The sequence below is a fragment of the Paenibacillus sp. FSL R5-0766 genome, assembly GCF_037971845.1.
Lineage (GTDB): Bacteria > Bacillota > Bacilli > Paenibacillales > Paenibacillaceae > Paenibacillus.
This window is the reverse complement of record NZ_CP150227.1, coordinates 3,229,252-3,286,922: the sequence shown is the minus strand read 5'-3', so window position 1 is coordinate 3,286,922 and position 57,671 is coordinate 3,229,252. Positions and strand designations below refer to the sequence as shown.

Sequence of the window (57,671 nt, the reverse complement as noted above, 5' to 3'; positions counted from 1 at the left end):
CCGCTGGTGAAAACTCATAAGGTTCTCCTGGCTTGGCGAATAACAATGAACGGAACATGTTGGGATCAAGCACATCCAGATCAAGATGAATTGCCAGATGTTTGAACCCAGTCTCTTTAATCCACTTCTTAATCGAATCCATGCCATAGGTTAATTCTTCAGTTCCAGCCGTTCGGATACCCAATCTTTGAATCACTTCGGTTTCCTGTTCCGTGGGGGTTGTCAACCCGGCCATGAAGACATGTTCAGGTTTCAAAGGGACACTCACATGTTTGGCAAACTCCGGATCCCCTTCCCCAAGAAGGTTCCCAAGCGGTAAAGTATGACCGTTGTCATATCCCTCGTATCTAACCAAATCACCATGAGCATCAATCCATATCAAACCAAGTTCTCCGTCATATCGTTCATTTAAATAAGCAAACGGGGCTTGTTCGACCAAACAGTCACCACCAAACATGACAATGCGATCGGGCTGGTGAGCTTGAATAATATGCTGGGCAGCCTGCAATTGCTGAAGTAATTGTGCTCTGCCTTTTATCCCGTTCTCGCTTACCAGAAATGTTCCATCATATGCTTCGACAGGAACATGAATGAGAGGTTGATCATTGTCAGGTGCAAGCCATGCAAGCAGCTCCGCTCCAAAAGAGTAGTTTGGATTATCTCCACCTTGCCATTGTGGCATAAGCAGACGTATTGTTTTTTGAGTCATCGTAAATCTCCTTTACTTCAAAGTAAGGTTAGTATAAACTGAGCCCAAACAAATAAATAGTACGGTCTTTTATGATAGGTACTACCCGAAAGGATAGTGTAAATGATGAGTATGGCTGAATACCACGGTAAAGTTAAAAACATTCAAGATACCCCTTTTGGATACACGTTGTCTGTCATTGGTGGCAAATGGAAAATGGTGATTATGTATCTTCTGGCTGATAACCAGCCTGTCCGTTTCAATGAACTAAAAAGACAGATTGGCGCCATCACGTATAAAACGCTGAGTTCACAGCTCAAAGAATTGGAAGCAGATGGTATGGTCGAACGAAAAGAATATCCCCAAGTCCCTCCTAAAGTCGAGTACCGTCTGACAGCCAAAGCTGAAACGTTATTGCCCGTTTTGGAAGGACTATGCGAATGGGGTGTCCAACACCAAGAACCTTTATTGATCAATAATAGCGCAACGGATTGAACGCTTTTGTCTATATTTTCAGATGAGATAATTGGAGTAAATGCAGTATGTTAAAATGCAAAAAGTCGCCAATAGGCGACTTTTTTACTTTTATCTTGTGTTCCTCTGTACGTTCAGCAAATAAAAGCAGTAATTCGTAGAATTATACTTTTTCGTGTACCAGATCTTTCTGGTAGGCAAACACTCTGTCCCTCAGTAACAGCGAATCTTCGCTTCGAATATCTTCAGCTGCTGCATGCACGATATGTGTCATCCCACATACCCCCCTTTATCTTATTGGAATTATTGCTTTAAAATGATATATCTAAATTATCATTCCCAACACCAAGCGTCAATTCCCCCATTCATTGAATATTTCTATAAGCATCCGAACGTATCTTTTTGCCGGCTTTATTCGTTTACATAAGAAATATAACGAGCAACGATGTATACGAATTTCAACTCTCGGAGGTCTGGTATTATGGAAATTTCAAAGGGAATAGCGATGCTTCAGCTTGATTTTGAGGGGAATATAATTCACCCTGTTCTGATATGGGATGAAGAAATGGTTGTGTTAATTGATACCGGCTTCCCTGGACAATATGACGATTTGCATATCGCACTCGAAAAGATTGGTGTGCCGATCAGCCGACTTAAAGCAGTGATTTTGACGCATCAGGATGTGGACCATATCGGGTGTCTTCCCGAGATTTTGAAAGCTTGTGGCTCACAAATCAAGATCTATGCGCATGCGCTGGATAAGCCGTATATTGAGGGACAGCTCCCTCTTCTGAAAGACGGTCACCTTGAGCATCCTCCAATGGGCAAAGTAGATACAACGGTGACTGATGGTCAGGAACTGCCGTTTTGTGGTGGTATTCGCGTTATTCATACACCTGGTCATACGCCAGGTCATATCAGTTTATATATGATGGACAGCAAGACGCTCATCGCCGGAGATTCAATGTTCAGTGTAGACGGCATGCTTGGAGGCATTCATGAACCAACTACACTGGATACAGAGACAGCTCGATACTCTTTGAAAAAGTATATCGAACTCGACATTACATCTGTGATTTGTTATCACGGTGGTCTAAGTCATGGGAATGTAAATGAACAGATCTCAAAACTTACTCAAGGGTTATAAATATTAAAATTGCTGATCCGCGAATGGTTACCGTCTAAACCCAGTAACCATTCTTAGTCTTAGCATAGTCTTCCTATTGTTTGGCATACTGCAAAATGGCTGTAGCCGCACGAATTCGCAGCTCTTCTTCTTCACTGTGTAACGCTTCTCTCAGCACCTGGAGAGCTCTCTGAATCGTGGCTTCATCTACCCCTGTTGAGAGAGAGTTGGTTGCTTCGGCTGTTACACTGACTGCAAGACCTCGATCCAGCTGTGCTTGTGATATGGGATACTCAAACTTCGCAAGGATGGCTGAATCATTTTGCAGTGCCTGCACTTTGTCATTCAGCTCAGCAAGAGGAATACGACCCAACCATGTGACTCCGCGACGGTGACAGATCAAGTCGTTTTCTGTGCCAGCGGAATCGTCGTAATAATAATCCCCGATATCCCCAACATACGTCCATTCATCATCGCTAATTAATACATAATCTCCATCCTGCATGAGGTTACCAAACATATGTAGTGTCGCGAGTGTGCTCGCCAATTCTGCTTCATCCAAGGGATAGTGTTGAACCAACTGTTCCTTCCATAGCTCCGGAGGCGTTTGCTCAAGATCCCCTGTACCTGACCAAGCAATACCAATATAATTGTCTTCCAGAAATGATGCTACTCTGTTGACTCCGTGCACGGTGGACTGGATGTGATACAGATTCACAAATACCGCCTTCCTTTCTTTCAATCATTCGTATGAACATAGTTAACCATTGTAACATTAGTGGTGTCTATTTCAAACGTAATGACTTCTTTCCCATATGGCGGGTTATGTGGACCATAGAACGTTCTGACTTCCAGAACCGTTCGAAAATTATAACCACCTTGTGTACGCCTTTTAAGTTCCAATACGTGAATGTCATATAGCCCATAGCTAGGGACCGGTTTATGATTTTCCTGATAATAGTTGGTAATCTCACGGTAAATGTATGGGTTGAGCATCGTAAGTGCTAACGGCTTATAGTTTTCTTGTTGTACATACTCAGGATCTGCATATGTAACATCTGTGGATAGGAAAACACTATTTAACATTAATGTTATAGCTACAAGTATTGAGAGAAAAATTTGTTTTTGAATTACCATACTCATCCACCTTTTTACTTTCTATTATCCCGAGTGAATGCAAAAGCATACAGAATATTATTACGATCTAATATTAATCCATAGCTATATATCTGAATGTAAACGTGATGAAACTTGATATATTGATAATCTTTCTGTCATCGGAGTGGCAAGTGTAAATACTCGTTAGTTCAACTTATAAAGCATATACTTTTTGATATAGCCTCAGGCTATAACTGGGTATAATTTAATGGAATTACATTATAACTCCGGATCTGTGATAAATTTTGTGTAACATAAAAGCAGAGGGGTTTTAAACAATGACAAAAAGTAGTGTATTGGGATATCCGCGTATTGGTGCTGATCGGGAATGGAAGAAAGCGTTGGAAGCGTTCTGGGCAGGCAAGCTGGAGGAAAATGAATTTCACGCACGTTTGCAGGAGATCCGTATCGATCATTTGCGCAAGCAACAAGCGAAAGGCATCGACATCATTCCAGTTAATGACTTTAGCTATTATGATCATATCCTGGATACGGCCGTGATGTTTGGCATTATTCCCAAACGATTTGCTTATGATGGTGGGTCGGTTCCGTTGTCCGTATATTATGGCATTGCCCGGGGAACAAAAGATGCCGCAGCCAGCGAAATGACAAAATGGTTTAATACCAACTATCACTACATAGTACCTGAACTGGACGGGGCTTCCCCAACTCTGACGGAGAACAAACCACTTCTCGCTTATCGTGAAGCAAAAGAAAAACTCGGCATTGAAGGCAAACCGGTAATCGTTGGACCGCTAACCTTCCTGAAACTCTCCAAAGGCTATGATAAATCCGAGACAGACGCTTGGTTGGACCGCTTGCTTCCACTCTATACTCAATTGCTTCAGGAACTTGCGAGCGAAGGCGTTCAGTGGGTGCAGGTCGACGAGCCTATTCTGGTAACCAAATTAAGTGATGGAGATGTACAGCGTCTGAATAAAATATATAAAACATTTGCCACAGCCGTTCCAGGCCTGAATATCATGCTGCAAACGTACTTTGAATCTGTCGAAAACTACAACGAGATTGTTGCACTGCCAGTTCAAGGTGTAGGACTTGATTTTGTACACGGGCTCTCTGGTAACACACAATCTATTCGGACATCCGGTTTCCCGGCAGACAAAGTGCTCGGAGCAGGTATTATCGATGGACGTGGGATCTGGAAAGCTTCCCTTCAAACAAAACTGAATTTGCTGAATGAATTGACTGAGTTCGTGACGCCTGAACGTATCATCGTGCAATCATCTTGCAGCCTGCTGCATGTGCCAGTTACGACTGAACGTGAGGCAAAACTTACATCCGAACTGAAAAATGCTCTTGCATTTGCAGATGAAAAGCTGGATGAGATTGTTCTTTTGACTACAGCCTTATCTTCACCAAGTGCAGAGATTACTGCTAAAATTAACGAAGCAGAGCTTCCTCTTCAGGCGCTTCAGCAATCCGAAGATCGGAACCGGACCGCTGTACAGAAAGCCGTTGCTTCCATCAGTGTTCAACAACCAGAGCGCTCCCGTCCTTTTGCAGAGCGTCATGAAGCTCAACAGGCCAAATGGCAATTGCCACTCTTCCCGACAACAACGATTGGTAGTTTCCCGCAATCTGCCGAAGTCAGAAAAGCACGTCAGTTGTGGCGCAAGGGTGAGTTGAACAACGAACAGTATGCTGCCTTCATCCGGGAGCAGATTGATATCTGGATTAAGATTCAGGAAGAGATCGGAATTGACGTATTGGTGCATGGTGAGTTTGAGCGTACCGACATGGTTGAATTCTTTGGCGAGAAACTGGCCGGCTTTGCCTTTACACAGTTTGGATGGGTACAATCATATGGTTCACGTTGCGTGAAGCCACCTATTATCTTCGGTGATGTTGCATTTACGGGTGAAATGACAGTGGAAGAAACGAAATATGCTCAATCGCAGACAGAGCGTCCTGTCAAAGGCATGCTGACTGGCCCCATTACCATCATGAACTGGTCATTCGTACGCGAAGACATTGCTCGTGAGCAGATTGCCTATCAATTGGCGTATGCGTTGAGACAGGAAGTCGAGGCACTTGAACAGGCAGGCATTGGTATGATCCAGGTTGACGAGCCGGCTGTTCGTGAAGGGCTTCCGCTGAAAGAAAATGAACAAGCCGATTACCTGGCTTGGGCGGTCAAAGCGTTCCGTATCTCCACATGCACGGTGCATGAAACGACTCAAATCCATACGCATATGTGCTATTGCGAATTCCATGACATGATTGATTCCATTGAAGCTATGGATGCAGATGTTATCTCCATTGAGACATCCCGTAGTCACGGTGAACTGATTCACAGTTTTGAAGAAAATACGTATGAGCTCGGTATCGGTCTTGGCGTATATGATATCCATAGTCCACGTGTTCCAAGTGTGGATGAAATGAGCAGCATGATTGAACGTGCCCTGCGTGTTCTTGATCCGAAGCTGTTCTGGATTAACCCGGACTGCGGATTAAAAACTCGTGGACAGGAAGAAACAGTAGCTTCTCTGCGTAATATGGTTGACGCAACCAGAATCGCTCGTAACAATCACGCTTCAGCTGCTGTATTGTAATCGGCTGCGAAGCAGCATAACTTCAAAAGTAAAGCCGGACACCCCTTCGTTAAACGGGTGTCCGGCTTTTTATGCTTTTATTATTGTAGTTACTTTTAACGTACATTCATTTCACTTGTAACATGGCGACCTTTAGCGTTCCTGCCCCTTTTCTCACCACCATCCAACGCTTACGACTAGATACTCTCTTCCAGCCATTGCTGCAATGGTGTATCTTCAGTCAGTTCGCCGAGCAGTATATGACGGAACTCTCCATCCCCATCAATAACCATCGTTGCAGGCAAACCTGTAATACGATACATACCTGATATGTTGCCCGTCACATCAATAATCACCGGAAAATCAAACGCCTGCTTATCCATAAACTCACGGATCGTGCCCTTCGATTCCCCCACATTAACAAACAGGGTTTCCACATCGTTCTTATAGTCCTGAGCAATCTGGTGAACAAGCGGCATCTCCCTTACACAAGGTGTGCACCATGAAGCCCAGAAGTTAATCATGACGGCTTTGCCCTGATAATCGGACAGGCTGACTTGTTCCCCTGCTGAATTAACCGCTGTGAACTCAGGGGCTTTTGCACCTGCTTCAATAGCGTTGCCTCGCTGAGACTCGGGTGTCGATACATTTTCGAAAATGGCCCATGTACCTGCGAGCAATGCGACCACACCAATCAAAATTGTAAGTGTACGTCTGCTTTTAAAACTCTTTTTCTGCAATAAACTCACCTTCACTTTAAACCAAGACTTTGATGAAATGCTGCATGGAGCGAACCGAATTGATCACAAAAGTCGTGAGTAGAGCCCTCTCCAACATTACGTCCATGGTTCATGAATATCACCTGATCCGCAATGTCGTCTGCAATCTCCAGCTGATGGGTCGAGAACACGACCATGTGGCCTTCCTGTTTGATGCCCTTGAGCAGCTGAGTTAATTCCTGCATCCAGAATGGGTCCAATCCATTCGTTGGCTCATCCATGATGAGCAGTGGAGGTTTCGACAGCACAGCCTGGGCGAATAACACACGTTGGCGCATGCCTTTGGAGAAGGTCGTAACCCGGTTTTTCTTTTTTTCCTCCAAACCTACCATGGTCAGTACTTCCTGTACTCTCTCCTTGGGAACTTTCCTCAGAGAAGCCCAGAACAGAAGCATTTCCTCCGCACTCAGTCCTTGATTAAATTGATAATCGTCCGGCATATATCCAATCTGCTGTGAATAACGGTTGCGCTCCTTCAACCATCGCACATTGTTCACCACAACCTCACCGGAGGTAGGCCGAAGAATTCCGGCGATCATACGCAGCACTGTGCTCTTCCCTGCGCCATTCCCTCCACAGAGGGCAAGCACTTGGCCTGAAGTTATGCGAAAGGAGATATCCTGAACAATGGGTTGCTTTTTAATGGATTTACACAATTCCATCACTTCGAGTCCCACTTTATCCATGAGAACGCCCCCTCTCCCAGATCGCATATACCGCCAGGACAGAGAAAGCAATCCAGAATAGGCATATCCCGATGAAGATCCAACTGCCACTTGGTTGCTGCACCCACTCCACCCATCGATAATATTCTGGTCCCAGAATGGAGCCGCCTCCCAGTTTAATAACTACAAACAATCGCACCAGCTCGGCCGGATTAATGAGCGTTAGTATAATCAGTAGCGGCTTCACCCATAGATAAGGCATCAGTCCCAGCACAGAGAGCAATAAGGTCGGCCATCCAATGACTGCGAAGAACCATACGGTCACGGATATGGTTAACGCCTGCCACCGATTGCGCGACAACGAACCGATAAATAGCGCCAACGTCAGGAATAACAACACCAGTCCACAGGAAAATGCCAGAAAGAGAAGATATGTCATGGCATCCAGTGGATTTCCGATTACTCCGCTAATGACCCCCATCAGGCCATATCCAAACGCAACAATGGTAATTAAAACAATCGACAGCCCAAGATACTTGCCCACAATAAAAGACATCGTGCCGATGGGATACGTGGATAGCAGTTGCCAGCTACCGTCTTCCTTTTCGGATGTTAGTGAGAAGGAACCGAGGAATAACGTCATTAATGGCAAAAGGTAGAGAATGAGATTCAACATGGAACCTGTGGTGCCTGAATATCCTTCAACTTGATTCTGCGAATTCAGAAGTAACAAGCTTAAGCTAAAGGTGCAAAAAAGGATCAGAAACGAATACGCCCAAGGATTGCGAAATCCCATTTTCACTTCTCGTCTTGCAATCTGTATCATATCTGACATCATTAATCACCATTTTCTATTGTCATACTTAGTGGCCTGACTCTTCTTTCATCTCACTTTCCTGATGCATCTCATTACCATCTCCTTCTTCACCATGTCCGTGCTCACTATGCCCATGTTCACCCATCATGTCCATATTCTCTGTGTTCTGTTTCCAGTCATGGGAGGCAAGATCCTTAGCGGTCATAATGGTTCCAACACCTTGCTCTGCAATGAAAGCTTCAGCCGAGGGCTTGTCCTTAAAATTAAGAATTCCATAGGCCATAGGTGTACGCAATGAAGCGTCGTATACATACGTGGCTTTGCTGTATTCAATCCATTCCTTGTCATTGTAATCACGTACATAGTCCATGCCGATGTTATCTGTGCCATTTTCTGTTTTCCACTGGTTCATGCAGCCGATGTCATCGAACTTGTAATTTTGGCCGTCTTTCGTAGTGAGCTGTGTTGCATATGCGTCGTCCTTCACCTGCATTTTACAGATCGCACAGATATCCACGTCCTCATTGATCGGCAATGCCGCATATTTTGTTCCGCAAGCGGTTAACAATACCATGCCAAACATAAGTACCATGACCAATGTCCATCTTCTGTTCAAGCCTTTGTTCATTTTCGTAATACCCCCATATAGATGATTATAAAAGTTGCCATACCCAACAGAACTAACCCGAACATCCACACCATCTTGGAACCTGTAGCACTTTCCACTGACATGTTCAGATCAGATTCCGTATCCATGCTCATTCGTGGCGATTTGTCGGTAGTCCATTGTTCTCTGCCTTCTGTAAACAAGTCACTCAGAAAGACCATACCCGGTGATTGGAAAAAGAGCTGATACGCAGAATTTCGACTGACCAGTTGCTCATAAAAAGGATTGATCGCATAGGAAATTTCACTGATTCCATCCTGATTCAGATCAAGCCCCTGAAAGGAGTCCCAGTAATTCTCCATCAGGACATTATTGGGACTATCCAGCGCGGAAGCCTCAATGACATTGGATACCAATCGGTTACGTGTAAACTCATTAGCTTCTGCCAGAACAAGTTGTATGCCAACAAAATTCCGAAGCACCGCATTGTCATGGATCTCATTGCCTGAGGATTCTGCAATATTCATGCCAACACGATTACCCTCCACTACATTGTTGTGAACAGAAGATTGATGTACGTCATACAACAGAATCCCTTGGGAGTGAACATTGGTACTTTGTTTGCGAAAGGAATTCCCCGATATGACCGTATTCTTGACACCCATAATCATGGCACCTGTCATGTTCTCCTCTCCGGTATTGTCCATGACAGAAGAGCCGTCAATGTACATACAGTGGATGCCATACCTTGTATGTAACAGCCTGTTATTTTGCACGGTAGACTTTCGACTGTTCTCCAGATAGATTCCATCCCTCATGCCAGTGATCTCATTGGCTTCAATGTAGCTATCATGGGAGTTGTACAGATCAATGCCATTGCCCTTCTGGCCACTGGAAGCAGAATCAGCCCCCATCCAAGTAATGTTGTTCCGTTGAATCGTTGCATGACTCGAATTCCGGATAATCATCCCATACCCCTGGGTCTGAATATGCATATCCGTAATTTCATTGTTTTTCCCTTCAACCTGAATCGCTGCAGTCTGTTCATTCGTATCATGTTCAATTGTAAAACCGCTCAATTTCACCCCATCCGAGCGAATCATTATCGTAGAGGTGGCTTCCGCATTAACAACGATGACCGTAGGATCACCCTGAATGGTGATGTTTTTGTCAATCGTCACCGGTCCAGAATAACGACCTGATGCAAGTTTAATGACTTCTCCAGGTGTAGAACGGTCAATCATAGGCTGAAGGGGAATGAGCTCACGATGTTCGGAGGAGGCCATGATTGCACCGTGCGGAAGAGATAGTAGGAGCATCATCATTCCGATTAGAAAAATTACACTCGTAACCCGACTCTTCTTACAACTGTCGAATGCACCCAATCCTGCCCGAGGATTACCCATGAATCTTCACGCGCAATTCTGGCTTCTTGTTACAGTTACTTATTGCTGTGGCAATGCATTCAACGAGTCTTGCGTTAATCCCATGTATACGTTGGTTGTACACACCATCCCTCCATTCCACTTAAAATCAACTCTCCATGTTCCTCATCCATTGAAGCAACGTAATAAATGAAGCGTTATCACAATCCTGATCACAGTGTACTTAAAATGATATTTATTCCATATAGCTCAATTAGGCTATAGACGCAACATTTTTGTGTCGATATTGTGATGTACATCAAAAAAAGCCGCCATATAGGCGACTTCCTAAACGAGGGTGTATTGTGATCAATAGTCTTCTTCTTCCCTCTTACCCAGAATTCCGTAAAGAAACAGCTTGCCCAAGTCTTTTCGCACATTTACATTGAGTTTTTCTACAAAAGATGGTTCGCTCAACATGGTCATGATCCCATTCATAAAAATCATGATGGCTTCTGCCGATACGCCTCCTTTTATTTTCCCCTCGGCTTTGCCTTGTTCGATCAGCTTCATAAGCTCAGGAATGACAACGTTTCTGGCATAATCCTCAACATGCTCTTTGAATGCTGGATCTTCGAACATAAAATTCTTAATGCCCTCACTATTCAACGTCTCTTGATTGTTAACGGATACCTCATACATTTTACTCATCTTATCTTCAAAAGGAATATCGGAGTTCATTACAAGACTGAATTCCTTTCCCGACTCCTCTATTTGATGGTAAAAAATCTCCTTGGCCAATTCTTCTTTGCTTCCAAAAAAGTTATATATGGATGCAGGAGAAACACCAGCATGTTGCGCGATCTCCCTTACACCGATTTCTTTAAAATTTCGAGTCATGATCATATCGATTAGCGACTGCAGGATTTGCTTTTTTTTCTGTTCTCTGCGTTTTTCGAAGCCATTCATGAAACCTACCATCCTATCCTCCGTGAATTATGTAACAATATACCTCTATGTTATATTTTTATTGACTTCTATTCAAGTCAGTAATATTATGTAACTTAGGTGATATATGTTACATAATTATCCATGGAGGTTGAGATCAATGATCAAGGTCCACTCTTTAACCAAGATCTATTCGAATGGCAAGGGAATTCGGGATGTAAGTTTTGACGTTGAAGAAGGAGAGGTCTTTGGATTTCTTGGGCCCAATGGAGCCGGAAAAACAACCACTCTACGTCATCTGATGGGTTTTGTGAACCCCTCCAGCGGGAAATCAAGTATCAACGGTTTAGACTGCAGAAGGGAAGCAGCACAAATACAGAAGAATTTGGGTTATGTGCCTGGTGAGATCGCATTTTACGATAACATGACAGGCATGCATTTTTTGGAATTTATTGATGATTTAAGAGGACGTGACGATAAATCCCGGCGTGATCAATTAATCAACCGATTCGAGTTGGATTCAGGTCGGAAGATCCGCAAAATGTCCAAGGGGATGAAACAAAAAGTAGGGTTGATCGCCGCTTTTATGCACGACCCTGCAGTGCTTATCCTTGATGAACCTACAAGCGGGCTGGATCCGCTGATGCAGAGAAGATTTGTGGAACTGATCATTGAGGAAAGAAACCGGGGCAAAACGATACTCATGTCTTCCCATCTCTTTGATGAAGTCGATCACACTTGTGAACGTGTAGGCATCATACGAGAAGGGTCAATCGTAACCGTGGAGAACATAAACTCGCTAAAAAGGACACTGCCGAAGAGCGTTGTAGTCACTCTGGCGCATGCGGAGGATATGAAGGTCCTTCAAAATAACGGACTCCTATATACTGAATTAGGTCACTTACGTGTAGAGATTAAGATTACGGATGGATATGACCAAGTGCTCAGGGTACTCTCCCAGTGTAAGGTTATTGATATGGAGTGCCCTCCCCAAACGCTTGAGCAAATTTTCATGGACTTTTATGGGAAGGAGCACATTTAATATGTCTTGGGCATTATTTAAAGCAAACATGCGGGCCAATCGGTTCATTTGGTTTCTTATTGTAGCCATTTATTCTTTTTACTCCATTATGCTGATAGGTATGTTCGATCCGGATAGCGTCGATGCACTAAAAGAAATGTTGAACATGCTTCCTCCTGAGCTCATCAATGCTATGGGAATGAACGTTGGAACCACTTTGCTCACCTTTCTTTCCGGAACACTTTACAGTCTTCTTCTCTATTTGTTCCCCATGATTGTTTCCATCATTACGAACCACCGAATAATAGCCGCTCATGTTGATAAAGGAAGTATGTCCTATCTGCTTTCAACGTCCAACTCAAGAAAACGCATTGCTGTTACCCAAGCGGTTTACAGTCTGATTTCAATAACAGTGATCTTTTGCTGGATTACGGTACTAACTCTTGCTGTATCATCTATCATGTTTCCGGGGCTTATGGATATTAACAATTTCATTTGGCTTAATCTTTACGCCCTTCTGATGTATTACGCCATCAATGGCATCTGTTTTTTCGCATCTTGTTTGGCAAATGAAAGCAAGTATAGCCTTGGACTCGGAGCCGGTGTTCCTGTAGCGTTTGTACTACTGCAAATGTTGGGCGATTCAGGAGAAACGTTGAGCTGGATTGGCAATATGTCATTGTATTCCTTGTTCGATCCGGTGCGCTTGTTCGCAGGTGACAGCTTTGCGTATGTGGGAATGGCTGTGTTCGCCAGTCTCGCAGCACTTCTGTATGCTGCAGGAATCATTATTTTTGATAAAAAAGATTTGCCTATTTAATCCGGGTATAGTTTGATCTACTCCCGCAAAGGGCCGCAATGATGGATTAACGTAAACGGGACGAAGCAGGATAAACCTCTGCTTCGTCCCGTTTGAACGTGTGCGACTTCCGATGAATCATTTATTTAAATGGATAGGTCCAAAATGTTTCTCTGCCAAAACGTTTTTTGATTTCTTCATTATTCAGCTCACGATTTCCTACAAGCTCTGCTGCCTGGAATTGTGAACGGTGGGCACGAATGGACGCCATTTTCCGATCCAAAAATTCGGATACGTCAACAAATACATCCGGTTTGCCAATGTACTGTTCCTGATTATTCGCGAACGCAACGCAGTGAACCATCGGACGTTCATCCCCAGGAAGTTTAGCGATTGTACGTATAACAGCGGCTCCCGTTGCATCATGATCGGGATGAACACTGTACCCCGGATAGAACGTAATGACCAGCGTGGGGTTCAACTCTTTAAGTAGCGACATGATGGTATCTTCCAGTAACTGTGGGTCTTCGAACTCCAGCATTTTATCGTGGAAACCCAGCATTCTCAGGTCCTGAATACCAATCGCTTCAGAAGCTTCGATGAGTTCCTGTTTACGGATGCCAGGCAACGTCACTCGGTTGGCAAATGGAGGAATCCCCATATTGCGCCCCATCTCGCCAAGTGTTAGACAAGCATAGGTTACATGGGCACCGCCATCTATGTATTTGGCTAACGTTCCCGATACAGAGAAAGCTTCATCATCTGGATGTGGATATACCACCAAGATGCGCTCATGCTCGTTGTGTGTAGTATTCATGGTTATTCAATCCTCCGCTTTCATCAGAACATCTCTCGGCTTAATTGTAACGCCACAACTAGTTTACCTTGGCTGTCGTGACCGGCGAGAATCAGTCTTTCTTGTTCCTGCTCATCAATATGTGTAAGTCCTTCGGCGTAAAGCCATCCCTGCGTTGTTTTCAGACCAACACGGTATGGACCTGTACCTGAAATGGACCCCTGCGTATATCGTATGGCCGCATTGGTAATGAATGCCGATGCTGGATGTTTTGTACTGTCCATATGTTGTGCGTAAGCACCTGACGTAAGTTCTAGATGTACGTATAAGTCCTGATCAGCAAGATTATTGATCCGGAGCTGAATGTCTTGAGGTTTAATCGGTTGCATAGCGGCCTCCTTGTCTAATGTAATTGTACGAATTTCATTTTAACATAACCACAAGAGAATATACATGGAGTGACCCTGTTGACCGCTCATAGAATTGCCCATATGCAAGAATCGCGGTCTGATTATGACCCTTGTTCGGAACCGTTACCTGTCTTCACGGTCTGTACCTGATACATATTTACGGTTGTACTTATTAGATAATCAGGTTTCTCCTGTGCTCTCTTCTCACGATGGCCTTTGATATGAACATCACTTTTCTCCCAGTTTTTCCATGCTTCTTCCGATTCCCAGCGAATGATGACCATCACTTCTTCGTTCTCTGTACTTTTCTTGTTGACCAGGACACTAAAATCAATCAGACCGGGCATGTCCACAACAGGAGTTGGACCACTGAAACGTTCCAAAATCTTATCGCTATGTCCCTTTTTGACAATAATACTTCGAGTTTGAATCAACATATTCATTCCTCCTGGTAGAGTCACATGCCTCGCGTTATGCGAGACGTAGTGAGCTTTTTATTCTTTCATTCTAATCTAATTGAAAATCATTATCAATTAAGGGTGTTCGTTTTAATTTGAAAACAAGAACAGATTTGCGTGGTTTTTTCTCTTTTTATTCATGGATCATATCTATATTATGAAGAGTAGGCAAAAACGCCCGTGATGAAGAACCTTAAATCTTAAATGAATCTTGCTCCAACATGTTTGGAAAGGAGTTTAACTCGACTTGAAGTCTCTAATACAACTACTTCATTTTGGCTATCATCAGGCCATGAGCTGCATATTTCCCGTAGCGATCTTTGGAACACTGGCACTGTCCAGCGTAATTCCTATTCCTTTCCTTCATCGGTATGATGCCATTCTGCTCGTATTGCTTGCAGTGCAGTACCTGATGTATCGAAGCGGCTTGGAAACCCGTGATGAAATCAAGGTCATCTGTGTATTTCACATTATTGGCCTGGTGCTGGAGATTTATAAAGTATGGATGGGATCTTGGTCTTACCCTGAGCCAGCTTACACCAAAATCCTGGATGTCCCTCTTTATAGTGGATTCATGTATGCAAGTGTAGCCAGTTTTATGTGTCAGGTGTGGCGAAGACTGCGAATGGACATGACCGGATGGCCTGGTTTTGCACCTTCGATGCTGCTGGGAGCAGCCATCTATATTAACTTTTTCACTCATCATTTTATGCCCGATTTTCGCTGGTGGCTGACGGCGCTTGTATTCGTTGTGTTCTGGAAAACCTGGATTATATACCGGGTACGAGCAACGACCTATCGAATGCCCTTATCACTTGCTTTTATCATTGTTGGTTTCTTCATTTGGACTGCTGAGAACATCGCTACATTCTTCAATGCCTGGAAATATCCTGATCAGCATGATGCCTGGCAACTGGTTAGCTTTAGCAAAATTAGTTCGTGGTTCCTGCTGGTCATCATCAGTGTCATCATCGTTGCGCAACTCAAATATGTGAAGGCCAATCGAACCGCAGATGATCCAAAGTCCAGGTAACTATTTATTCTCTAACCGTAAAACAGCAGCAATCTTAGACTCGTACCTAAAGTCTTCGAATGCCGCTGTTTTTTACTGTGGTTCTATTTGAGATTATTCAATAAATAATGAGCCAAAATCATCTGCCTCTTCAATGTCTTTGTTGATTAAGAGGTTCTCCTCTTCATCGTATGCTTTGATTGTATAAGGAAGAGTAGCTGAAGAAGACAGGAATACGTACCAGATTTGTTGGTTCTCACCTGCCTCAACCAGCTTCACATCGAAAGTTTCGGGCTTTCCATTTTGCTTAATTTCAACAGTTACACGTTTGATAGTGGAGTCTATGATGTCACCAAATAACATCGGAAACGGGGTCGAGACTTTTTCCAATTTCGGTATGCTCATATAATTCAACGCAAACTTGGATTCAACTGATTCATTAATGGAATATCCTCCACCCCATACCCATTTCCATCCGAAAATGTTCTTGCGAGTATACTCCATCTGAAGATTACTGTTGTTTTCCCGACCCTTTTTGTGCGTGAACAAAATCATGCCCCCGTCCACAGCCTCCTGATGAATGAATTGGGAGGTATAAGATTCACCTCTAAATTCTTGAACGGCCCCTTGAGGACTGTTCGCTATAGGAATATGTATAGGTTCATTCAATCCCCAAACTTTGGATATCCGTTGATCGGCTAGCCCGCCAGCTCGTTCATTCATATACATATATGCCAAGATTGACAGGGGCGATAGTAAAATTACCATTGCAGTGATTAGCAGAATTCTCCTGTTACGCTTGAACATCTCCATGTACACTCCTTATGATAACGATGAAATATTAAATACAATCACTCTGATATTACCATAATTAGCATGTGGATACTTGTTTCAGTACCATTCCCACAAGCAAAAAAGGCCGCCAAAGGCGACCTCCTAATGATTACAATGAAGTTATTCTCCCAGAAAGATTACTTCGGTTTCCAATTCAACTTGGAACGCATCATATACTTTCTTCTGAATAAATTGGATCAGATCCATATAATCCTGGGCAGTAGCGTGATCCACATTTACAATAAAACCTGCATGCTTCATGGAGATTTCAGCACCTCCGATGCGAGTGCCCTGCAAGTTACAATCCTGAATCAGTTTACCGGCAAAATGTCCTTCGGGTCGTTTAAATACACTTCCACAAGAGGGGAACTCAAGCGGCTGCTTGGATTCTCTAAGGAACGTTAATTCCTTCATTTTGCTTGCAATATCTTCCTTGTTTCCTTTTTTGAGCCCGAATTCGGCCTCCAGTATGATATAGTGATCCATCTTGAAGAGACTATTTCGATAACCAAACTTCATCTCTTCTCGCGGGATCTCCAACACTGCGCCGTCTTTGGTGATCACAGTCGCACGTTCAACAACATCGGCGATCTGACCGCCATAAGCACCGGCATTCATGTAAAGTGCGCCCCCCGTGCTGCCGGGAATACCGCAAGCAAACTCCAAACCGGTCAAGCTATGCTCCAAAGCAAGTCTGGATACATCAATGATATCAACGCCGCTTTGCGCAATCATGCTGTCCTCGCTCACTTTAATTTGATCGAAGTGGCTAAGAGAAATCGTTACTCCCCGGATGCCCCCGTCTTTAATAATGACGTTTGAGCCTTTTCCAATGACCGTCAGAGGTAACTGATGTAAGTTGGCAATTTCCACGATTTTAGTGATTTCGTCTATCGTTGTTGGATGGATGAGAATATCTGCGTTGCCACCTATTTTAATAAACGTGTGATTTTTTAGCGGTTCATTGAATTTCACTTTTTCCAAAGGTATCTGATGCTCAAAAATATTCATGATTTTCTCTCCCTGAATTCATAAAGAAATGATTGCACCATCGCGAAAATGAGATGCTCCTTCTTTATTATATGCTAAATAGGAGATTTTGTTTGAAATTATGTTGTTTTCATTATAATTAATCGCATTCTCTTCAGATTTTGAACTTTTCCGTGAGTTCCTGCATGTAAGCAAGCTGTTGCTCTGTTGCCGCAACTACATGATTATGAGAGTTCTAAGTCTGTTTGAGTCAGCTTGGCCGATAGCTCCCATAAACGAGTAGCTTGCTCAGGGTCGATAGCATACTTCTTGACCCCATAGAAACCTCCATCCTCTGGAGCCATTTCACTGATGTCACAATCCTCACAGTAGACACCGCCTTTTCCCTCAAGCTGAGGTGAAGTTGCTGCCCAGACTTGCGTCGCTGCCCCCTGCTCAGGTGTTTTGAACGCAGGGTTGGCCACTTGTCCAGATTCATCAATCCAGCCCAGAGCAATCATCTCCTCTTGTGGCATATGACGCTGTAGTGGTGTCATAATTCCGCCTGGATGAACGGAGAAAGCCCGTACTCCGTGCTCTGCACCTCGACGATCCAGCTCAACGCTGAATAAAATTGTTGCTGTTTTTGACTGTCCATAGGCAGGAAATTTCTCATATCCATGTTCAAATTGGATGTCATCCCAACGAATCGGTGAGAAATGATGTCCCGCTGATGCCAAGGAAATAACACGTGCTCCCCCTTGACTTGCTAGTGCTGGCCATAACAGATTAGTCAGGGCAAAATGGCCCAGATGATTGGTTGCAAATTGAGCTTCCCAGTCAGGACCTACCCGCGTCTCCGGACAAGCCATGATACCCGCATTAAGAATCAGCATGTCGATCTTCCGATCACTCGCCAGAAACCGCTCGGCAAAAGCACGAACGCTGGATAAATCAGCGAGGTCCAATGCATCTATTTCAACACCTTCCAGACCAGAAAGTGCTTCCTTCGCAACCGCTGGACGACGCGCAGTCACACTACACGTGCTCCCGCGTTAACAAGCGCACGTGTCGTCTCTAACCCGAGGCCGGAATATCCACCCGTTACAATAGCCAGCTGTCCTGACAAGTCCAGATCTCTCAATACATCCTCCGCTGTACTGTTATGGTTGAAGCCAGAGCCCATTTTATGTTGTAAAGTTCTAGTATTATTTTCCTGTGTCATTCTGTTCATCTCCTTTGGGATCGTTGCTGATGCTAGTCTACACCTTAGAGTGTGCTCTAAGTCAAATGGAAGTGAATATTTCATCTCGCAACTTCTCCGTGCAATTTTCAAAAGTAAAAAAGCCGCCAGTTGGCGACTTTCGTTGAAATGATTATAGTCATCCACGTTACGAATCACCCTGAACGGTGGATAACGAAACAAGGACCGGACTGGCGAAATCAGAGGCCTCTTCTCCTTTTGGATTATGAAGACGGAATAAAAATGCATCCCCTTCTTCTGATTTCCAGACCATATAATCACTAATGCCTTCTTCACCTGAGGCCTGAAGATAGAGCTCGGCATAACCAAGCGGGTGTTCTACCAGTTCTCCACTATAATCGGATACCTTACCGGCTTTTTCTAATTCTTCTTTACCGGCTGTCTCCAATTCTGCCAGATTATAATCCGAAGGCAGTGGTTCAATATCCACATAATAGTCAGCGTTACTAGTCAGTGACAGACGGCCTTGAGCAGCATCAAATGTGAATTTCTCGAATTCGTACAAGGAAAATCCTTCTCCTTTTTGTAAGGTCGCTTCTAGTGATTGATTGCCATCTGCGGTCAACATTTCAAAACTTGCGGTCTGTGGACGCTCCGTTTCATTTGCTTCTTCTGTTTCACCTGCTGGCATTGATGGTTGAGGGCTAGGCAAGGGTTCATTACTACCAGAGCAAGCTGCAAGTGTTAGAACTATAACGATTAACGAGATACTCATCATAATAGAACGTGGTTGAAACATCAGGTTCATTCCTCCCTGTCTTTATTCTGTACTTACATGTTATTACCCATGGCTGAGACTAGGAATCCATAGGTCCAACCTATGAGTTTATTTATGTCTATTGGTCATGGATAGTAATTCCTCCTGTTAAAATGAGCCTGATATATAACTACATAAATATAACGAGTAGTGAATGCGAATTGTTACCGGATTGTTAAATTATTCTAAAGAAATCAAAAAAGCCGCCACTAGGCGACTTCTTGATAACTGTATTTTTTCGGTGATAAGTTGCGAACGTGACTCATTAATGAAGTTTCTGCTCTACTTTAATTCAATCTGGAATACATCACCGGCTTCCCCACCAAAAACGATAAAACCACTTTTCGGGAGCTTTGTCGATTCCTGATTGGTTGCTACAGAGAAGTCAACCATTTCCCCTTTATCATTATACACTGCATAACCTCCGGTCTTCGGAGAATCCACCGTGATGGATTTGTTACCCGAGCGGGCGTCGATCGCATACCACCGAGCTTGACCGTTTGCAGGAATAGTCGTAATTCCTTTTTTCCCACCAAAGATTGGAGTAATCGCATCCTCGGCAATGTATTCCTGCCCATCCTGGAGAAGAATCTCGGCGCCATTCTTTGTGTAAAATTGCAGATCAAACGCGTCTCTTCCATTCATCACAGGAATCTCGGCGATATTCTCTGCGTTGTTTACATCCATGATTTGCGTGCCATTGGCGTAACCATGTTCGGCGTCAACAGACAAGTTCTTGATCAGCATCGATGGAAGCAGATAAAAGATCGACGTTATTTTTTCATCCAACGCGTAATATTTCGAGCCGTCACGAGCTGTCCATTTCTCTTTGGTTGCTGCGTCCAGCGCATTATGATCCAGTTTTTGATAATCATACGTGTTCATTACCGTTTGGCCTATGCCGGGTAACGTAATCATGCCCTGAACTTTAACATACACCTTGTCATTACGTTCCTTCACAAAGCTAGCTTTTACACTGCCATCCGCACTTGTAAAATGTTCGTCGCCTGTGTACACATATTTCTGCTCTGGAATAATTCCACCCAGCAAAGCAGGCAGTTGCATCTCACCATCTTTAATCGTTATATCCAATGTCTCTCCTACCGTACCATAGAGACCGGAGTAAGAATTTAATTCTGTTGGCATCTTCACTTTGACAGGTGGTGAGAATGTCTGATCAGGCTGAACATCGTCGATGATGCCCTGATCCTCCAGAACGTCCAGCAGCACTTTGCTGGCAAACATCTGATTGTAGACGGAAGATCCACCAGATGATAGAACCGCCATTGAAATATCATGTTCAGGTATAGTGATTAACACGGCATGGTACAACATGGTATCCCCGCCTTTGGCAAGCGCGGTAATCCCATAATCGCTGAACGGTGCAAGGTCAACCGCGTCCCAGCCCAAGCCATAATTGATCGTATTTTGTTCATCCGATACCCATATGCCATTACGATATTCATGAGATTGCATGGCCTTCACAGCAGATTCCGACAGAATATCCGGTCTGTTCCCCATTAAAACCTCTCCGAATTGACTCAATTCTTCTGCGGTAGAGTACACTCCGCCGGTGCCGATAATGTTAGCATTTTCGGTAGGCATCTTCATCTCAAGTGTAGGCCAATAGGTTTCGGATAACTGCGCTCTGTCAAAGGAATCTAGTGGTGTCTTCGTTGATTCCAACTTCAACGGCTCGCTGATATACTTGGCGATATATTCGCTGTAGCTTAACCCACTCACCCGTTCAACCAGGATTTCAAGCAATTGAAAACCGTCATTGGCGTAGACGGAGTATGCGCCAGGTTTGGATTTCAGTTTTTCGGACTGAAGTTTGAGCAATAACTCATCATGATTGCGGGTGTCATTATCTTCAAACAACATGCTGTTTCCATAATGTGTACCGTAAAGACCGGATGAATGATTCATCATCATGCGTGGTGTGATTTGAGTATAGCGCGCATCTGCCATTTTAAAGTCCTTGATATACGAAGTAAGCGGCTCATCCAGATCTATTTTACCGGAATCAACCAGCTTCATGGCGGCTGCCGTAACAACCATTTTGCTAACCGAACCTATGCCATACATGCTATCCTTGTCTATTGGCTTCTGTGATGCCTTATCGTGCAGTCCTACACTATCTGATAAAATATATTCTCCTTCATCCATGATTGCATATTGCACACTGGTGACACCGTAGGTTTGCACCATCTCCTTGGCGATCTGCTCCGCCCGTGCCTCAATCGTACTGCTGTTATTCGCCTCTGCGCTGACATCTGTAAGCGGCGTAATTACAAGCACCGCTGTACATAAAAGACTAATTAATTTCTTCATCCCATGTCCTCCCTCAAATGTTCTTATGAATGAATTCATCATATCCGGGAAGAGACTGTTCGAACGCAAACGGACCCTGAATGGAAAAAAACAACCCCTGAACGGCAGGTTCAGGGGTTGTCGGTGTGGAACGGAAGCACGACCATGTTGTTAAATTTACGATGCTGATGCTCAATACTCATATGTCCACCATATTTCTCGCACATTCGCGATATATTGGTTAGACCGATCCCATGGTACTCCGGATTGGGCTTGTCACTTTTCAAGTCAACGATCGGTTGCTCCACATGATTCATAATCTGGATGACAAGTGCAGTTGATGTGGAGTGAATGGCAATCAGGATGTATCGATCCTCGGCCTGTCTAACCTTCTTGGAGGCTTCAATTGCGTTATCAAGCATGTTACCAAGCACCACACACAGATCGTACCGATCGATCTGGATATGCTGCGAGTGGAGCTGGATTTTGGTGTCGATTTTGATCCCGTTTGCCTGCCCCATAGCCAAGGTATTTGTAACGAGTGCATCAATGACCAGATTGCCGGAGTTCACCCGCTGATACGCACCTTCAATGGTATTTAATGTTGACTTGATATGGTCACCTGCCGCCGCCAGTTCGTTACGTTGGATACATTCATCAATATACAGAAATTGCTGATTAATATCATGGATGATGGATTTAATGTTTTTGAAACTGTGAACGGTCTTTTCATAGTTGGCATCCTGGTAGTCCATCTGACGCTGTAACTGGGTATTTTCATGCGCAAGCTGTACCTTTTCCACCATATTATCGAATACATATACAATGAACACGTTGAGAAATAGCGAGCCTAGTACAGAAAAGACGTAGAATATGTTTTTTTCACTATATATGGAGGCCACATTGATCTGATAGATCGTAATAATGGGTACGATAAGAAACAGCAAATAATAACGATAGTGAACGGCAAAACTTCTACGTTTGGCGACGAGACGGACAACTTGAATGACAACGAACATGATGCTGCAACCAAGCAGCATCACTTTGGAGAGAATCCAGTGGTCTTCTCCGTTGAACTGATCCATTGAACTGTAATCCGCGGATTCCAGAACACCGAGAATATATACAGCGATGGCATTTGCCATAGTAATCAGAACCGCATACAGGATGGTAAAAACAAGCTTGATTTTGAACTCCACTTCATAGGACTGTGCCAGACTGAAGATTAATAACAGAGCAACAGCAGTAGAAACGATATCTGAGAAAGAAGAGACCAAATAAAAATAACCCAACATGACAAATACCAAGAAATAGATCGCTCTACGCGGCTTCCGGCTGGACTTGCCCAACACAGAATCAAAATAAAAATTCGCCTGAAATGCCATAAGCAAGGTCACGAAGATGATGGAAAAGATCATATAGGCATCCATATTATTGAATCCTCATAATCATGTATTTGGTATAGGCATCCTTGACTTCCTTGACCTTGGAGCGACCTATGGGCAGTTCCGTTCCATTCAACATGACGACTTGGGTGCCGGAAAACTTCTGAACATGCATCAGGTTGATGATAATCGAGCGATGAATCTGCAAGAAACCATGATCTTTCAAACCGGTAGCGTAGCTGGATAAAATGCCTTTGGTCTCATGTACATTTTCCTGAGTCACAAAATTCAACTTGTTCTTGATCGTTAAACTTTTGACCACCTCAATCCAGAGAATATCATCATATTTCAGCAGCAGTTCATCATAGTCTGATTTGATTAGTACATACTTTTTGTCCAATGCCTGAAAATATTGACACAACTTAATCATCTTTTCCTCGAAAATTTGCGGCTGGATTGGCTTGATCAGATATTGAAAGGTGATGACATCAAAGCTCTCCACCATATATTCCGGGTAACTGGTCAGAAACATAATCTGTACATCCAGAAACTTCATGTTCCTGATCTCTTTAGCGGTCTGAATTCCGTTCATTCCGCCCATCTCCACATCCAAGATAAGAATATTGAATGTGTCCCCAACCTCTCTGTAGTGTGAGAGCAGTTGTTCACCAGATGTAAAAAGGCTAATTTGAAAATCAAAATTGGTTTTTAGAGATAAGGAGACCAGCATCGTTTTCACACATTCTCGTTGCTGCTCCTCATCATCACAGATTGCAATATTGAACATGGGGGAACATCCGCCTTTCATAGACATCGACTCTGAATTTCACTCTCGAATATACTATTTTAGCATAGGTTTCGGAGTCGAATTGGGATGAAATGCATTATTCCGACCTTCAAACGCAGATCAACAAAAAAAGTCGCCACATTGGCGACTCTTGAGCTTGTAACCTTCTCCAGCATTCCTATGAAAAGTCCAGTCTGTTATTTTGTTTTTTTGGGGAAAGCATGGCGGTAATATCGTATTACCTTGCGATACATCGTCTTGTCCTTTAATTGATTGAATATATATGGGTCAGGTTTGACATTTACTTCAATAATCCAGGGTTTCAGACTGTGGTCAAGGCCGATATCTACACCGATTTGCATTAGATACGGGTACTTTTTTTTCATATGACGAGCTATGCGCAGGCTAAGCTCATTCATCTCTTGAATCAGTTCATTCCTGCGTTTGGTGGATGCATGTGATTTTAGCAGCTTGTGAATATCCATCGGTGTTCCACCACTATGATAATTGGTTACGATTTTCTTTGGATGGCCCAGTCGGCCGATGATTCCGGTAGCTTCCCAATGTTTGGTCGGGCTTAGCTGTATCATGACTCGGATGTCAAAACGTCTGTTATTGTGCTTAAGAAGATGGATTCCTCTCTGAATCAGATAACTTCTTTTATTCACCAGACGAGTCAGACTGTTATAAAACGATTCAAAGCTGTCAAACGTCAGGCGTTTTTGCTCTATCTGATAGACAAAATGTTGATGACTTTCCATCTCGGCCTTAATAACACCCATCCCGAAAGTACCTCTCTCGGGTTTGACATAGACCATTCCATATTTGCTGATCATGGATTTCAGATTCGTCTTGTTATATTTCTGTGTGTCGGGGATAAACGGTTTAATTAATTCATTATTAATGATCAATTTTGTTTTTAACCACTTGCTTCTTAACGGCTGCAACTTATCAACTCCCATGTCGTAAACTCTCCCTTCAGCAACCACATCAAAGCCTGCTGTTTGATCAAGATCCTGCAAGCATTATATGTAATACCGATAAATGAACCCTCAACATAAGCCCCTATTGGTAAAAATGTATATTTGCACATGCCCTGACCAAAACACTTTTGCACACATACCATATAATGAGTCATCACGATTTGTGCAAGGAGTTGAGAAGATGTGCGTCCAGCCTGGAATCCGATTGAATAATGCGCCTAAGATTGATGTTCTTATACCAGCGATCGAGAAAGATTTGGCTACCCTTCCCCTCGTCATCGATAACATTCGCCGTTATGTAAAACATCCCATTGGAAGCATATATATTGTTTCTCCGGTCAGCACCAAAATCAGAAAACTCTGTTCCCTTAAAAACTGCATTTTTGTTAATGAGCGATCCGTCCTGCCTATAACCAAAAACGACATACACTACCAGTCCTCCCGATGGAATCGGTCAGGCTGGTTATATCAGCAGCTGCTCAAAATGAACGGAGATACCATTGTGAAGGCAAAACACTTTCTAGTCATGGATGCAGATACCGTACTGATTAAACCTCATTCATTTCTTGTAGAAGGCAAAACAGTCTTTTACTGCCGTGACTGGAGCCAGCCGGAATATTTCAATACCTACCGCAAATTGTTAGGTATGAAAGCTCCGCGTCCACGCTCTTTTGTCACCCATTATATGCTGTTCGACAAATCGAAACTCGCTGCCTTAAAACAGAAAATTGAAGCGGTTCATAAGCTGCCATGGTACAAAGCGATCATCTCCAATATCAATAAGAAGAAACAGTTTGGTTTCTCCGAGTATGAAACGTATGCCAATTTTATGTATACAAAGAACCCAGGCAGCATGGTCCTTAGAAGTTCCAAGAATAAAAGTCTGAATATGAACGCTTCTTCGTTAAAAGAGCAACAAATCCGCAATCTTGCTCTTAAATATCGTTCTCTTTCCTTTCATAAACGGAAAATCTATAGTAAAGCTCCCTGAGCTTAAGGAGGAAGCCCATGCATATCGTACTGCTGTGCGGCGGCTCTGGCAAAAGGCTCTGGCCGTTATCCAATGAGCTTCGCTCCAAGCTGTTCATAGATATACTTCCATCACCCGCTGGAGGTAGGGAATCCATGATCAGCAGAGTGTGCCGCCAGCTTGACAGTTCATGCCTAACGGATTCAACACTCATTATTTCACATCAGGATCAGGCTAATATTACGGCTCGACATACTCAAGGCAAAATACCAGTCATTGGGGAACCATATAGACGTGGCACTTTTACTGCGGCGGCCTTAGCGACGTTATATCTGCAATCCTTCCGAATGGCCAAAGATGACGATGTGATCTGTATCGCGCCAGCTGATGTGTTCGCAGGTGAAGATTTTTTCAGTAACTTCCAATTACTGCCGGACATATTGAAACATTCTCAAGCCGATATCGCTTTAATTGGGACAAGGCCTACACATGCTTCAGAACAGTATGGATACATCCTGCCGGTTGGGGAAAAACGTAATGCTTATGCGCCCATAACACAATTTATAGAAAAGCCCGAAGTCTCCATTGCTGAAACGCTGCTACAACGTGGGGCACTATGGAACTGCGGTGTGTACGCATTCACCGTCGCGTTTATGATATCCCATATTAAAAAAATGGGGCTTCCGGTTCATTATGATCAATTGTCGTCCCTGTATGAAGCGTTGCCTGAACGCAGTTTTGACAAGCATGTTGCAGAAAAGGCACAGCGGGCCGTAGTCCTGCCTTATAAGGGAGTATGGCAGGATATCGGAAGCTGGGATACGCTGTGCGCACAGTTAGATACCCATGTAATCGGACATGGTGGAATCTCGGGTTCTTCCTCCGATTCCTATATTATTAACGAGCTTCCCTACCCCATCCAAGTCATTGGTGTGCCAGGTATTATCGCTGCCGCAAGTCCGGATGGCATTCTCATTGCCAACAAAAATAATTCAAATGAAATTAAAGCGCAATTGGGTAACTTGCCATTAAAACCGATGTATGGTGAAGCAACCTGGGGCAGTTATCGTGTCATTGAAGGTTCGTTAGAAGATGAGAATACAACAGTTACCACATTAAACATAACGGTTCTACCGGGCAAACATATCGGGTTGAACTGGCATAGAACTGGGTGTAGAGCATGGACCGTGCTTGCAGGCAGTGGGCAAGTGCTTGTCAACCGAAAGGTCATGCAAGTGAGTATGGGCAATCAGTTCGCGATTACCAAGGAGAGTCTCTTTTCTATTCTGGCTGAAACCAGGATGGTGATGCTTGAGGTCCGGATCGGAGTAACAGAGGATAAAGACAACATACTTTTTGAAGAAGAAGATTGGAATGTAATCCTAAAAAGTGCAGGTTCATCTAACGCTTAATGGGAAATTGAACCGATTCAATCTGCATGTCTTATAGCCCCTTCCATTCGCGGAAGGGGCTCATTGGCATAATTAAGGGAAACCTCACACTTCTTCTCCCTACATCTTAGTTAAACAACTTGCGAAGTTCCTCTACTTCCAGACGTGCAACTGGCTGGTAAGCGGAACTTTGTACATAACGCTGGAAGCTGTATAACAACTGTCTGCCCTCCAATGTAGTCATCAGACGCTCCAGATTCAGTGCTCCCATCAGCACTCTCCCCTTCCGGACCCGACACTCCATCAACAGGCCGAGCTTGTGGTTTCGCTCAAAATTGTCAATGGTCTGCACGATCGGATTCAAGTCTTTATCCAACTCATCCAAGATGATCGATGACGACTCGGACACGATGCTCCACCACGGATAAGTTGAGTGCTCCTCTGTGACAAAATGTTCGAAGGCCGGATGATCCTGTTGAATTAACAAGCCCATTGTGCCCACAGGAACTTCTCTTTTCATATTCTCCGAGATGGATCGGAACATAGGGTAAGACCAGAAATCGGTGCTATAGAAACCTTGGATCGCGTGTTGAAGCTGATTGGGATTCGGGAAAAGTAAAATATCCTCGCCCTGCTCAAGCAGCGCCAACGCCTGTTCCGAGAGTTCGGTAAATAGATTCAAACCGCTCAGGTCCACTTCCTCCTGACTCGGGTAGATCCACAGGTCGTAAGACTTACGGATATCCGTGCCCGGAATGGACAGTCTAAGCTCCACTTTGGTCATATTGGAGACTTCAGGAATGCGAATGCTGAGATCCGAGACATTCACATAATGTTCTCCATGGGTCGCTGGCAGGTCTGCTTTCCCTTCCAATAGGAAGCTTCCTTCGATCTGCTCGCTTTGAATTTCCCACTTCAATTGAAGTCCATCCAATGCTTGTCTCCGAAAGTAACTTAGTTCAATGCGTGCTTCGAACAATTCACCCGCTTGATAATTATATTTGGGGAATCTCGCCAACAACACAGCGTCGGAACAAAACGTTCTCCACTCCTCCGGTGTAATCATGCCTTTGGAATCCATGAAAGCGTCCAGTACACCCACCAGCGCTGTTCCCTGACCACTGAAATCCTGAAGATCCAGCAGCTGGAACCCGGCTAGTTGCTGCGAACGAAAAGCAGCTTCCAGTTCTTCCTTGTAACATGCGACCGCGAGTTTACCAGAAGCTCTGAAGTATGCTTCCGCCAGATGTCCCAGTCCTTTGGCATTCAGACGCTCTCGAAACACTTCGAAATTCTTGGCTTTGAGAGAACCCGTATACTTGTTGATCTCCTCGAAATTAGGAAACGTGGCGTACTGTCCAATTTCATGCGAGATGATTGGTACGTGTGAGACAAGTTGGTCACTTCCAGCTTTGGCCTGCACTGTTTTGGAACCTGTCCCATACTGAATCTGAATCTCTTTGTCCCCAGTCTGACCAGAAGGGTCAGCATCGCTGCCTTGTTCAGGTACAATGTTTGAATCGTAATCTTTTAATGTATTTGGCAAGTCGGTCTGCACGTGACCGAGCGGAGCATCACACATCGCATATGAACCTCTGAACAGGCGCTCTTTGGAGAAACGAACCCCGCAGAAGAATTCACTTTCCTCCAGAATGTCCGGCACAAACTGAAAGTTATTCGAACCCTCGGTGTATAGATGACGATGATCATATGCTTTATATGCCTTCAGGATCGAATTCAATCTGTCCTTGCTTCCCCATAGTTCATTCCCCATGGACATCATGACAAACGAAGGATGATTACCAAAAGCACGCAGCATCGCAAATCCTTCGCTAATCAAGTAATCCTGCTCGGCTTGATTATGCCCATCCGAAGATTCATCCGTAATGGTTCCCCAGAAGGGAAGCTCAGGCTCCATGTAGATGCCGAGCAGATCCGCTGCAATAAAAGCAGCCTCCGGAGGACAACAGGTATGGAAACGGTAGTGATTGATACCGTAGGACTTGGAGATAGCGAGAATACGAACCCATTCATCCACATCTGTTGGCGCGTATCCCGTGAGCGGAAAGATCAGCCCGTCATGTTTGCCTCGAAGAAACGTTTTGCGACCATTAATGGTGAATTTGTCTCCAGCAGCCCGGAATTCCCGTAATCCCGTCCATACTTCGGTGGAATCCAGCACTTCGCCGTCCTGATCTTGCAGATGAATATGAAGTTGATACAGGTTAGGTTCATCATCACTCCATAACATCGCATCTTCGCCAATCTTGTACGTCAGGTGGATTTCCTGCGAATCCGGGACGAAAATCTGTTCCTCGGTCGTATACACCGGATCTGCACTGACTGCAACAGCCGAAACCACGATTCGTACTTCTTGCAGGTTACCAACAAGTGCTGCCTTGATCTCAAAAGATCGAGTCGCAAGATCGGGATAGACCTGGACATTATCCAGGAAAACACGCTCGAAAAATTGAAGTTCCAATTTCCCTGTGATTCCGTTCCAATTCGTCTGCGTGTCTTCGGATGTAAGGTGACCACCTTTGGTTGGATAATTGGTATTGTCCACTCGAATGGTAATGGTATGAGTCCCAGCGGTTAGCCCTGCCTCAATCTCGTAACGGTGAGGTGTGTTCAGACTATTTTGTGTTCCCATTTCAATGCCATCGATCCAAACTGTGGTTACTCGTGTTCGTTCCAGATGCAAAAAGCAACATTTGCCAGCCAAGTGTTTGGGAATTTTAATCTCTCGTGAAAACCAGGCATAACCCTCAAATAAGTACTCATCCGTCAGCGCACCGATTAACACATTCTCGTTTTTCTTGCCCTTGGCCGCATGAGATGTAGTATTTGGCAATGTAATAACGTCTGAGAAATTCAGACCACGTTCCACCTTATGTTCATCGAGTTGGAGTTTCCATAGGCCTTCCAGATTTATTGCTGCTATCATGATAGTGTCCCCTTTTAGAGTCATATAATCGATAAAAGTAATCGCTTCCAATGAACAGAAACCGTTTTCGAAAATCATACCTGTATTATAAACTCGATTGACGCTCCTCGCATAGATCATTTACAAATAAAAAAGTCGCCAATGCTGGCGACATCTTATGGATACATCTCCTGTATCCTGAACAATTTTAAAATATGGTGGGAACCATGCCCCCGTCCATCCGGATGGGAGAGCCTCTGAAGGCTGAAGCATATGGGCTGCATACAAATGCAGCGACTCTGCCTATTTCACTTGGCTTGATGAATCGCTGTAATTCGGACTGTGGCAGATTACTCTTCATAAAATCTTTCTCTTTTTCCTCGAAAGTCAACGTCTCATCAGGATATATGCCCTCAATGATTTTTTGTACGTTTTCGGACAGTGTTGGACCTGGCAGGATCGTATTGATCGTAACCTCGGTCCCTGCTGTCAGTTTGGACAAACTTTTGGATAATGACAGCAGCATTGACTTGGTCATGCAATATTGTGGCATCTGGCCTGAAGGCATAAGGGCTTCTTCACTTGCGATGAAAATAATACGCCCGTCATTGTTCTTCACCATTTTAGGTAAATAAAATTGGGATAAGCCATTGGCAGCAAGTACATTAGTACGGAAATATTTCTCCCACACTTCATCATTTATGTCTTCATAACTCATGATTTCATATATCCCCATGTTATTGATTAATATATCAACTTCAGGAAATTTCTCGAATATAGCTTGGCGTTGCGGCAGATCCACAAGATCAGCGGTAGCCTTTTGCGGAGAGGTCTCCGGAAAAGTGGACTTGATTTCACGAACGGTTTGTTCTACCTCTTCATCATTACGTCCATTAATCAGAACATGAACACCTTCTCGAGCGAGCTCAAAAGCTATTGCTTTACCGATTCCTTTTGTTGATCCTGTAACTAAGGCTGTTTTCTCTTTTAGTCCCATATCCATCCTGCATTTCTCCTTCATGATTACAACTATCCGGCAGCACCGGATAGATATAATATTACGCAGTCTGAAGGGTCTAGTAACTAGCACTTTGCGCCAGAGTTATTGCCTGACACGCCAATTGGAAGGTGTATCCCCTTCCCAATTTCGGAACGCACGATAGAACGAATTCTGGTCTTCATATCCAACCAGAAATGCCACTTCTTTGATATCAAGCGAAGGATCTGCAAGGTACTCTCGGGCCTGCTCACGTCTGGCCTCGGTTAATAATTGCTTGAAGTTTGTGTTCTCCTCCGTCAGTCGCCGCTGCAAAGTACGATCACTCATGCGAAGCTCTTTGGCTACTGTCTGGATATCAGGGCGCTTTCCTATGAGGCTGCGTTTCATAATCCATTTGACCACTTCAGTAACGGAACGATTGCTCTCTTGTTCGTCCAGCGACCGATCCAGAGCCGGGGTCAGAATCTCAAGTAACTCCTCGTTATACGATAGAAATGGAAGACTCAGATCTTTCCGTTCTAGCGTCAGCCGATTATAGTTGGAATTCGTATCGACTCGGCAGCCGAAGTAAGACTCAAGGGTGGCTACATCACCCATCGGTTGGGAGAACTCAACCCGTTTTGCAATCAAAGGCTGTCCTGTGCCCCTCCGTCCAAGTTCGATCAGAAATGCCAGCGTAATACCGACCAGTAATGGCGGACCTGGTTGCTCCTTATGTAACCATCCTAGTTCAATGAACCATTCCTCCCCTGCTTCGGTAATCTGCAAACTCTCGGGAGGACACATTTGCTTGTAACGCACCATGCGATTTAACGCATCACGATAATCACGAGCATGGTACATCGCCAGAACAGGCGGAGGATACTTCGATATTTCATATCCGGTTGCAAGTTTGATGATGCCCTCGGCGGTGTCCCCATTGAGATCAGAGTAGGCCTGCCAGATTGCGAAGTATTGAGATTGGGTCACTACAGGTTTATTTATTATCTCAAGAGATAGTTGTGCTGTACGAGCGATGTCATCAGCACCAATCCCTAATTGATGTAATCCAGCCCAAAAGCCTGGATGAACTTTAATCCGATCATTCGGTTGAGGTTGCATGTATACAGACTCCTTTAACTTGTTCCATTTTTATTCTGATTTCTAATTATAGAATGGATGTACCTATTTTTGAAACTTACCTCAGCGAGCCATTTCCGGGTAATACGAAAACACGACTAACCATGAAAGGTCAGTCGTGTTCAAGTCAATCATTCAGAATATTATGAAAGAATGCACATTTTGTATGTTCAGCTACTCATTCAACGCAGTTTTGATCAGGGCATTCACCCGCGAGTTAAACAGCAGACCGATATGGGATACGAGGGAAACCGAAACGTTGTTCGCCCCGTTCAACCGGGAAAGTGCCGGGGACACAATCGTGTCACTTGTAGAATAGATCGAAGTCACCTTTATTCCACTCGGAGCTGTACTTGTGGTCAATCGATTAGCCCCGCCAAGGGTAATCAACTTATCCACTTTGGAAGCGCCTCCACGGTTAAGTATGTAATAGAGACTATTAGCTCCACCCATGCTATGAGCTATAATATTGACTTTTGTATGACCCGTTTCGCGCAGAACATCATCTACGAATCGACTAATTGCTGCGGAGTTCAACAGCTGGTTTCCTTGTTTGCTAGGAAGGTCAATTGCGAATAATTCATCTCTTGTCCACCCTTGGCTACGCAAATAACTCTCAATTGCTGTAAAATTGCTATCTGAACCGGTCAATCCATGTACCAATACAATGGGTGTACGTGCCGTAGCTGCAGAGGCCTTTGAACTCGATCCTATTCCAGTTATTGATAAGGCAAGGATCATACTCATGAATACAACAAGTATTAATTTGGTCTTTTTCACTTCATTACCCTCCTGTAAAATGTTTTATATTCCATATATTACAATCTAACATATGGAATATAAATGAATCTTTAGTCTCATTTTTACAGGAGTGTCTAAAGTAGACTACAACTAACATCATTACATTTTATTAAACTCTAGTTCTCTACTTCTTATCCTTCAACGATATCTGCACGTAGATCCGTTGCAATCTCAATCATTTTGGGAACAATAGCTTCGTTCGAAATAGCTACATACAGATCCCCCATGTACAAGCGAAAAGCTATCTGTGCACCCTCAAGGTCCCACATAAAAAAGTCCCCCTCGATGGTCATGGTGCTCTCAGCTCCTACAATGTTAAGAACCGGTGAATAGGTAAAATCGGGTTGGGATTCAAAGTAGAATTTGCACTCTTCCAGCGAGATGGATTGTTCCACATTGCTTTCTTGCATGGATCGGGTAATTCGAAAACGCTGATTCATTGATTTGCCTCCAAAACTTTATTAATATATACATGTTCCACAGCATTATATTTTCTCATTTCCGTCTTCCACTGTCAAAACCAACCATGCTCTATTCTTTCAATTCATATATACTGAATACAGTGCACAACGAATTTCTACAATCAGGAGGAGTCAAATCAATATGTTGAAAACAGAATTCATTGATGTACTATCCATTGTCTCACATAAATTATATGATTCGGCTGCTAACGTTATGGACACGGCAAGCAGGTTAATTCCTGCAAATACGTTTTGTATTGCCCAGTTGGATCATCTATCCACCAAAGTTCTGAACGTATATAATCGTGACAAACTAATTCTGGGTGAGGGGCTGGTCGTTGATAACGCCGAGTCATACTGTGCGCTTGTGACTGAACATTCCCAAGGCCCATTAGTCATCAATAATAATCTAACCCATCCATTAACCAGACATATGGACGCAACCGAATTCGTAGGTGGATGCTCATTTGTCGGTGTGCCCATACATAATGAGAACGGAGAAATTTACGGCTCCCTTTGCTCATTTGATCAGGATTTCTATTCCTATCAACAAAAGGACGTGGATCTTCTTCTGGCCTTGTCTTCCTTTTTCACGAGTCTTCTTGAGATGGAAACAACTCTGCAACAGTTAAAACAGGCGGAAGAGACTGCTGCAAAAGTACTTGAAGAAAAGAAAAATTTGCTGGCCGTTCTCAGCCACGAAATCCGAACACCAATGAATGGTGTTCTTGCAATGGCCAATCTGTTGCAATCGACCAGGCTGAGTGAGGATCAATCGTTATATGTTAATGTCATTGAGTCAAGTGGCGCCAGCCTTTTGTCGATGATGGATCAAATTCTGGACTACTCCAAAGCAGAAGCGGGTGCGATCTCTCTGGAGATCAAGCCCTATAGTGTCACTGAAACAGTTGAACATGTGTTACAATTATTCTCTTCTGAAGCACAGAAAAAAGGAATTAGGTTGTACGCAGAATATAATATTACTGATCATCTGATGCTTATGGGTGATCAGCACAAAGTTCGTCAGATTCTAATCAATCTCGTTGGGAATGCGCTTAAATTCACTGAAAAAGGGGAAGTATGCATCTCTACTGAGGTATCTGCTGACACAAAAGGTACTCTCCATGCATCCTACGAAATAAAGGATACGGGCATCGGCATCCCGCAGGATCGTCAGGATCTGTTGTTCAAATCCTATTCCCAGATTCATGGTAATTCAGGAAAATATGGCGGAGCGGGGCTGGGCTTGTCCATCTGTAAACAACTCGCTGAATTAATGGGTGGCGTTGTATGGCTTAAAGAGTCCAGTCCTATGGGCAGTCGGTTTGTCTTTAATATCTCCAGCGCTGCACCCAACGTCCATACGAATATCTGAATGATGAATATATTATTCTATCTGAAACAGATAGGAGGTATATACGTTGACTCAATTTCTGGATGCAAGATCATCGCAAAATGCCGCCTTGTTTAATTCTATCTCCATATCGATTCCAGTGATTTTTACGCCACAATTATTCGGCCAGATTGGTCTCATCACCGCTGGAGCCGGAACCAATCTAAGAGTTTCATTAAAAGGAACCATCACGGTGCAATTGCCGCGTGCACTTTTTATAGTGAGGATTACTGTTGTAAGAGGAACAATCGCAACCGATCCAATAGTTTACTCGGGAAACTACACATATGGTCTGAATGGTCTGCTTAACCCTGAAGTGATTGTCTTCTCTTCCACTGACTATAACCCACCGCTCATGCCCCAATTAACCTATACCGCATTTATCAGTACAAACCTGCTCGGTACTACTCGGGTGGGACCCGAGAGTTTCGACGGATTTGTCGTTTCAGATTAAAAAAAACACGTACAACCCCCATATCTCTAATCGGTTTCCCGTAGGTTAGAGATATGGGGTTGTTTTTACGATTAACATAACTTTTTTTTAGAGAGAGCTATTAATCAGAGACCACAAATCCATCAAAATTCTCGGGACCAACACGGACAGGATTGGAACAATATGAAAATTTTGTTATGATACATATGCTAGATTACTAGATATTATTATAAAAAATAATTCTATTATTACGTACAAAGTTGGAGGAGACATACGATGCTTATTAAACGTGCAGGAAAAATCGCCGCGGTTACTGTAATTGCTCTCTCTATCCTTGGAAGTACTCCCAATATCGGTGGAGCCTATGCTGCCCCGGCCATTTCAGTACACTTGGATGATGTTCCCCTGAAGTTTGATGCAGCTCCACGAGTTGATAAAGGTGTCACTTACGTTCCGTTTCGGACGGTCGGGGAAGCTTTAGGTATTGATATTACCTGGAACAGCAAATCACAGACTGTAAAAGCAACGAACACTGTGAAAGGACAAACTACTGAGGTACTATTACAAGTTGGTAGCACTACAGCGACCTTAAATGGAAAAAAAGTTACACTTGCTGCAGCACCCGTTCAGCGCGAAGGACGCGTACTTATTCCACTCAGTTCTTTTAGTAATCAATTCGGTGTAAGTGCAAGCTGGAATCAGGCAACCAAGACGGTCTCCCTTGTTTCCCCACAACGCGAGATGCACCTGAGAGCCTTCTATGCATTGCAATCCTTTCAAGAAAAGGACCTTATTACTTCCATGAATTCCGTGGCCTTTGGCTGGAGCCGCATTGATCGTGAAGGTCAGTTCACGCTCCATGGGGATGAGTATCGTCTCCCTGCTGCTGCAGGTGATATTACACCGCAGTCTATCGTTGCTGACGCATCAGATCAACAGATCCAACCACAGCTCATGGTGTATGCATTGGATGGAAACGGCGAACTAACCAAAGTTCTGAGCGACAGCAGTCTGCGGCAGAAATCGATTGAAGGTATAACTGCTGCTGTAGCAGAGCATGGTTTTGGCGGAGTTATTCTGGATTTTGAAGGACTGGGCTTTAAACTGGATGCGGTAGAACAACAGAAGCTGCTCAATGCTTACGTGAAACAATTAAAGAGTTCCTTGCCCCAGGACACAGCTTTATCTCTGGCGGTACCGCCGCTAAATAGTGCATATAAAGGTTATGATTACAAAACACTTGCCTCTATTGCAGATGATCTTATCATTATGGCCTATCAGTATAATCCGGTTGGCACCAAATCTCAGGCACCTGAGCCAAATAGTCTTGTGGATCAGGCGATCCAATTAGCCATACAGGCCGGTGTCCCAAAGAACAAACTTCTGCTTGGTATCAGTCTGAGCAGTGAAACGCCGTCCTCTGTTGATGATAAGCTCGGTCTCTCCAAACGTTATAACCTCAAAGGAGCCGCGTTCTGGCGTCTGGGTCTGTTCCGTTCCTACAATACAAAGATGGAAGATGCCGTGAACGCTTCTGTGATTAAAGAGTAAACATTCAAACTGGATACAGCTCACTTAAATAAAAGAAGGACCGCGCTTCTGGTATGCAGAGACACGGTCCTTCTTTTTCCCATCATCTCACTTCATAAATTTATCCACACTTCCAAATATAAGCTTCACAAACTGGGTAGGACCAGGCAAACGGGGCTGAAAGACAAGAATGATCCCAATTACTGTCGCCACTGCAGTAATTCCCGCGCTCACTATTCTGGCTCGCTTCTCTTTGCTACTCTTCCACTCTCCATACACTATCGCAGTCGCCAGCATCAAAATCCCAAGGATTGAGCCTAGTTTCATGCAATCACCTCTATTCTCAGGCTAGTAACAGGAGCCAATTGTGTTCAACTTTCGTCCTCATCAGGTATCCCCTGTGGTCCTGTTGATTTTCCGGTACGTTCTACGTGTGCATCTACTTTGACTTCCACGTCCAATTCAGGATAGATGGTTTCCCAGTTCTTCTCCTGCGCCTTCCATTGATGCGGATAATATCTGCGGAATTCAACTGCGAATTTGAAGAAATCGGAGTGCAGCTCTTTCTGGGACATGACTAAAGCATCATGAGCCAAAGATGTGAGCTTAGCCGACCATTCCTGTTCCAGTTTTGTTAATACTGCGGGATCCGTCAGATTGGCATCTGTCGTATTTAACACCACTTCTCCCCTGGTTTGGATGTCGACCTTCATACTCCACTGTTGGTTTACAATTCGCGGTTTCAAGGAGGTTTTATTTTCAATGAGTCTTATCGAGAAAGAACCCTTTAACGGCTTAATCTCAACAGGCATAATAATGTTGTTCAGTTCTTTTGCAAGTAGTAATACACCTACGCTTAGTGGTTCTTTGATCGTCTTGACATAACGATCCTTCTTATACATACTCAGACCTTTCACATATGGCGTAGTTGTCAGTTTATCCTGATCGGGCTCCGGAGGTAAGATTAACATGCGAGACAAAATGGCGGAACTGCTCGGACCTTCAATAGATTTAGCCAGTTCAAGGGCAGTAACACGTGTACCTAACTTCAGATTGGCCATCTCACGCAGCGATTCAGCAGAACTTCGCTCCAGTGGATCAAGCAATGCAAGGATATCTTTCGAAGCCTTTTCGCTGGAAAAAACATATGCATGCTCCCTGAACTGAGGGTAACGCAGGAAAAAATCGATATACTCGCGGATACCGCGTTTGCCGGCTTGCTCACTAATGATGATAACTTCGCAGTGGCCCCAGAACATATTCCGGGGAACTTTACGTTGTAACCGATTCAATGCCTCGGCAATTGTACTTCCTTCCGCTGTTCGAATCATTGTAACCCCGCTTGGACTGCCTCCACTCCCACTGCTATCTCCTGCACTCGCCTTCCGCGGAATGAAAATCTGTGAAGTCAATTGTACTTTACCATCTTCATAATCTATCCCTGTAGCCAGCACGATAGCCAAATCGTTAATCTCGATACGATCCCAGCATCCACTTAAAAGCACACAACACAATATTGGCATTAGTAGTACTCTAAATATTCGCAAGTGCTCCTCCCCCATCAATCAGGTGTTCGCTCGATTCTTCCGAAAATGTGCCCACCCTTTCTTCAGCCATGCGACACCGTAGATCATAGCCGGAAGGATTAATAAAATGCTGATCGTATACAAGTTGGCTGAAGCGCTAACCAAACTGGAAATACCGGATCCACCGGACACAACCCAATAAGCAAATACCATGCACAGGAACGAAAGTGGACCAACCACAGGTTTGTAGTCCCGCAAACCAAACCATTCTGCGGTTGATGTAGCAAAGATATATAGAAAGACGGAAATTTTAACAAAAATACCGAAAATCCAGATGGCAATAATAAGGGATTCGATATGCTGCAGAAAGTCCGCAATAGTTATGTATCTTGCTGCGATCATAACAGGAAATACAAATGTATCCGTCAAATCACCAATTAAAAACAGGCAAAACAGATTGGTAACTGTCATTGCAGTTGTCGTAAATACAAGGGAACCCAGCATGACCCGGGTTATTCGTTTTTTTTCATTCACATAAGGTAGCAGAAAAGCCAGCACGATATATTCACTAAACCATGCAGCAGGTGCAGCAGCCCCCGTAATAATGGGAATTGGACCCTTCTCCATGAAAGGAAACAGCTCGGCAGGATTCAGTTCACCAATCAACAATATAAAGATCAAAGCCAGCAGCACGATCAGCAGGGTGACAAACACCTGAGAGGTTCGTCCAACAACTTCGATCCCGAGTCTGACATTAATCGCACATACAACAACCATCGTACCCATCACCACAAACAAAGGTGTACGTGGAAGTGCATTATTGACAATGAATTCACCGTATTCCCGAATAATCAAGCCCGTCAGGTGAGGTAAGAAAGCGATATAGATCAGACCGAGTAACTTACCCGGAATCCGACCTGCAATCAACACACTGGATTGTATGAGGGTTTTTCCAGGGTACAGACGATCAAGTCCAACGGAAATACCAATGGCAGCCAAACCAACGATAGAACCTATAATTGGAGTCATCCACATGTCATGTCCTGCATAATGCATTGTAATTCCCGGCACAGACAGGATAGCCGTCGCGAAAATGGCGGGAAAGACCATAAAGGCCAATTGAGTCACCGATATTTTCCCTTTGTCAGTTAACATGTGTAATCCCGCTCCCTTGATTGCTTGAGTATAGATTGTCCTAATCCGGTTTGTTCCTTGGTGCTGGTCGCCACCATACATCCTTGAGTTCCTTGCTCATCGTGGGGGCTACAGGTGACAGATAAGGTGTTCCAAATGAACGAAGACTACTCAAATGAATGACAACCAAAATGACCCCCAACATGACACCTGTGAGTCCCAGCGTTCCTGCCAGAAACATCATGGGAAAACGTAGCAGTCGGGTTGCTATACTGGCAGCATAGCGAGGGATCATGAACGAGGCGATACCGGTAATCGCAACAATGATAATCATGGGAGCTGACACAATACCTGCAGTCGTCGCCGCTTGCCCAATAATTAAGGCTCCCACGATACTGACCGCTGATCCGACCTGCTTGGGCAATCGGACGCCAGCCTCACGCAATGCTTCAAAGGCAATTTCCATAATGAGTGCTTCCACCAGGGCAGGAAAAGGGATCTCTTCTCTCGCCCGAGCAATACTGAGAAGTAATACGGTAGGAATCATCTCCTGATGAAACGTCGTAATCGCTACATAAGCCGATGGAAGCAGCATGGATAAAACAAAAAAAATGTATCGCAGCCAGCGTACAAAAACACTCATGAACACATTTTGATAATAATCTTCAGGGGATTGTAACATGGAAAAAATGGTTACTGGCGCGATAAGGGTAAACGGCGTTCCGTCAACGAGAATAGCAAATCGACCTTCCAGCAAGTTGGAAACAACGACATCCGGGCGCTCCGTCGCAATCATCTGTGGAAATGGTGAATATCGCTCATCGATAATGCCTTCTTCAATGTATTGACTCTCCAGTACGTCCTGGAGCTTTAAATCGGAAAGTCGTGTCTGCACTTCCTTAACAAGTTTGGGGTCAATAATCCCCTCCATGTATACAAGTGAAATACTGGTGTTTGTACGATCTCCCATGTTACGTGTATGAATCTTCAATGCAGGTGTCTTGAGACGTTTGCGCAGTAATGACATATTCATGGTCAACGACTCTGTGAACCCATCTCGTGCACCACGCACGGTCGATTCAGCTAACGGTTCTTCCGTTGAACGATTTGCAGCTTGGTATAGAGGGTATGTAGTTCCGCCTATTGAACCATCCAGCAGTAACAGAGCTTCTCCTTCAAATATGGCCTGTACTGCTTGAGTGGTCGTTTCAACATGCTTAACAGAAGCTAGAGGAACTTGCGCAGCTTCGATCCCCGTTTCCTGAAGGGGCGTTAGTACCTGGCGTTCCAGTCGCTCCGTATCGCATACACCAACACAATATACGCATAATGCTGATGTAAGACACGCGGTTTGGAATGTATGAAATACAACGTCCGAGCAACCCGCAAAAACGGAGCGTAACATTTCTTGATCAATAACAAGATTTCCGGTTAATGGCAGGTCCTGTTGTGTTATCGCTGATGTGTCCATGACGCCTCCCCTTTCCGTAAACGCTCCGTCCAGATATTCTCAGTTAAAGGTATCCTTTACTTATAAGATGGGATATATACGCAAAATATAGAATGCCAAAAAAGCCGCCCTCATGAGCGACTTTGATGATATAGAACACTATTCATTCCTATGAATCCGTTGATCTTACTCTTTGCAATTCCCTATTTTATATTTATCCCTATCCTTTCACGGCACCCAGAGCAACACTCCCAATAATCTGTTTGGAAAATATAGAGAATACAATAATAATAGGCAGGATTGAGATCGCTACACCCAAATACAAGAGCCCATAATCCATTCCATAGTACCCCTGCACTAGCGCAACCAATACCGGAAGCGGATATTTATCCAGGGAGAAAAATAGTACCAGCGGTGTAAGGAAATTATTCCATGATCCGATAAACGTGAATATGCCAAGGGCGGCGATTGCCGGCCCCAGAATAGGCAGTACAATCTGATTGAACGTCCGGAACTCACCGGCACTGTCCACCCGAGCAGATTCAATAATCTCATCCGGGATGCTGCTCTCCATGAACTGTTTGAAAAAAAATACATTAAACGCGTTAGCCGCAGCAGGCAAAATAATTGCGGCATAACTATCCAGAAGTCCCATCATGCTGAATAGTCGATATACGCCAATCAAAGCCAGTTGACCCGGTACCATCATGGTTGCTAACAGAAACAGGAACAACCCGTTTCGTCCTTTGAATTTAAATTTGGCAAATCCATACGCAGTTAAGGCCCCAATATACAGAGACAATACGGTCGATGTTCCGGCAATAAATATGCTGTTGGCAAACCCACGCCATATGTTGATTTTGGATACCATGTTCATATAGTTATCAATCAAGAATGATCCGGGAAGAAAGGTGAACGTTGAAGCAATCGTTGCATTGTTATGTGTGGAATAGATAAGCATCAGATAAAATGGAATAATGCAGAGCACGGCAAGACCTGTCAGCAACAGATAGATGATGATTTTGCCTGCCGTCAGCCCCCTTGTATTGGCATATTGCTGAATCGCCGCATTTGGTTGTTCAACTGATTTTGCAGTTTGCATAAGAACTCCCCTCCCTATGAACGGCTCTTCCGCTTGGTCATGATGAAGGATGCAACGGACAACAATATGATGATAATAAACAGGCAAAATGCGATGGCAGCACCGTAACCAAATCGTGTGCTCTGAAATGCTACATTATAGAGATACATAATGCTCGTCATGGCTGCTCGGTCAGGACCGCCATTGCCGTTGGTTAGTGTAAATGGCTGATCGAAAATCTGGATGCCACCAATAATGGATGTAATCATCTGAAACAGAATAATTGGACGGAGCATCGGCACGATAATATGAATGAAAATATGTTTCTTTTTCGCGCCATCCATTTGGGCAGCTTCCAGCAATGAAGGATCAATGCCCTGAAGACCTGCAAGGTAGATGACCATGGAATAGCCGAAGTATTGAAAAAACAAAATGGATGATACAATCAGACGCATAAACCAGGGATCATTTTTCCAGTTAATTGGATCCTGTATTATGCCGGTCTGCACCAAAAAATGATTCAGTCCGCCAGACTGCCAGTCAAAAATCAGGCTGACAAGCAATCCAAGTGATGCCGCCGTAACGATGTTGGGAAAAAAGTATACGGCTCTGAAAAAGTCCCGTCCTTTGAGCAGCTTATCATTCAAGATAAAAGCCAACACAAGTGAGATTGTGAGCTGTGGAACTACAGATACGCCCCAGATGAATAACGTATTAAACAAGGTTTTGTAGAACAACGGGTCTTGTAGTACGGCAACGTAGTTACCGATCCCTACAAAATCAGGTGTTGTGATCCCATCAAAGTTGGTGAAACTGATGTAGAGGGAATATAAAATGGGATACAGCCCAAAAGTGGTGAAAATAATAAAAAACGGAGCAATGAAGTAGTAGCCGTAATGGTCCTTGCGAATCGTTTTGGCAAACATGTTCTATCCCCCCAGTTATCATCGGATGTGTATATTCATTCGCTCGCTTATAAGCTAATCCACTTCCAGCTCCGGAAATCTCAAGGTGACATCACGTTTGATTCGCTTTACGACTTCTTCCTTGGTCTGAATGTCCTTATTGAGATATAACTGGAGTACAATCTTGTAGATATCATTGTTAATCGTGGCATCATATTTGGTGCGTTCGTATACAGGTACCCGTTTTGCAGCCTCCGAGAAAAACTCGAAATGCTTCTGTCCTCCCAAATAAGACGATGAGAGAGACGGGGCAAGTTCATCATTCACAACCATGTTGCTGGTGAAATAATCCTGTTCTTTCGCTAACTCGGATAGAAAATCGTGGTCAAAATTATAGAACTCAATAAACTTCCAGGCTAAATCCTTTTTCTCACTTTTACTGTACATCGCGATATAGGTTCCACCTGAACTAAAGGCTGACGGTCCCTGGGCTAAGCCCCACATGCCTTCGGTATCCGGAGCGTTCGCCTTGAACGTATATTGCAAACCCCAGGTTGCCCCGGGATAGAACATGACCTCTCCTTTTTGCATGGATGCAGCGTAACCGGCACTTCCATCTTCATACTCGGCAAGTACATTTCGCTCACGTGCTTCACGTACAAGATCGAGCACTTCCAAGTACGTTGGATCGATGACAAGTTTGCCGTCCTTCACCCAAGGTATACCATCATACGAATTCGATATAGCATTCCAATTCGCCAATGCATGTACTTTATTCCCGCTAAGTTGCTGTACCTTCTCTCCAATCTGGAAGATCTTCTCCCATGTATCGATCTGTGAACCCACCTGCTCAGGATCATCGGTGCCCAGATATTTCTTGGCCAAATCCCGACGATAGTAGATGCCCCCTGGTGTTCCCTGATAACCTATCGCTCTGACATTTCCCTCACTGTCCTGTTCATTGGCCTGAACAAAAGCATATTGTTCCTGAATAAGTTCATTGGCGTTATACGGCGAAGCTGATAGATTCTCCAGATATGGAACGTCAATCAGTTCTCGAATATTAGCATTTTCAATCATAAATACATCTGGAGCCTTCGAGGTTGTCTGTAGTGCAGATTTCAGCTTGGTGATATAGAAATTACCGGGGATGTTGACAAAGTTCACTTTGATGTCAGGATATTTCTGTTCGAATTTCTCGATGGCGTACCCTGCTTCATCCGTAAAACTCCACACAGTAATCTCCTGTTGCTTGGTTTGATTCGATGGACTGAACTGACAACCAGCTAACAACATCGCTGCACATACAAATACAATAGTTGGCTTAAACCACTTCTTCATAGGCCCCCTCCTTCAAAAAGGAAACGCTTACAATTTATTAGAGTATATTGATTTTGGAGAGGGCTTTCTCCACAAATATTGTGCATTACCCTCCATATTTTGTGATATTCGTACGATGTTTCTTACGAAATTCGGAGGGTGTGCAGTCATTATATTTTTTGAAAAGACGATTATAGGAGTTAACATTGTTAAATCCATGTCCGATCGCAATCTCCAGAATTGTATCCTGACGGAACAATAAGGCCCACTCTGACTTGATAATTCGAAAATGATTCAAGTATTCCATCAGTGTTACGCCCTTGATCTCTTTGAACAGCTTGCAGACATGGAACTTGCTAAATTTAATATGTTCCGCCACCTGTTCCAGCTTAATGGGCTCAGCATAGTGCTCCTCCAGGTATTCACAGACCGATTCAAGGAATTCAAATTTTTTGGAGGAGGTACAAGCCCATCCTGAAGATGATGATTCATCGGTGGGAACCGGTACTTTTGTACGCAATAAAAGTATGATGAGATCATACAACCTGGATACCATTAACCATCGGTATCCCGGCTTCTGATTTTTCTTCTCGGTAATGATGTCATCTATATATTGAGTCAGATTGTTCTGACTTCCCGTATTCGAGGGAATAACTGTTGTTTTGTTGAACAGTTGCCCGAGATCCTGAATTTCGGCTTCGGTCGTGAAACTCCCGGTTAACAATTCGAGTCGGAACAAGATAATGGTCAAATGTTCGGTCCCCGGCAAAAAGCAGTGCACATCCCCTGGTTTGATCAGCAGCACATCCCCTTTTTCCAACTCACACACGTGGTCGTTCACACCAATTCTGGCGCTTTTTCCATTGACGAGAACCAGCTCAACCTCATCATGCCAGTGTGCAGCATAATTGAACTGATTTCCTGTATGAATTACCCGAATGGGAAAACCTTCTTGCATGTGGCCTGTCTCCAAAAAAGTGGGTACGCCCATCGTATCAACCTCCATTTATTTCCAACGCAAATAACTCCTCGTCTTTATATTATGCATAAATGTCTACTCTCCTTTCTTTTTAAGTATTTAAAATTTCTATAGAATGGAAAAAAACTCCTCAACTCAGGTTGAGGAGCCGAACAGAATCACGTTCCACGCATTGGATGTCCAGTGTATATAACGTCTCTACGATCTCTCCGTTCAGCAGTTGGAAGAGAACATGACCTGCAAGCTGGCCTGCATCCCTCTTCGGCTGACGAAATGTGGTTAAAGGTGGATTCATGTACTGAGATGCAGGTATATTGTCAAAGCCAATTACGGATAACTGCTCAGGTATTGAGATATTATGCTCCCTGAAGGCTTCCAAGCCGCCGATGGCCATTTCATCATTGGCAAAAAATACAGCGGATGGCAACTCTCCTTCAAGCAGTTTCTTGGCTGCATTGTAGCCATCTTGCTTCATGTATTGTCCGCCAATTTTCCATTCGGGGTTCTCTTCAATGCCTGCCTCCTTCAAGGCTTTCAAATAACCTTGATAACGATGGAGATTACATTCCGATTGTGACGGGCCACTAATATAAGCTATTGTCCGATGCCCTTTATCGATCAGATAACGGGTAGCCAAGTAACCGCCTTGCGTATCACTCATCAAAACCTTTACAATATGTTGAGCATCCAGATCCCGATCCATGACAACAATCGGAAACCCTGCTTCAGATGCTTCAATCAGCAATTGATCTTGAATATTCTGAGCGATAACAATAGCTCCGTCAACTCTTCTTTCACGAATGTAACGATGGGCTGTAGATTTCTCTCCACCTAACGAACTACATACGATCATATCGTATCCATGACTCATGACAACGGTTTCTATTCCGTTCACCAAATCCGAGAAATACGGACTGGACATGTCATGGACAATAACACCAATGGTTTGTGTACTATTTCGTTTTAATTCCGATGCAGGACCATGCCTAACGTAATTGAGTTGACTCGCTGCCTCAAGTACTCGGAGTCTTGTTGGCTCACTTACATTCCCTTTATCGTTGAGTACGCAAGATACGGTCGAACTGGCTACACCAGCCATCTTGGCTACATCTTTAATCGTTGTCATCATATATACTCCTCAAAGACAGTTTCATCTGTTTAGTCCTTCATGGCAGTAACACAGCAATACACATGGGATAGTTCACTAGCATTTTAACACGTCAGTTCGGTCATGTCTCTTAGCAGAACATCAACTACGAAAAAACATATTAAAGAAACCGAGGTGCTTCATGAGATTTAGTGAATATGTAATAGGTCAGCGCTACGAAACCACATCCTTGGCATTATCCAAGCGTGATATTATTGAGTTTGCCACAATCTTTGATCCACAGTACATGCATTTGGATGAGGAAAAGGCCAAGCAAGGCCGATTCGGCAGTTTAATTGCTTCTGGCATGCAAACGATGAATATCTCCTTTAAATTATGGATTGAGGTTGGGGTCTATGGAGAGCATGTCGTGGCGGGCACCGGAATGAATAACATTCAATTCCTGAAACCGGTCTTTCCGGATGATGAACTTCATGTCATTGCAGAAGTCATTGGACTGACTCCCAGACGAAAAGGAAATGGGATTGTTACAGTACTGCTGAGTACTTTCAATCAGAAGAATCAAAAGGTATTTCAGGCAGAATTAAGTGCTTTAATTGATAATTAAGGACGAGAAAAAGCCCAAAAAAGCCGCCAATCGGCGGCTTTTCGTAAATATATCACATTGAAGCATTTTTAAGCGTTATACCCTTTCAATACCTGCCCCAAAATCTCTACACCCTTGACAATCTGTTCGTCTGACGGAGTTGAGAAATTAAGTCTGATGGCATTACAAGGGTCTTGCTCGTTCACCAGGAATGCATTTCCCGGTACAACCGCAACCCCTTGAGCTGCCGCTGTCTTGGCATAATCAAGCATTGGCACATGTGCTGGCAGATCACACCAGAGGAACAGCCCACCATCCGGTTGGGTATAGGTAATGGACTCACCCATATGCTCTTGCAGCTTGTCCATCATCAATGTTGCTTTTCTCCGATATACCTCACGAATACAGTTAATGTGCCCCGCGTAATCATACTCTGTCATGAACTTGTACGCCAGAATCTGTGGAAGCATGGCTGTATGTACGTCTTCTCCCTGTTTGGCAACAACCATCTTCTCTACGACTTCATGTGGCGCTTGTACAAAACCAACGCGCAGTCCCGCCGACAGAATTTTGGAGAATGATCCAACATAGATGACCAGACCCTCATAATCCATAGACTTGATGGTTGGCACATCATCTCCATTGAATCGAAGTTCTCCGTACGGGTTATCTTCCAAAATCATCACGCCATACTTCTTAGCCAGCTCGTATATGGCCTTACGTTTTGCAAGACTCGTTGTTACACCCGTCGGATTCTGAAAACTTGGGATCACGTAGATCAGTTTCACATTAGGCTCCGTTTGCAGCGCCTGTTCCAGCTTCTCGATATCCATACCGTCCATTTCCATCGGAACACCGGCAAGCTTTGCACCGGATGCCCGGAAGGAGTTCAGGGAACCGATAAAGCTCGGGCTCTCACAGATGATCGTGTCCCCTTCATTACAGAATACTTTACAGGCCAGTTCAATCCCCTGCTGCGCTCCAGATACAATGAACAATTGATCGGATGGTTTACCGGTATCAAAACCTGTCTTCAAATGTTGAGTCAATGCTTCCCTGAGGGGAACATATCCTTCCGTAATCCCATATTGCAGAGCTGTGACCGGGTCATGCTCCAGAATGGATTGAGTGAATGTGCGAATCGCCTCAATAGGAAAGGTTTCCGGAGCAGGATTTCCTGCGGAGAATGGAATCACATTTTGTCCAGAAGAAGCCTTCAGAATCTCACGAATAATGGATGGTTGCAGTGCTGCGATACGATTGGAAAATGAATAGTTCATCTTAAATAGTGCCTCCCGACATTTCATCTGAATTAACTCTCTATCATTACATTAGATTCTATTATACGAGCATTTCCCGAATTTCCAAACTGTCTCCACAAAATTAATGTTTGTACGCCAAAAAAGAGGCCGCCGTCAGCAACCTCTTTCGCATAAGTATTGAGCAAAATTTCAGCCTATTAGCGCGCTGTGTTCATCTCGGATAACCGTGTAGCCTTCACTACATAAGCGGCTAGACCAGGGATCATCCGGGCCAGACCAGGATAGAATTTATTGGTTTTGGCAAAAGCCAGCTTTTGAATTCTTCTTGCGCGTCTGAGCAATTGGGTGAATTCACGGCTTGCTTCCAGCGTGTAATTACTCTGCCAATCGGCATGTTCAATGTCACCTTGCAGGTACTTGTCAGTCCACCTTGCACACAGGAGTGAGGAGCGAAGAGCAATGGACATTCCGTCTCCACATAAGGGTGGTATCATCAGCATGGCATCCCCAATATGCGGATATTGGGACCACGGCTCAGGAACGTTGGACAGATGCAAGGGCGCAATCGACACTTGCGTTCCATCTACAGGTTTTCCCTCGGCTAAACGGGCCGCCAAACTCACGTTTGTCAGGGATGCCGCCTGTAAAATATCGTTTACAGACTTGCCACTTCCCTGGACGGTATCCAGTGTCAACAATGCGGCGACATTCACAATACCATCCTCAATCGGAGAAATGCCCACGTAACCACCCTCGCAAAAATATAACTCTACGCGTGCGGGAATCTCTATCCCGCTGAAGTGGGACTTAACGCCAACGTATACGGTTTGGTCCCGCAGATCAGGTGCGGAAGCCATCCCGCGCGGCTTTTTGGTCCCATGTGCCCCGATAACGGCTTTGGCTCTGTAGCTGATCCGCTCATCTCCCTGTTTCACCTGAACCTCATAACTGGCATCCTCAAGCTGCTCGATGCTCGTTATGGTCGCTTTGGTCACAATCTGGGCTCCGGCCTCCAGCGCCTTCTGATGCAAATTCTGGTCCAGCTCATATCGACTTATGCCATATGCGAATCCCGGCAGCGGTGCTTCAATCACTCCGCCTTGTGGCATAACGATTTTGGCATGATCCATGGTGCTGGGTTTCTTCGACTGGTCCAGAAGGTGAATGTCCAGAACTTCTAACATCTCCTTGGTTTCGGGTGACATAAACTCACCGCAGGTTTTGTGCCGCGGGAACTCCTGGCGATCCAGCAAAAGCGTCCGATGGCCTTTTCCTGCCAGTTGCATTGCACATGTATTGCCGGCAATTCCGGCTCCGATGACAATCACATCTATCGATTTCGACACGTAAGATCACCTGCCTTTCGTGGGAATAACAACAGAGTAACGGAATAAAGGCTTCCATTCATAGGTCATCGTATCATGATTGAGACGTTGTTTAAGTTCCTTCCAATCCCTCCCTGTAAAACCTTTGGCTACGGAAAGAGGCCCATCATGCCGAATATAACGATTGCGCGAGATCATCCGTGTAGTAATCCAGACCGCCTTATAGGATACGGGATGGCGGTGAATATCATTAATGACGACACCGTATCTGGATGCTCGCAGCATATGAGAAACCATATCGACCAGCTGATCTCCGTCAAAATGATGTACAAACTGGGAACCTGTCACAATATCTGCTGAAGCATCCGGCAGTTGTGTAAGATCGGCACGTTGTACCCGAACTCGGGGTTCGTCACGGAATAGTTGTCTCGCTTCCTCACACGCTTCTTCCGTCAGATCAACCAGCGTAATTTCCAGCTGAACACCCTGACGATCTGCCCATTGCAGTAGTTTTTGGTTCACATCCCCTGAACCTGCGCCCACATCCAGCAGAGTCAGCTTATTCGGCTTACCGACTGAGTTCCACAACTTCTCTACACCAGCCAGAGTTGGGCCAGGTGCTGCAAATATTTTGTTAAGACGTCTCAGATGTCTAAGCGCTTCACGCAGCTCCTCCCCTCCCAGAGAGAAGTCATCCATCAGTTCATCTTCCTTGGCTCGAATGGACAATGTTCTAAAAAAGGACATGATCGTGCTCCTCCATCACTGAAGATAATGAGGGTACATAAGTGAATTTCATCAACTCTGCGGTGAGTCCCGGTCCAAATGCCATGGCTACACCATCTGTGGAAGATTGAACCTGTGCCTTCATATCCTCACGCATCGCATTCAGTACAAACAGAATGGTATTGGAAGATAAGTTACCATACGTTCTGAGGACATCCCTGCTATACTTCGTTTGCTCGTCTCGCAGTTTCATTACATTCTGCACAGAGTCCACAATCCCACGTCCTCCCGGATGAATGGCCCATAGTTCAGGAAGCTGTTCACTTTGCAATAAGAGACGCAGTTCCTCTTCCAGATGAACACCTAACAGCTTCGGAATACGAGGGGATAGATACAGGTCATACCCCAGATTCCCCACCTCCCAGGTCATATCTTCAGTCGAATCCGGAAGAAGCACAGAATAACCCGTTCCCAGACTCAGGTAATTCTTGTGCTGAGATTCTGGTGTGCCCACTACACAAGAAGAAGCAGCGTCTCCGAAGAATGAAGCTGCAAACAGCGCTTCCCGATCTTGTACGGGCTGAAAATGAATGGTGCACAACTCTACACAGACCACAAGGACCTGTGATCCGGGAGCTCCCTGCACCACGTCTCGTGCCATCTGAATGGCTTTCAACCCTGCGGCACAACCCTGAAAGATTAGCGGCAGTCGATTAACTCGGGCAGACAAACCCAAATGACGGATGAGCATAACATCAAGACCCGGCAGATATTGACCGGTGCAGCTGACCGTGATGATATGTGTGATGCTCTTTGGAGATACGCCTGAATCCTCCAGGGCTTTCTCTGCCGCCTCAATCCCGAGCGGAAGCGCCTCTCGCTTGTATGTATTCATTCGTTCTTCGGTTGTCGGGATGTCTGATCGCTCACCAGAGGGCAGATATCGGCATTCTTCCAGTGAACCCAGATAGCTTGGTTCCACGGTATATCGTGTTTCAACACCACAGGACTTGAATATTCGCTTGGCAAAACGGGCCAAATCTGGCCGATCTTGAAGAGAAGAAGCGATTAGTTCTGCAATATCTGACTGTGCTACGGGGTGAGCAGGTAGAGCCGTTCCCATGCCAAGAATCGCGATATCGGATGGACTGTTATATTGGTTCATAATAAACCTCCTGGTATTGGTCATTATTTCCTCTAATTTAACAACTCTTACCCTTAACGATATCGTTATAATCTCAATAAGGCTCCTAATCTAGTTTATTAACACATCCGTAAGCTCAGAAGCTTGGTTTCAACAAGCGATTGAAGCAATCACATCAATGAACGAAAAAAAGCCGCCATTAGGCGACTTCAAGGTAACTATATTCCTTCTAAGCGTCATTCTGATACACGTTATTTGGAAAATGCTTCTCTGATCTTGTCACTCATCAGGTACCAGGCATCCTCAGCCATCTGGAGATCCCCAGAATGCGTAAATCCATGAGCGGCTCCCTTATACTCCTTAAGTGTCACCTTCACACCGCTTGCTTCCAGCCTTGCTGCATATGTTCTTGCTTCTTGGGCCAATGAATCTTTCTCCGCGGTAATGATCAATGCTTCTGGAAGTCCCTCTACTGATGTTGCAAGCACAGGTGAAGCCAACGGGTCATGCGCATCTTCTGGCGTTTCAAGGTACATGGCATTGAACGTTCTGGCGATATCGGCTGGAATGGCTTCTTCAAAACTCGGTTTTTCGGCCGGATCTGTAGCCACATCCAACACGGCATAATCCATAATTTGCAGAACAATCGGCAGCTCGCTACCACGTTGCTGATTCAGTAAACACACTGCTGCAGCAAGATTACCACCAGCGCTATGTCCCCCAATAGCGAATAGAGACGGGTTAACCGAGAAGGATTGCGGATTGGCGTGGACCCACTGTACAACATCGTAACATTCATGAACCGCCGTTGGGAACTTGTGCTCTGGTGCAAGACGGTAATCGATATTAACGACCACACAATCAGCACGGTCAGCGATCAGGCGACACCATGGATCATCCATCTCTGCTTGTCCCAAGATGAAACCACCCCCATGCATATTAAAGAAGACCGGCAGATGAGCGGAATGATCCCTATCCGGTGTATACACAAGTACACGTGTATCACCTTTAGTTGTAGGAATCATGACTTCTTTTACTGTGACAGCATACGTGGAACTGGGTTGAAGAGCTGCTCCTGTACCGACGACATTTTGACGCATACGTTGTACCATTGCCAACTGTTGTTGTTGATCCATAGATATCACTCCTTTAGTGGATTGCCAATAATGCTTCAATGTTAACATTCAGTGCCAGGAGATCGGTTTGGATCCGTGCTTGTTTCCCTTTTTTTGTGAAACATCATCCAGACCCCCATCAAACAAAATAAAACGCTGCACCCCATGCCAAACAAGCTACTGGTTTTTAATGCAAGAGGTGAGCCTTGCATGGTAAGTAATGTCGCTTGGGTCACCACGATGGATACCATCGCATCGGTGAAGTTAATCATTTTCAATGTAGATATGATCGGGTTATGGAGATGACGGTTCGCCCAGGTACCATACACGGCAAAAACCAACTTGGTAAAAGCAACTGTAGATACGATATACACAATGATACCCTCATATATGAAAGCATCGCCGATTAGATACATTCGCAGGCAGACCATCGAATAGGACACACCCAGTAAACACAGGAACAGACCTCCGCGCTTATATACCGTAAGCTCCAATCTGTATCTTTCTTCGGGAGAGTCCATTCTCTTGGTAACTGTATATTTATGGAGCACTTGGCCTTTAGCCACACAAAGAATCAGATAATATACAGCATTTGTAATGAACCATCCCGAAAACAGATATATGCCCAGGATTAACTTGCCTATCCCTGTTACAGCATTGATAACAAGGGAAGCCACATTAAACAAGGCCGTTCGATCTTGTTTATTTCCAAGGTAATGGAACCAAATGGACTTCAAATATGTCTTCATTTTCATAGGATATTCATTCTGTTAGAGAAGCAGACCATTAGCCTTTTACCTACCTCATATATTTCTTCTTATCTCTTACCGTTCAGAGAATCCCGAATCCTTTTCGGAAGGGATTGGACAACCATATCATAGGAGTGATCGATCATGACATAGACATCCTCATCGGATAAGGAACCATCCAGCGTAATGGTATTCCAGTGCTTTTTGTTCATATGATATCCCGGTTGAACTGCTTCATGCTGCTCTCTCAGGTTCTCTGCAATAATTGGATCACATTTTAAGTTTAAGCGACATTTCTTTTCTTTGTTTTCAAAAATAAGAGCGAACATCTTACCCGCAACCTTAATCGCGACTGGATCAGGCCCAAATGGATAATCCTTGGTCGCACCTTTCTTGTTCAAACTGTATTCAATCATCGTATCCTTCAAGTCAGTACCTCCCTTTCACCAGTGGACGATATAATGATACCGAATGTAAGTTCGTATGTAAATAAGCTCGTTGTACATAAAAGCACATAATAAAACCTCCTCCAAATGAATGGAGAAGGTTTTATCTGGATTTATTTAACTCTTAATTGGCTCTATCATTCCTAGTTTTGCTGCTGCGGCTGAATGAGCCATGGTTTGATTTACTGCTACTGCTGTTTGATCTACTGCTATTGGGTCTACCGTCGTTTGAACGACTACTGTTTGATTTACCACTCTTGGCAAACCATTCGGATTTGGGCTTGCGTGCCGGGTTAGCTTTGGACTTCGCCGGTTTACCTGCAGCCGATTTGTTGAACGAAGGTTTACTGCCTGATGCTTTGCTGGTTTTATCAAACACAGGTACACCTGTCATTGGATACGGATGACCTTTTACTTCAGGAATCGTCTTTTTGATTACTTTCTCGATATCCTTCAGGAATGGAAGTTCATCCTTCTCGCAGAACGATATGGCCATCCCGCTTTTGCCAGCTCGCCCTGTACGTCCAATACGGTGAACATACGTTTCCGGAATGTTAGGCAGGTTAAAGTTAATGACATGTGAAAGTTCCTCTACGTCAATTCCTCTTGCTGCGATATCCGTCGCAACTAATACACGTGTTGCACCACTCTTGAAGTTGTTCAGTGCCCGTTGTCTCTCGTTCTGAGACTTGTTGCCATGAATAGCCTGTGCCGTAACATTCGCTTTGGCCAAATCACGTGTAACCCGGTCAGCGCCGCGCTTCGTGCGTGTGAACACCAATGCCGTGACGATGGATTTATCCTCCAAAATTTGGTTCAACATATGTTGCTTCTTACCGTTCTCCAACAAATAAATAGACTGCTCAATGCGGTCTACCGTTGAAGATACCGGTGTGATTTCTACTTTGACTGGATCAACCAGCAGGGTTTTAACCATTTTGGTGATTTCAGGAGGCATCGTAGCTGAGAAGAACAGCGTCTGCTTTTTGTTCGGCATTTTGGCAATGATTCTTTTCACGTCATGAATGAAGCCCATGTCTAGCATCCGGTCTGCTTCATCCAAAACGAGAATCTCAACCATCTTCAGATCAATACGTTTCTGGTTAATCAGATCGTTCAATCTACCAGGCGTTGCGATAATAATATCTGCACCTTGATTCAACGCACGCTCTTGCACTTTTTGCGAAACGCCGCCAACGATTGCCGTACAACGAATGTCCGTATACCGGCTATATACCTTGATGTTATCCGCGATCTGAATAGCCAGTTCTCGTGTTGGTGTCAAAATTAATGAGCGAATATGTCGTGCGGACTTCGATCCTTGCCCTTTGGATCTTTCGCTTAATAATTGAATGATCGGCACTGAAAATGCTGCCGTCTTGCCTGTTCCTGTCTGTGCACATCCCAGCAGATCTCTGCCAGCTAATACAGCTGGTATGGCCTGTTCCTGTATAGGGGTAGGATTAGTATAGTTTGCTTTGCTTAACCCTTCCATAATAGAGGGGATAATATTTAAGTCCTTAAATGTCATGTTGTCTCCTTCATTTACGCACATCTATCAATAAGACGCATCTTTTATTTCACACGTAACGTATAAGGATACCATTAAAAACGTAATTTGTACATTATCTTTTTAAAATCACTTTGTTTAACTGACCAATTTAAGACCAACTGCCGATCCGAGCACCATAGCGATAAACAGAATTCGAAGGGCATTTCGAGGTTCTCCATAAAACACCATGCCCAGAATGGCACCACCGGAGGCCCCGATTCCCGTCCATACGGCATATGCTGTCCCCATCGGAAGAGTTTCCATCGCAAGGTACAGGAACAGGAAGCTTAAACCAAACCCGGCTACCAATAGAACCAGTGAAATGAGATTACGGTCTTTGTGCAACTTGTTTATCATCAGCACTCCGATCATCTCAAATATACCTGCCAAGATAAGAAATACCCAGTTCATTATAGCTGCACCTCCTTATTCTTCTCTTTGCTCAGCATTTTAAGACCAATCACGCCAAGTAAAAGTACACCAATGAGTACCATTTTTCCGGTTTGAACAGTCGCATTAAACAGAACAATCTCTGCAAGTACCGTGCCAGCGGTACCCAGGCCAACAAATACGGCATATACGGTTCCCACAGGCAGTGTACGCGAAGCTGCAATCATCAAAGAGAAACTAATGATAATTGCAACCAACGTAAACCCCCATTCCAGCAGACCACTGGCATGTTTCAATCCAATGACCCAACCCACTTCAAACAAAGCAGCAATCACAACCGACATCCACGTTTTATTCATTCTTGTAACACTCCTTCTCTACTACATTTTTTGTACAACCCGTAAGGTTCATTAGCGTAAAAACAAAAAAAGCCCGGGAAACAAACTGCATGTAGCAGTTCATCTCCCAGGCTTTTATCCCTCCGTGGCACAACCAACAGGTTGCGGGTTTTCTCTCGGACCAGACCGACACATACATCGCGGAACCCTAGAAAACCTGTTTTTATTCTAATGTGTCTCCAATTATACACACTTCCACTATCTTGGCAACCCCATAAATGTGATCACGCCATTTATTTGATAATCAAACCCATTAATCCTACAAATGTGGCGGCTTGATGTGGTGAAATCACACAACCGTTGAGATCTTCCATCGTCAGCACCAAGGAGTCAAATTCGCAATCGCTAAGATCCAAATCCTTCAGTTTGGTGCCTGTTAAGGAAGCTTGGTCGATGTTACATTGACTGAACTCCATTTTTTGCAGTGCCAGATAGGCAAAGTCCGCACCAATCAAGGTACATTCCGAGAAGGAGACCTGTTTCAGATGGGCAAAACGAAAATTGCTGTAGTCGCCTAGACCATGAAAGAAACTGACATTTTGCAATCGGCTATTGGAAAAATCAGTTCCGACAAACTTGCAGTTATGCCATTCGATCCGATGCATGAAGGCACCAGAGAGATTGACATTGGAGAAGTCGCAGTGTTCGAACCGTACATCGGTGAATTCAAATTGTTCCAAGGCAGACTCCGAGATTGTCACATGTCTAAATACAACATTTTCAAAGGAAACCTTACTCGCTTCCTGTTGATCCAATGTAATGTTCTCGATCAGTTTGTGTTTGTACTCCACTTTGGATTCCAGGAATGCAATCGTTTCCGGTTCAAGCAACTGCTCCTGAATCTTGGGTTTGTCCATTTTCATCCCGTATTCCCCTATTCCTTAATAGCTACGACTCGCAGTCGGCTTCTGTCCAGATACCACTGTCCATCCCGCATCAGTTGTGGCTGTACTTTTTTCTCAACTGCTTCCATAATAACATCCTGTTCCGCAGCTGTGATACCACTGAATAAATACTCCGCGAAGCTGGTCAACCACTTTCTGGCACCTGGCTTGAACGGGGTAAATTGATCCACATGCTGAGCCAGACTAACTCGAAATCCGTGTTGCTCCAGAAGATTAGCATATTCGCCAATGGTCGGGTGATACCACGGATTCCGTCCTTCCCATTTGTATCCACGGGCATCCAGTTCTTCCTGTACCGCTGTAATTAATATAGCCGTGTTACCATTTGCAGCAAACTCAGCCACGAATCGCCCGCCCCTCTTGAGCGCTAACTGTATTGATTGTACTACAGCTGGAGCATCCTTTATCCAATGCAGAACGGCATGAGAGAAGACCGCATCAAACGGTTCTTCTGTCCGATAATGACAAGCATTTGCTACTTGAATATTCATATCAGGGTATTTCTGTTTAGCTTGCCTAATCGTCTCTTCTGAAAAATCTATACCTTTTGTCAGCGCACCTGCGGTTGCAATTTTGGCTG

General features: G+C 44.3%; 59 protein-coding genes and 1 riboswitch (2 of these 60 only partly in view). Of the genes, 12 read left to right on the top strand and 47 right to left on the bottom strand.

Annotated features, from left to right (window positions below; translation table 11 throughout):
* Positions 1–709: the 5' portion of an arginase family protein gene (locus tag MKY66_RS14345; RefSeq protein WP_076212007.1), read on the bottom strand. The gene continues 149 nt to the left of window position 1, outside the view; the window shows 709 of its 858 coding nt (coding positions 1–709); it begins with the start codon at positions 707–709; the stop codon falls past the left edge of the window.
* Between the two features lie 105 nt (positions 710–814).
* Between MKY66_RS14345 and MKY66_RS14340 the strand changes: the two genes are divergently transcribed.
* Complete coding sequence (locus MKY66_RS14340) at positions 815–1,183, top strand: helix-turn-helix domain-containing protein (protein WP_076212005.1); 369 nt, start codon at positions 815–817, stop codon at positions 1,181–1,183.
* 460 nt (positions 1,184–1,643) lie between these two features.
* On the top strand, positions 1,644–2,309 hold the full coding sequence (locus MKY66_RS14335; RefSeq protein ID WP_076212003.1) for an MBL fold metallo-hydrolase: 666 nt from the start codon (positions 1,644–1,646) through the stop codon (positions 2,307–2,309).
* A 73-nt stretch (positions 2,310–2,382) separates the two neighbouring features.
* Here the strand turns inward: MKY66_RS14335 and MKY66_RS14330 are convergent, their stop codons facing one another.
* Both MKY66_RS14330 and MKY66_RS14325 read right to left on the bottom strand, forming a co-directional pair.
* Entirely contained in the window at positions 2,383–3,006 is a 624-nt protein-coding gene (locus MKY66_RS14330; protein WP_076212001.1) for a hypothetical protein, read from the bottom strand.
* A gap of 20 nt (positions 3,007–3,026) precedes the next feature.
* Positions 3,027–3,425, bottom strand: a complete 399-nt coding sequence (locus MKY66_RS14325) for a DUF3888 domain-containing protein (protein ID WP_076211999.1) — start codon at positions 3,423–3,425, stop codon at positions 3,027–3,029.
* 299 nt (positions 3,426–3,724) lie between these two features.
* Here MKY66_RS14325 and metE point away from each other — a divergent pair, with 299 nt between their 5' ends.
* On the top strand, positions 3,725–6,019 hold the full coding sequence (gene metE, locus MKY66_RS14320) for a 5-methyltetrahydropteroyltriglutamate--homocysteine S-methyltransferase (protein WP_076211997.1): 2,295 nt from the start codon (positions 3,725–3,727) through the stop codon (positions 6,017–6,019).
* 176 nt (positions 6,020–6,195) lie between these two features.
* Here the strand turns inward: metE and MKY66_RS14315 are convergent, their stop codons facing one another.
* The 6 genes from MKY66_RS14315 to MKY66_RS14290 form a co-directional block, all read right to left on the bottom strand.
* Positions 6,196–6,747, bottom strand: a complete 552-nt coding sequence (locus tag MKY66_RS14315; RefSeq protein WP_256704250.1) for a redoxin domain-containing protein — start codon at positions 6,745–6,747, stop codon at positions 6,196–6,198.
* 2 nt (positions 6,748–6,749) lie between these two features.
* Complete coding sequence (locus MKY66_RS14310; RefSeq protein ID WP_076211993.1) at positions 6,750–7,463, bottom strand: ABC transporter ATP-binding protein; 714 nt, start codon at positions 7,461–7,463, stop codon at positions 6,750–6,752.
* Complete coding sequence (locus MKY66_RS14305) at positions 7,456–8,277, bottom strand: ABC transporter permease (RefSeq protein WP_076211992.1); 822 nt, start codon at positions 8,275–8,277, stop codon at positions 7,456–7,458. Before MKY66_RS14305 ends, MKY66_RS14310 begins: the two co-directional genes overlap by 8 nt.
* A gap of 28 nt (positions 8,278–8,305) precedes the next feature.
* Positions 8,306–8,887 (bottom strand): nitrous oxide reductase accessory protein NosL, encoded by a 582-nt coding sequence (locus tag MKY66_RS14300; protein ID WP_083657118.1) that lies wholly within the window; start codon positions 8,885–8,887, stop codon positions 8,306–8,308.
* On the bottom strand, positions 8,884–10,191 hold the full coding sequence (locus tag MKY66_RS14295) for a NosD domain-containing protein (RefSeq protein ID WP_076211990.1): 1,308 nt from the start codon (positions 10,189–10,191) through the stop codon (positions 8,884–8,886). Before MKY66_RS14295 ends, MKY66_RS14300 begins: the two co-directional genes overlap by 4 nt.
* Before the next feature lie 408 nt (positions 10,192–10,599).
* Positions 10,600–11,199, bottom strand: coding sequence for a TetR/AcrR family transcriptional regulator (locus MKY66_RS14290; RefSeq protein ID WP_179088532.1), 600 nt, complete (start codon positions 11,197–11,199; stop codon positions 10,600–10,602).
* Positions 11,200–11,338: 139 nt separating this feature from the next.
* Between MKY66_RS14290 and MKY66_RS14285 the strand changes: the two genes are divergently transcribed.
* Entirely contained in the window at positions 11,339–12,220 is an 882-nt protein-coding gene (locus MKY66_RS14285; protein ID WP_076211986.1) for an ABC transporter ATP-binding protein, read from the top strand.
* Between the two features lies 1 nt (position 12,221).
* A complete protein-coding gene (locus MKY66_RS14280) occupies positions 12,222–13,019 on the top strand; it encodes an ABC transporter permease subunit (RefSeq protein ID WP_076211984.1) in 798 nt (265 codons plus the stop codon).
* Positions 13,020–13,140: 121 nt separating this feature from the next.
* On the opposite strand, the gene bshB2 is transcribed toward MKY66_RS14280, so the two are convergent.
* The 3 genes from bshB2 to MKY66_RS14265 form a co-directional block, all read right to left on the bottom strand.
* Entirely contained in the window at positions 13,141–13,815 is a 675-nt protein-coding gene (bshB2, locus tag MKY66_RS14275; RefSeq protein WP_076211982.1) for a bacillithiol biosynthesis deacetylase BshB2, read from the bottom strand.
* Positions 13,816–13,838: 23 nt separating this feature from the next.
* On the bottom strand, positions 13,839–14,183 hold the full coding sequence (locus tag MKY66_RS14270) for a YojF family protein (RefSeq protein WP_017688572.1): 345 nt from the start codon (positions 14,181–14,183) through the stop codon (positions 13,839–13,841).
* 122 nt (positions 14,184–14,305) lie between these two features.
* Positions 14,306–14,641 (bottom strand): antibiotic biosynthesis monooxygenase, encoded by a 336-nt coding sequence (locus MKY66_RS14265; RefSeq protein WP_076211980.1) that lies wholly within the window; start codon positions 14,639–14,641, stop codon positions 14,306–14,308.
* A gap of 268 nt (positions 14,642–14,909) precedes the next feature.
* Between MKY66_RS14265 and MKY66_RS14260 the strand changes: the two genes are divergently transcribed.
* The gene (locus MKY66_RS14260) at positions 14,910–15,695 is read left to right on the top strand and encodes a DUF817 domain-containing protein (protein ID WP_076211978.1); all 786 of its coding nucleotides are present in this window, start codon (positions 14,910–14,912) and stop codon (positions 15,693–15,695) included.
* Between the two features lie 93 nt (positions 15,696–15,788).
* Here the strand turns inward: MKY66_RS14260 and MKY66_RS14255 are convergent, their stop codons facing one another.
* The 9 genes from MKY66_RS14255 to MKY66_RS14215 all read right to left on the bottom strand — a co-directional run bounded on the left by MKY66_RS14255 (position 15,789) and on the right by MKY66_RS14215 (position 24,945).
* The gene (locus MKY66_RS14255) at positions 15,789–16,397 is read right to left on the bottom strand and encodes a hypothetical protein (protein WP_339807167.1); all 609 of its coding nucleotides are present in this window, start codon (positions 16,395–16,397) and stop codon (positions 15,789–15,791) included.
* 231 nt (positions 16,398–16,628) lie between these two features.
* Positions 16,629–17,519 (bottom strand): UDP-N-acetylmuramate dehydrogenase, encoded by an 891-nt coding sequence (gene murB / locus MKY66_RS14250; RefSeq protein WP_076211976.1) that lies wholly within the window; start codon positions 17,517–17,519, stop codon positions 16,629–16,631.
* Between the two features lie 203 nt (positions 17,520–17,722).
* Positions 17,723–18,514 carry an oxidoreductase gene (locus MKY66_RS14245; RefSeq protein ID WP_305956064.1) on the bottom strand — a complete coding sequence of 264 codons (792 nt, stop codon included), beginning with the start codon at positions 18,512–18,514 and terminating at the stop codon, positions 17,723–17,725.
* Entirely contained in the window at positions 18,511–18,702 is a 192-nt protein-coding gene (locus tag MKY66_RS14240; protein WP_305956063.1) for a hypothetical protein, read from the bottom strand. The genes MKY66_RS14245 and MKY66_RS14240 overlap by 4 nt, the downstream gene beginning before the upstream one ends.
* A 166-nt stretch (positions 18,703–18,868) precedes the next feature.
* Entirely contained in the window at positions 18,869–19,480 is a 612-nt protein-coding gene (locus MKY66_RS14235) for a hypothetical protein (protein WP_076211974.1), read from the bottom strand.
* 300 nt (positions 19,481–19,780) lie between these two features.
* Complete coding sequence (locus MKY66_RS14230; RefSeq protein WP_076211972.1) at positions 19,781–21,832, bottom strand: serine hydrolase domain-containing protein; 2,052 nt, start codon at positions 21,830–21,832, stop codon at positions 19,781–19,783.
* Positions 21,833–21,942: 110 nt separating this feature from the next.
* A complete protein-coding gene (locus MKY66_RS14225; protein WP_076211970.1) occupies positions 21,943–23,241 on the bottom strand; it encodes a GHKL domain-containing protein in 1,299 nt (432 codons plus the stop codon).
* A 1-nt stretch (position 23,242) separates the two neighbouring features.
* Positions 23,243–23,983 carry a LytTR family DNA-binding domain-containing protein gene (locus tag MKY66_RS14220; RefSeq protein WP_076211968.1) on the bottom strand — a complete coding sequence of 247 codons (741 nt, stop codon included), beginning with the start codon at positions 23,981–23,983 and terminating at the stop codon, positions 23,243–23,245.
* 197 nt (positions 23,984–24,180) lie between these two features.
* Positions 24,181–24,945: a YheC/YheD family protein gene (locus MKY66_RS14215; protein WP_076211966.1), complete on the bottom strand. Its 765-nt coding sequence runs from the start codon at positions 24,943–24,945 to the stop codon at positions 24,181–24,183.
* Between the two features lie 202 nt (positions 24,946–25,147).
* On the opposite strand from MKY66_RS14215, the gene MKY66_RS14210 reads away from it, so the two are divergent.
* Positions 25,148–25,957 carry a DUF6492 family protein gene (locus MKY66_RS14210; RefSeq protein WP_076211964.1) on the top strand — a complete coding sequence of 270 codons (810 nt, stop codon included), beginning with the start codon at positions 25,148–25,150 and terminating at the stop codon, positions 25,955–25,957.
* A gap of 17 nt (positions 25,958–25,974) precedes the next feature.
* Positions 25,975–27,348 (top strand): sugar phosphate nucleotidyltransferase, encoded by a 1,374-nt coding sequence (locus MKY66_RS14205; RefSeq protein ID WP_076211962.1) that lies wholly within the window; start codon positions 25,975–25,977, stop codon positions 27,346–27,348.
* Between the two features lie 106 nt (positions 27,349–27,454).
* On the opposite strand, the gene MKY66_RS14200 is transcribed toward MKY66_RS14205, so the two are convergent.
* From MKY66_RS14200 to MKY66_RS14180, 5 genes are all read right to left on the bottom strand, one after another.
* Positions 27,455–30,274, bottom strand: a complete 2,820-nt coding sequence (locus tag MKY66_RS14200) for a glycoside hydrolase family 2 TIM barrel-domain containing protein (protein WP_076211960.1) — start codon at positions 30,272–30,274, stop codon at positions 27,455–27,457.
* A 187-nt stretch (positions 30,275–30,461) separates the two neighbouring features.
* The gene (locus MKY66_RS14195) at positions 30,462–31,256 is read right to left on the bottom strand and encodes an SDR family NAD(P)-dependent oxidoreductase (RefSeq protein ID WP_076211958.1); all 795 of its coding nucleotides are present in this window, start codon (positions 31,254–31,256) and stop codon (positions 30,462–30,464) included.
* A 99-nt stretch (positions 31,257–31,355) separates the two neighbouring features.
* The gene (locus MKY66_RS14190; RefSeq protein WP_076211956.1) at positions 31,356–32,354 is read right to left on the bottom strand and encodes an AraC family transcriptional regulator; all 999 of its coding nucleotides are present in this window, start codon (positions 32,352–32,354) and stop codon (positions 31,356–31,358) included.
* Positions 32,355–32,546: 192 nt separating this feature from the next.
* Positions 32,547–33,119 (bottom strand): alpha/beta fold hydrolase, encoded by a 573-nt coding sequence (locus tag MKY66_RS14185; RefSeq protein WP_083657130.1) that lies wholly within the window; start codon positions 33,117–33,119, stop codon positions 32,547–32,549.
* A gap of 185 nt (positions 33,120–33,304) precedes the next feature.
* The gene (locus tag MKY66_RS14180) at positions 33,305–33,613 is read right to left on the bottom strand and encodes a hypothetical protein (protein WP_076211943.1); all 309 of its coding nucleotides are present in this window, start codon (positions 33,611–33,613) and stop codon (positions 33,305–33,307) included.
* A gap of 163 nt (positions 33,614–33,776) precedes the next feature.
* Between MKY66_RS14180 and MKY66_RS14175 the strand changes: the two genes are divergently transcribed.
* The 3 genes from MKY66_RS14175 (at position 33,777) to MKY66_RS14165 (ending at position 37,011) form a co-directional block, all read left to right on the top strand.
* The gene (locus MKY66_RS14175) at positions 33,777–35,009 is read left to right on the top strand and encodes a GAF domain-containing protein (RefSeq protein WP_076211941.1); all 1,233 of its coding nucleotides are present in this window, start codon (positions 33,777–33,779) and stop codon (positions 35,007–35,009) included.
* A 46-nt stretch (positions 35,010–35,055) separates the two neighbouring features.
* Positions 35,056–35,481 carry a hypothetical protein gene (locus tag MKY66_RS14170; protein ID WP_076211939.1) on the top strand — a complete coding sequence of 142 codons (426 nt, stop codon included), beginning with the start codon at positions 35,056–35,058 and terminating at the stop codon, positions 35,479–35,481.
* A 255-nt stretch (positions 35,482–35,736) separates the two neighbouring features.
* Positions 35,737–37,011 (top strand): stalk domain-containing protein, encoded by a 1,275-nt coding sequence (locus MKY66_RS14165; RefSeq protein WP_076211938.1) that lies wholly within the window; start codon positions 35,737–35,739, stop codon positions 37,009–37,011.
* An 87-nt stretch (positions 37,012–37,098) separates the two neighbouring features.
* Here the strand turns inward: MKY66_RS14165 and MKY66_RS14160 are convergent, their stop codons facing one another.
* The 9 genes from MKY66_RS14160 to MKY66_RS14120 form a co-directional block, all read right to left on the bottom strand.
* Positions 37,099–37,317, bottom strand: coding sequence for a hypothetical protein (locus MKY66_RS14160; protein WP_076211936.1), 219 nt, complete (start codon positions 37,315–37,317; stop codon positions 37,099–37,101).
* A gap of 44 nt (positions 37,318–37,361) precedes the next feature.
* Positions 37,362–38,513, bottom strand: coding sequence for a Ger(x)C family spore germination protein (locus MKY66_RS14155; protein ID WP_339807166.1), 1,152 nt, complete (start codon positions 38,511–38,513; stop codon positions 37,362–37,364).
* Positions 38,514–38,555: 42 nt separating this feature from the next.
* On the bottom strand, positions 38,556–39,671 hold the full coding sequence (locus tag MKY66_RS14150) for an endospore germination permease (RefSeq protein WP_076211934.1): 1,116 nt from the start codon (positions 39,669–39,671) through the stop codon (positions 38,556–38,558).
* A 40-nt stretch (positions 39,672–39,711) separates the two neighbouring features.
* Entirely contained in the window at positions 39,712–41,121 is a 1,410-nt protein-coding gene (locus tag MKY66_RS14145; protein ID WP_076211932.1) for a spore germination protein, read from the bottom strand.
* Positions 41,122–41,320: 199 nt separating this feature from the next.
* Complete coding sequence (locus tag MKY66_RS14140; RefSeq protein ID WP_083657108.1) at positions 41,321–42,202, bottom strand: carbohydrate ABC transporter permease; 882 nt, start codon at positions 42,200–42,202, stop codon at positions 41,321–41,323.
* Positions 42,203–42,216: 14 nt separating this feature from the next.
* A complete protein-coding gene (locus MKY66_RS14135) occupies positions 42,217–43,107 on the bottom strand; it encodes a sugar ABC transporter permease (protein ID WP_036608160.1) in 891 nt (296 codons plus the stop codon).
* Between the two features lie 54 nt (positions 43,108–43,161).
* On the bottom strand, positions 43,162–44,427 hold the full coding sequence (locus tag MKY66_RS14130; RefSeq protein WP_076211930.1) for an extracellular solute-binding protein: 1,266 nt from the start codon (positions 44,425–44,427) through the stop codon (positions 43,162–43,164).
* A gap of 85 nt (positions 44,428–44,512) precedes the next feature.
* Positions 44,513–45,397, bottom strand: a complete 885-nt coding sequence (locus MKY66_RS14125; protein WP_076211928.1) for an AraC family transcriptional regulator — start codon at positions 45,395–45,397, stop codon at positions 44,513–44,515.
* A 118-nt stretch (positions 45,398–45,515) separates the two neighbouring features.
* Positions 45,516–46,514 carry a LacI family DNA-binding transcriptional regulator gene (locus MKY66_RS14120; RefSeq protein WP_305956062.1) on the bottom strand — a complete coding sequence of 333 codons (999 nt, stop codon included), beginning with the start codon at positions 46,512–46,514 and terminating at the stop codon, positions 45,516–45,518.
* 160 nt (positions 46,515–46,674) lie between these two features.
* Between MKY66_RS14120 and MKY66_RS14115 the strand changes: the two genes are divergently transcribed.
* Positions 46,675–47,100: a MaoC family dehydratase gene (locus MKY66_RS14115; RefSeq protein ID WP_076211924.1), complete on the top strand. Its 426-nt coding sequence runs from the start codon at positions 46,675–46,677 to the stop codon at positions 47,098–47,100.
* A gap of 68 nt (positions 47,101–47,168) precedes the next feature.
* Here the strand turns inward: MKY66_RS14115 and MKY66_RS14110 are convergent, their stop codons facing one another.
* The 12 genes from MKY66_RS14110 to MKY66_RS14055 all read right to left on the bottom strand — a co-directional run.
* Positions 47,169–48,359, bottom strand: a complete 1,191-nt coding sequence (locus MKY66_RS14110; RefSeq protein ID WP_076211923.1) for a PLP-dependent aminotransferase family protein — start codon at positions 48,357–48,359, stop codon at positions 47,169–47,171.
* Positions 48,360–48,538: 179 nt separating this feature from the next.
* A complete protein-coding gene (locus MKY66_RS14105; protein WP_076211921.1) occupies positions 48,539–49,687 on the bottom strand; it encodes an FAD-dependent oxidoreductase in 1,149 nt (382 codons plus the stop codon).
* A 6-nt stretch (positions 49,688–49,693) separates the two neighbouring features.
* Positions 49,694–50,413: a methyltransferase domain-containing protein gene (locus MKY66_RS14100; RefSeq protein ID WP_076211919.1), complete on the bottom strand. Its 720-nt coding sequence runs from the start codon at positions 50,411–50,413 to the stop codon at positions 49,694–49,696.
* Entirely contained in the window at positions 50,400–51,557 is a 1,158-nt protein-coding gene (locus MKY66_RS14095) for a type III polyketide synthase (protein WP_076211917.1), read from the bottom strand. Before MKY66_RS14095 ends, MKY66_RS14100 begins: the two co-directional genes overlap by 14 nt.
* 230 nt (positions 51,558–51,787) lie before the next feature.
* Positions 51,788–52,672 (bottom strand): alpha/beta hydrolase, encoded by an 885-nt coding sequence (locus MKY66_RS14090; RefSeq protein WP_076211915.1) that lies wholly within the window; start codon positions 52,670–52,672, stop codon positions 51,788–51,790.
* A gap of 41 nt (positions 52,673–52,713) precedes the next feature.
* Positions 52,714–53,406 carry a hypothetical protein gene (locus MKY66_RS14085; RefSeq protein WP_076211913.1) on the bottom strand — a complete coding sequence of 231 codons (693 nt, stop codon included), beginning with the start codon at positions 53,404–53,406 and terminating at the stop codon, positions 52,714–52,716.
* 62 nt (positions 53,407–53,468) lie between these two features.
* The gene (locus MKY66_RS14080; protein ID WP_076211911.1) at positions 53,469–53,828 is read right to left on the bottom strand and encodes an MmcQ/YjbR family DNA-binding protein; all 360 of its coding nucleotides are present in this window, start codon (positions 53,826–53,828) and stop codon (positions 53,469–53,471) included.
* A gap of 142 nt (positions 53,829–53,970) precedes the next feature.
* Entirely contained in the window at positions 53,971–55,377 is a 1,407-nt protein-coding gene (locus MKY66_RS14075; protein WP_036608186.1) for a DEAD/DEAH box helicase, read from the bottom strand.
* 117 nt (positions 55,378–55,494) lie between these two features.
* Entirely contained in the window at positions 55,495–55,809 is a 315-nt protein-coding gene (locus MKY66_RS14070) for a multidrug efflux SMR transporter (protein WP_076211909.1), read from the bottom strand.
* Complete coding sequence (locus tag MKY66_RS14065; protein ID WP_036608190.1) at positions 55,809–56,147, bottom strand: multidrug efflux SMR transporter; 339 nt, start codon at positions 56,145–56,147, stop codon at positions 55,809–55,811. The genes MKY66_RS14070 and MKY66_RS14065 overlap by 1 nt, the downstream gene beginning before the upstream one ends.
* A 101-nt stretch (positions 56,148–56,248) precedes the next feature.
* Positions 56,249–56,349: riboswitch (guanidine-I (ykkC/yxkD leader) on the bottom strand.
* Positions 56,350–56,419: 70 nt separating this feature from the next.
* Entirely contained in the window at positions 56,420–57,049 is a 630-nt protein-coding gene (locus tag MKY66_RS14060) for a pentapeptide repeat-containing protein (RefSeq protein ID WP_076211908.1), read from the bottom strand.
* An 11-nt stretch (positions 57,050–57,060) separates the two neighbouring features.
* A protein-coding gene (locus MKY66_RS14055) for a class I SAM-dependent methyltransferase (protein WP_076211906.1) crosses the window boundary here: on the bottom strand, positions 57,061–57,671 show its 3' portion. Its footprint extends 154 nt past the window's final position; the window shows 611 of its 765 coding nt (coding positions 155–765); its start codon lies beyond the right edge, outside the window — the gene reads right to left on this strand; its stop codon occupies positions 57,061–57,063.

Excerpts from the sequence above, each read along its gene's own strand:
- MKY66_RS14340 (WP_076212005.1), top strand. The coding sequence starts at position 815 with ATGAGTATGGCTGAATACCACGGTAAAGTTAAAAACATTCAAGATACC.
- MKY66_RS14335 (WP_076212003.1), top strand. The coding sequence starts at position 1,644 with ATGGAAATTTCAAAGGGAATAGCGATGCTTCAGCTTGATTTTGAGGGG.
- MKY66_RS14325 (WP_076211999.1), bottom strand. The coding sequence starts at position 3,425 with ATGGTAATTCAAAAACAAATTTTTCTCTCAATACTTGTAGCTATAACA.
- metE (WP_076211997.1), top strand. The coding sequence starts at position 3,725 with ATGACAAAAAGTAGTGTATTGGGATATCCGCGTATTGGTGCTGATCGG.
- MKY66_RS14310 (WP_076211993.1), bottom strand. The coding sequence starts at position 7,463 with ATGGATAAAGTGGGACTCGAAGTGATGGAATTGTGTAAATCCATTAAA.
- MKY66_RS14305 (WP_076211992.1), bottom strand. The coding sequence starts at position 8,277 with ATGTCAGATATGATACAGATTGCAAGACGAGAAGTGAAAATGGGATTT.
- MKY66_RS14300 (WP_083657118.1), bottom strand. The coding sequence starts at position 8,887 with ATGAACAAAGGCTTGAACAGAAGATGGACATTGGTCATGGTACTTATG.
- MKY66_RS14295 (WP_076211990.1), bottom strand. The coding sequence starts at position 10,191 with ATGATGATGCTCCTACTATCTCTTCCGCACGGTGCAATCATGGCCTCC.
- MKY66_RS14290 (WP_179088532.1), bottom strand. The coding sequence starts at position 11,199 with ATGAATGGCTTCGAAAAACGCAGAGAACAGAAAAAAAAGCAAATCCTG.
- MKY66_RS14285 (WP_076211986.1), top strand. The coding sequence starts at position 11,339 with ATGATCAAGGTCCACTCTTTAACCAAGATCTATTCGAATGGCAAGGGA.
- MKY66_RS14280 (WP_076211984.1), top strand. The coding sequence starts at position 12,222 with ATGTCTTGGGCATTATTTAAAGCAAACATGCGGGCCAATCGGTTCATT.
- bshB2 (WP_076211982.1), bottom strand. The coding sequence starts at position 13,815 with ATGAATACTACACACAACGAGCATGAGCGCATCTTGGTGGTATATCCA.
- MKY66_RS14270 (WP_017688572.1), bottom strand. The coding sequence starts at position 14,183 with ATGCAACCGATTAAACCTCAAGACATTCAGCTCCGGATCAATAATCTT.
- MKY66_RS14265 (WP_076211980.1), bottom strand. The coding sequence starts at position 14,641 with ATGTTGATTCAAACTCGAAGTATTATTGTCAAAAAGGGACATAGCGAT.
- MKY66_RS14255 (WP_339807167.1), bottom strand. The coding sequence starts at position 16,397 with ATGAATGAACGAGCTGGCGGGCTAGCCGATCAACGGATATCCAAAGTT.
- murB (WP_076211976.1), bottom strand. The coding sequence starts at position 17,519 with ATGAATATTTTTGAGCATCAGATACCTTTGGAAAAAGTGAAATTCAAT.
- MKY66_RS14240 (WP_305956063.1), bottom strand. The coding sequence starts at position 18,702 with ATGACACAGGAAAATAATACTAGAACTTTACAACATAAAATGGGCTCT.
- MKY66_RS14235 (WP_076211974.1), bottom strand. The coding sequence starts at position 19,480 with ATGTTTCAACCACGTTCTATTATGATGAGTATCTCGTTAATCGTTATA.
- MKY66_RS14230 (WP_076211972.1), bottom strand. The coding sequence starts at position 21,832 with ATGAAGAAATTAATTAGTCTTTTATGTACAGCGGTGCTTGTAATTACG.
- MKY66_RS14225 (WP_076211970.1), bottom strand. The coding sequence starts at position 23,241 with ATGGATGCCTATATGATCTTTTCCATCATCTTCGTGACCTTGCTTATG.
- MKY66_RS14220 (WP_076211968.1), bottom strand. The coding sequence starts at position 23,983 with ATGTTCAATATTGCAATCTGTGATGATGAGGAGCAGCAACGAGAATGT.
- MKY66_RS14215 (WP_076211966.1), bottom strand. The coding sequence starts at position 24,945 with ATGGGAGTTGATAAGTTGCAGCCGTTAAGAAGCAAGTGGTTAAAAACA.
- MKY66_RS14210 (WP_076211964.1), top strand. The coding sequence starts at position 25,148 with ATGTGCGTCCAGCCTGGAATCCGATTGAATAATGCGCCTAAGATTGAT.
- MKY66_RS14205 (WP_076211962.1), top strand. The coding sequence starts at position 25,975 with ATGCATATCGTACTGCTGTGCGGCGGCTCTGGCAAAAGGCTCTGGCCG.
- MKY66_RS14200 (WP_076211960.1), bottom strand. The coding sequence starts at position 30,274 with ATGATAGCAGCAATAAATCTGGAAGGCCTATGGAAACTCCAACTCGAT.
- MKY66_RS14195 (WP_076211958.1), bottom strand. The coding sequence starts at position 31,256 with ATGGATATGGGACTAAAAGAGAAAACAGCCTTAGTTACAGGATCAACA.
- MKY66_RS14190 (WP_076211956.1), bottom strand. The coding sequence starts at position 32,354 with ATGCAACCTCAACCGAATGATCGGATTAAAGTTCATCCAGGCTTTTGG.
- MKY66_RS14185 (WP_083657130.1), bottom strand. The coding sequence starts at position 33,119 with ATGAGTATGATCCTTGCCTTATCAATAACTGGAATAGGATCGAGTTCA.
- MKY66_RS14180 (WP_076211943.1), bottom strand. The coding sequence starts at position 33,613 with ATGAATCAGCGTTTTCGAATTACCCGATCCATGCAAGAAAGCAATGTG.
- MKY66_RS14175 (WP_076211941.1), top strand. The coding sequence starts at position 33,777 with ATGTTGAAAACAGAATTCATTGATGTACTATCCATTGTCTCACATAAA.
- MKY66_RS14165 (WP_076211938.1), top strand. The coding sequence starts at position 35,737 with ATGCTTATTAAACGTGCAGGAAAAATCGCCGCGGTTACTGTAATTGCT.
- MKY66_RS14160 (WP_076211936.1), bottom strand. The coding sequence starts at position 37,317 with ATGAAACTAGGCTCAATCCTTGGGATTTTGATGCTGGCGACTGCGATA.
- MKY66_RS14155 (WP_339807166.1), bottom strand. The coding sequence starts at position 38,513 with ATGCCAATATTGTGTTGTGTGCTTTTAAGTGGATGCTGGGATCGTATC.
- MKY66_RS14150 (WP_076211934.1), bottom strand. The coding sequence starts at position 39,671 with ATGTTAACTGACAAAGGGAAAATATCGGTGACTCAATTGGCCTTTATG.
- MKY66_RS14145 (WP_076211932.1), bottom strand. The coding sequence starts at position 41,121 with ATGGACACATCAGCGATAACACAACAGGACCTGCCATTAACCGGAAAT.
- MKY66_RS14140 (WP_083657108.1), bottom strand. The coding sequence starts at position 42,202 with ATGCAAACTGCAAAATCAGTTGAACAACCAAATGCGGCGATTCAGCAA.
- MKY66_RS14135 (WP_036608160.1), bottom strand. The coding sequence starts at position 43,107 with ATGTTTGCCAAAACGATTCGCAAGGACCATTACGGCTACTACTTCATT.
- MKY66_RS14130 (WP_076211930.1), bottom strand. The coding sequence starts at position 44,427 with ATGAAGAAGTGGTTTAAGCCAACTATTGTATTTGTATGTGCAGCGATG.
- MKY66_RS14125 (WP_076211928.1), bottom strand. The coding sequence starts at position 45,397 with ATGGGCGTACCCACTTTTTTGGAGACAGGCCACATGCAAGAAGGTTTT.
- MKY66_RS14120 (WP_305956062.1), bottom strand. The coding sequence starts at position 46,514 with ATGATGACAACGATTAAAGATGTAGCCAAGATGGCTGGTGTAGCCAGT.
- MKY66_RS14115 (WP_076211924.1), top strand. The coding sequence starts at position 46,675 with ATGAGATTTAGTGAATATGTAATAGGTCAGCGCTACGAAACCACATCC.
- MKY66_RS14110 (WP_076211923.1), bottom strand. The coding sequence starts at position 48,359 with ATGAACTATTCATTTTCCAATCGTATCGCAGCACTGCAACCATCCATT.
- MKY66_RS14100 (WP_076211919.1), bottom strand. The coding sequence starts at position 50,413 with ATGTCCTTTTTTAGAACATTGTCCATTCGAGCCAAGGAAGATGAACTG.
- MKY66_RS14095 (WP_076211917.1), bottom strand. The coding sequence starts at position 51,557 with ATGAACCAATATAACAGTCCATCCGATATCGCGATTCTTGGCATGGGA.
- MKY66_RS14090 (WP_076211915.1), bottom strand. The coding sequence starts at position 52,672 with ATGGATCAACAACAACAGTTGGCAATGGTACAACGTATGCGTCAAAAT.
- MKY66_RS14085 (WP_076211913.1), bottom strand. The coding sequence starts at position 53,406 with ATGAAAATGAAGACATATTTGAAGTCCATTTGGTTCCATTACCTTGGA.
- MKY66_RS14075 (WP_036608186.1), bottom strand. The coding sequence starts at position 55,377 with ATGACATTTAAGGACTTAAATATTATCCCCTCTATTATGGAAGGGTTA.
- MKY66_RS14070 (WP_076211909.1), bottom strand. The coding sequence starts at position 55,809 with ATGAACTGGGTATTTCTTATCTTGGCAGGTATATTTGAGATGATCGGA.
- MKY66_RS14065 (WP_036608190.1), bottom strand. The coding sequence starts at position 56,147 with ATGAATAAAACGTGGATGTCGGTTGTGATTGCTGCTTTGTTTGAAGTG.
- MKY66_RS14060 (WP_076211908.1), bottom strand. The coding sequence starts at position 57,049 with ATGAAAATGGACAAACCCAAGATTCAGGAGCAGTTGCTTGAACCGGAA.